Origin of the sequence: Streptomyces sp. NPDC050988 (genome assembly GCF_044456225.1) — a bacterium.
Classification (GTDB): Bacteria; Actinomycetota; Actinomycetes; order Streptomycetales; family Streptomycetaceae; genus Streptomyces.
The window spans coordinates 182,122-239,792 of record NZ_JBITFQ010000012.1; the positions used below are offsets into that span (position 1 = coordinate 182,122).

General features: G+C 70.7%; 49 protein-coding genes and 2 tRNA genes (2 of these 51 only partly in view). 25 read left to right on the top strand and 26 right to left on the bottom strand.

The genetic code is table 11. The annotated features are described in order from the left end of the window. Positions 1-1,157 carry the final stretch of a PAS domain-containing protein gene (locus ACIBEI_RS25965; protein WP_398892638.1) on the top strand. 3,532 nt of this gene lie to the left of the window's left edge, so 1,157 of the gene's 4,689 nt are visible here — the last part of the coding sequence; its start codon lies beyond the left edge, outside the window; it ends in the stop codon at positions 1,155-1,157. Between the two features lie 177 nt (positions 1,158-1,334). Here ACIBEI_RS25965 and ACIBEI_RS25970 read toward each other — a convergent pair whose 3' ends face one another. From ACIBEI_RS25970 to ACIBEI_RS26005, 8 genes are all read right to left on the bottom strand, one after another. After that, on the bottom strand, positions 1,335-2,978 hold the full coding sequence (locus tag ACIBEI_RS25970; RefSeq protein WP_398892703.1) for a long-chain fatty acid--CoA ligase: 1,644 nt from the start codon (positions 2,976-2,978) through the stop codon (positions 1,335-1,337). 166 nt (positions 2,979-3,144) lie between these two features. Then, positions 3,145-3,690: a SigE family RNA polymerase sigma factor gene (locus tag ACIBEI_RS25975; RefSeq protein ID WP_143643394.1), complete on the bottom strand. Its 546-nt coding sequence runs from the start codon at positions 3,688-3,690 to the stop codon at positions 3,145-3,147. A gap of 420 nt (positions 3,691-4,110) precedes the next feature. After that, positions 4,111-5,283, bottom strand: a complete 1,173-nt coding sequence (locus tag ACIBEI_RS25980; RefSeq protein ID WP_398892639.1) for a lipid-transfer protein — start codon at positions 5,281-5,283, stop codon at positions 4,111-4,113. After that, complete coding sequence (locus ACIBEI_RS25985) at positions 5,280-5,777, bottom strand: MaoC family dehydratase (protein WP_398892704.1); 498 nt, start codon at positions 5,775-5,777, stop codon at positions 5,280-5,282. Before ACIBEI_RS25985 ends, ACIBEI_RS25980 begins: the two co-directional genes overlap by 4 nt. Before the next feature lie 17 nt (positions 5,778-5,794). Continuing rightward, a complete protein-coding gene (locus ACIBEI_RS25990) occupies positions 5,795-6,898 on the bottom strand; it encodes an acyl-CoA dehydrogenase family protein (protein ID WP_398892640.1) in 1,104 nt (367 codons plus the stop codon). 1 nt (position 6,899) lies between these two features. Beyond that, entirely contained in the window at positions 6,900-7,931 is a 1,032-nt protein-coding gene (locus ACIBEI_RS25995; protein ID WP_398892705.1) for a bifunctional MaoC family dehydratase N-terminal/OB-fold nucleic acid binding domain-containing protein, read from the bottom strand. Between the two features lie 38 nt (positions 7,932-7,969). Further along, positions 7,970-9,343, bottom strand: coding sequence for an acyl-CoA dehydrogenase family protein (locus ACIBEI_RS26000; protein ID WP_398892641.1), 1,374 nt, complete (start codon positions 9,341-9,343; stop codon positions 7,970-7,972). A gap of 240 nt (positions 9,344-9,583) precedes the next feature. Beyond that, the gene (locus ACIBEI_RS26005; protein ID WP_055613949.1) at positions 9,584-9,895 is read right to left on the bottom strand and encodes a hypothetical protein; all 312 of its coding nucleotides are present in this window, start codon (positions 9,893-9,895) and stop codon (positions 9,584-9,586) included. A gap of 382 nt (positions 9,896-10,277) precedes the next feature. On the opposite strand from ACIBEI_RS26005, the gene ACIBEI_RS26010 reads away from it, so the two are divergent. Further along, entirely contained in the window at positions 10,278-11,147 is an 870-nt protein-coding gene (locus tag ACIBEI_RS26010) for a bifunctional DNA primase/polymerase (protein ID WP_398892642.1), read from the top strand. Between the two features lie 180 nt (positions 11,148-11,327). Here ACIBEI_RS26010 and ACIBEI_RS26015 read toward each other — a convergent pair. After that, positions 11,328-11,414, bottom strand: a tRNA-Ser gene (locus ACIBEI_RS26015). 41 nt (positions 11,415-11,455) lie between these two features. Then, entirely contained in the window at positions 11,456-12,973 is a 1,518-nt protein-coding gene (locus tag ACIBEI_RS26020) for a S1C family serine protease (protein WP_398892643.1), read from the bottom strand. A 279-nt stretch (positions 12,974-13,252) separates the two neighbouring features. Here ACIBEI_RS26020 and ACIBEI_RS26025 point away from each other — a divergent pair, with 279 nt between their 5' ends. The 3 genes from ACIBEI_RS26025 to ACIBEI_RS26035 all read left to right on the top strand — a co-directional run bounded on the left by ACIBEI_RS26025 (position 13,253) and on the right by ACIBEI_RS26035 (position 16,154). Continuing rightward, positions 13,253-14,065 carry a glycerophosphodiester phosphodiesterase gene (locus ACIBEI_RS26025; RefSeq protein WP_398892644.1) on the top strand — a complete coding sequence of 271 codons (813 nt, stop codon included), beginning with the start codon at positions 13,253-13,255 and terminating at the stop codon, positions 14,063-14,065. A 121-nt stretch (positions 14,066-14,186) separates the two neighbouring features. Continuing rightward, a complete protein-coding gene (locus ACIBEI_RS26030; protein WP_398892645.1) occupies positions 14,187-14,816 on the top strand; it encodes an ATP-binding protein in 630 nt (209 codons plus the stop codon). A 372-nt stretch (positions 14,817-15,188) separates the two neighbouring features. After that, positions 15,189-16,154: a DUF5926 family protein gene (locus tag ACIBEI_RS26035; protein ID WP_398892646.1), complete on the top strand. Its 966-nt coding sequence runs from the start codon at positions 15,189-15,191 to the stop codon at positions 16,152-16,154. 243 nt (positions 16,155-16,397) lie between these two features. Here the strand turns inward: ACIBEI_RS26035 and ACIBEI_RS26040 are convergent, their stop codons facing one another. After that, the gene (locus tag ACIBEI_RS26040) at positions 16,398-16,967 is read right to left on the bottom strand and encodes a hypothetical protein (RefSeq protein ID WP_398892647.1); all 570 of its coding nucleotides are present in this window, start codon (positions 16,965-16,967) and stop codon (positions 16,398-16,400) included. Between the two features lie 136 nt (positions 16,968-17,103). Beyond that, the gene (locus ACIBEI_RS26045) at positions 17,104-17,769 is read right to left on the bottom strand and encodes a bifunctional DNA primase/polymerase (protein ID WP_383935984.1); all 666 of its coding nucleotides are present in this window, start codon (positions 17,767-17,769) and stop codon (positions 17,104-17,106) included. A gap of 472 nt (positions 17,770-18,241) precedes the next feature. Here ACIBEI_RS26045 and ACIBEI_RS26050 point away from each other — a divergent pair, with 472 nt between their 5' ends. The 4 genes from ACIBEI_RS26050 (at position 18,242) to ACIBEI_RS26065 (ending at position 24,385) form a co-directional block, all read left to right on the top strand. Then, a complete protein-coding gene (locus ACIBEI_RS26050) occupies positions 18,242-19,753 on the top strand; it encodes a PP2C family protein-serine/threonine phosphatase (RefSeq protein ID WP_398892648.1) in 1,512 nt (503 codons plus the stop codon). Positions 19,754-19,864: 111 nt separating this feature from the next. After that, on the top strand, positions 19,865-21,352 hold the full coding sequence (locus ACIBEI_RS26055; protein ID WP_398892649.1) for an aminopeptidase P family protein: 1,488 nt from the start codon (positions 19,865-19,867) through the stop codon (positions 21,350-21,352). A 220-nt stretch (positions 21,353-21,572) separates the two neighbouring features. Then, the gene (locus ACIBEI_RS26060) at positions 21,573-22,940 is read left to right on the top strand and encodes a PLP-dependent aminotransferase family protein (RefSeq protein WP_398892650.1); all 1,368 of its coding nucleotides are present in this window, start codon (positions 21,573-21,575) and stop codon (positions 22,938-22,940) included. 155 nt (positions 22,941-23,095) lie between these two features. Then, positions 23,096-24,385 (top strand): MFS transporter, encoded by a 1,290-nt coding sequence (locus tag ACIBEI_RS26065; RefSeq protein ID WP_398892651.1) that lies wholly within the window; start codon positions 23,096-23,098, stop codon positions 24,383-24,385. Here the strand turns inward: ACIBEI_RS26065 and ACIBEI_RS26070 are convergent. The 3 genes from ACIBEI_RS26070 to ACIBEI_RS26080 form a co-directional block, all read right to left on the bottom strand. Next, the gene (locus ACIBEI_RS26070) at positions 24,360-25,199 is read right to left on the bottom strand and encodes a triphosphoribosyl-dephospho-CoA synthase (RefSeq protein ID WP_398892652.1); all 840 of its coding nucleotides are present in this window, start codon (positions 25,197-25,199) and stop codon (positions 24,360-24,362) included. The two genes, ACIBEI_RS26065 and ACIBEI_RS26070, sit on opposite strands and share 26 nt — an antisense overlap. 33 nt (positions 25,200-25,232) lie before the next feature. Beyond that, complete coding sequence (locus ACIBEI_RS26075; protein WP_398892653.1) at positions 25,233-25,406, bottom strand: hypothetical protein; 174 nt, start codon at positions 25,404-25,406, stop codon at positions 25,233-25,235. Between the two features lie 209 nt (positions 25,407-25,615). Next, positions 25,616-26,071 (bottom strand): ATP-binding protein, encoded by a 456-nt coding sequence (locus ACIBEI_RS26080; RefSeq protein ID WP_398892654.1) that lies wholly within the window; start codon positions 26,069-26,071, stop codon positions 25,616-25,618. A 224-nt stretch (positions 26,072-26,295) separates the two neighbouring features. On the opposite strand from ACIBEI_RS26080, the gene ACIBEI_RS26085 reads away from it, so the two are divergent. From ACIBEI_RS26085 to ACIBEI_RS26125, 9 genes are all read left to right on the top strand, one after another. Beyond that, positions 26,296-27,126 carry a hypothetical protein gene (locus ACIBEI_RS26085; protein ID WP_398892655.1) on the top strand — a complete coding sequence of 277 codons (831 nt, stop codon included), beginning with the start codon at positions 26,296-26,298 and terminating at the stop codon, positions 27,124-27,126. A 131-nt stretch (positions 27,127-27,257) separates the two neighbouring features. Continuing rightward, complete coding sequence (locus ACIBEI_RS26090) at positions 27,258-28,004, top strand: YcnI family protein (RefSeq protein WP_398892656.1); 747 nt, start codon at positions 27,258-27,260, stop codon at positions 28,002-28,004. 126 nt (positions 28,005-28,130) lie between these two features. Further along, positions 28,131-28,802: an SCO family protein gene (locus ACIBEI_RS26095; RefSeq protein WP_189841584.1), complete on the top strand. Its 672-nt coding sequence runs from the start codon at positions 28,131-28,133 to the stop codon at positions 28,800-28,802. A 68-nt stretch (positions 28,803-28,870) separates the two neighbouring features. Beyond that, positions 28,871-29,365, top strand: a complete 495-nt coding sequence (locus tag ACIBEI_RS26100) for a copper chaperone PCu(A)C (protein WP_398892706.1) — start codon at positions 28,871-28,873, stop codon at positions 29,363-29,365. A gap of 14 nt (positions 29,366-29,379) precedes the next feature. Further along, on the top strand, positions 29,380-31,386 hold the full coding sequence (locus tag ACIBEI_RS26105; RefSeq protein WP_398892657.1) for a copper resistance CopC/CopD family protein: 2,007 nt from the start codon (positions 29,380-29,382) through the stop codon (positions 31,384-31,386). Between the two features lie 8 nt (positions 31,387-31,394). Next, positions 31,395-32,798, top strand: a complete 1,404-nt coding sequence (efeB, locus tag ACIBEI_RS26110) for an iron uptake transporter deferrochelatase/peroxidase subunit (RefSeq protein WP_398892658.1) — start codon at positions 31,395-31,397, stop codon at positions 32,796-32,798. 124 nt (positions 32,799-32,922) lie between these two features. After that, positions 32,923-33,855 carry a prephenate dehydratase gene (gene pheA, locus ACIBEI_RS26115; RefSeq protein ID WP_398892659.1) on the top strand — a complete coding sequence of 311 codons (933 nt, stop codon included), beginning with the start codon at positions 32,923-32,925 and terminating at the stop codon, positions 33,853-33,855. A gap of 735 nt (positions 33,856-34,590) precedes the next feature. Beyond that, entirely contained in the window at positions 34,591-35,868 is a 1,278-nt protein-coding gene (gene serS / locus ACIBEI_RS26120) for a serine--tRNA ligase (RefSeq protein WP_398892660.1), read from the top strand. Continuing rightward, on the top strand, positions 35,865-36,722 hold the full coding sequence (locus ACIBEI_RS26125; RefSeq protein WP_398892661.1) for an HAD family hydrolase: 858 nt from the start codon (positions 35,865-35,867) through the stop codon (positions 36,720-36,722). The genes serS and ACIBEI_RS26125 overlap by 4 nt, the downstream gene beginning before the upstream one ends. A gap of 207 nt (positions 36,723-36,929) precedes the next feature. Here ACIBEI_RS26125 and ACIBEI_RS26130 read toward each other — a convergent pair. From ACIBEI_RS26130 to ACIBEI_RS26155, 6 genes are all read right to left on the bottom strand, one after another. After that, positions 36,930-37,016 (bottom strand) — tRNA-Ser (locus ACIBEI_RS26130). 330 nt (positions 37,017-37,346) lie between these two features. Next, positions 37,347-37,628, bottom strand: coding sequence for a hypothetical protein (locus ACIBEI_RS26135; protein WP_398892662.1), 282 nt, complete (start codon positions 37,626-37,628; stop codon positions 37,347-37,349). A gap of 147 nt (positions 37,629-37,775) precedes the next feature. Continuing rightward, positions 37,776-38,495: an ABC transporter permease gene (locus ACIBEI_RS26140; protein ID WP_398892663.1), complete on the bottom strand. Its 720-nt coding sequence runs from the start codon at positions 38,493-38,495 to the stop codon at positions 37,776-37,778. A gap of 9 nt (positions 38,496-38,504) precedes the next feature. Beyond that, positions 38,505-39,416 (bottom strand): ABC transporter ATP-binding protein, encoded by a 912-nt coding sequence (locus ACIBEI_RS26145; protein ID WP_189841576.1) that lies wholly within the window; start codon positions 39,414-39,416, stop codon positions 38,505-38,507. Further along, entirely contained in the window at positions 39,413-40,348 is a 936-nt protein-coding gene (locus tag ACIBEI_RS26150) for an ABC transporter permease subunit (protein WP_398892664.1), read from the bottom strand. The genes ACIBEI_RS26145 and ACIBEI_RS26150 overlap by 4 nt, the downstream gene beginning before the upstream one ends. Next, entirely contained in the window at positions 40,338-41,333 is a 996-nt protein-coding gene (locus ACIBEI_RS26155; RefSeq protein ID WP_398892707.1) for an ABC transporter ATP-binding protein, read from the bottom strand. The genes ACIBEI_RS26150 and ACIBEI_RS26155 overlap by 11 nt, the downstream gene beginning before the upstream one ends. A 421-nt stretch (positions 41,334-41,754) precedes the next feature. On the opposite strand from ACIBEI_RS26155, the gene ACIBEI_RS26160 reads away from it, so the two are divergent. From ACIBEI_RS26160 to ACIBEI_RS26190, 7 genes are all read left to right on the top strand, one after another. Beyond that, positions 41,755-42,636 (top strand): M24 family metallopeptidase, encoded by an 882-nt coding sequence (locus ACIBEI_RS26160; protein WP_398892665.1) that lies wholly within the window; start codon positions 41,755-41,757, stop codon positions 42,634-42,636. Continuing rightward, positions 42,633-44,387: an SDR family oxidoreductase gene (locus tag ACIBEI_RS26165; RefSeq protein ID WP_398892666.1), complete on the top strand. Its 1,755-nt coding sequence runs from the start codon at positions 42,633-42,635 to the stop codon at positions 44,385-44,387. The genes ACIBEI_RS26160 and ACIBEI_RS26165 overlap by 4 nt, the downstream gene beginning before the upstream one ends. Beyond that, positions 44,384-45,307, top strand: a complete 924-nt coding sequence (locus tag ACIBEI_RS26170; RefSeq protein ID WP_398892667.1) for a metal-dependent hydrolase — start codon at positions 44,384-44,386, stop codon at positions 45,305-45,307. Before ACIBEI_RS26165 ends, ACIBEI_RS26170 begins: the two co-directional genes overlap by 4 nt. An 82-nt stretch (positions 45,308-45,389) precedes the next feature. Next, the gene (locus tag ACIBEI_RS26175) at positions 45,390-46,334 is read left to right on the top strand and encodes a MerR family transcriptional regulator (RefSeq protein WP_398892668.1); all 945 of its coding nucleotides are present in this window, start codon (positions 45,390-45,392) and stop codon (positions 46,332-46,334) included. Between the two features lie 122 nt (positions 46,335-46,456). Further along, positions 46,457-47,005 carry an RNA 2'-phosphotransferase gene (locus ACIBEI_RS26180; RefSeq protein ID WP_398892669.1) on the top strand — a complete coding sequence of 183 codons (549 nt, stop codon included), beginning with the start codon at positions 46,457-46,459 and terminating at the stop codon, positions 47,003-47,005. Between the two features lie 135 nt (positions 47,006-47,140). After that, entirely contained in the window at positions 47,141-48,055 is a 915-nt protein-coding gene (locus tag ACIBEI_RS26185; RefSeq protein WP_398892670.1) for an LLM class flavin-dependent oxidoreductase, read from the top strand. Positions 48,056-48,433: 378 nt separating this feature from the next. Then, positions 48,434-49,321: a Cof-type HAD-IIB family hydrolase gene (locus ACIBEI_RS26190; RefSeq protein WP_398892671.1), complete on the top strand. Its 888-nt coding sequence runs from the start codon at positions 48,434-48,436 to the stop codon at positions 49,319-49,321. 154 nt (positions 49,322-49,475) lie between these two features. Here the strand turns inward: ACIBEI_RS26190 and ACIBEI_RS26195 are convergent, their stop codons facing one another. The 5 genes from ACIBEI_RS26195 to ACIBEI_RS26215 form a co-directional block, all read right to left on the bottom strand. Beyond that, positions 49,476-50,522: a M23 family metallopeptidase gene (locus ACIBEI_RS26195; RefSeq protein WP_398892672.1), complete on the bottom strand. Its 1,047-nt coding sequence runs from the start codon at positions 50,520-50,522 to the stop codon at positions 49,476-49,478. A 173-nt stretch (positions 50,523-50,695) separates the two neighbouring features. Continuing rightward, a complete protein-coding gene (locus ACIBEI_RS26200) occupies positions 50,696-52,357 on the bottom strand; it encodes a GAF domain-containing protein (protein WP_398892673.1) in 1,662 nt (553 codons plus the stop codon). A gap of 149 nt (positions 52,358-52,506) precedes the next feature. Further along, on the bottom strand, positions 52,507-56,007 hold the full coding sequence (gene cydD, locus ACIBEI_RS26205) for a thiol reductant ABC exporter subunit CydD (protein ID WP_398892674.1): 3,501 nt from the start codon (positions 56,005-56,007) through the stop codon (positions 52,507-52,509). Between the two features lie 101 nt (positions 56,008-56,108). Next, positions 56,109-57,113 (bottom strand): cytochrome d ubiquinol oxidase subunit II, encoded by a 1,005-nt coding sequence (gene cydB, locus ACIBEI_RS26210; protein ID WP_398892675.1) that lies wholly within the window; start codon positions 57,111-57,113, stop codon positions 56,109-56,111. A 20-nt stretch (positions 57,114-57,133) separates the two neighbouring features. Further along, a protein-coding gene (locus ACIBEI_RS26215) for a cytochrome ubiquinol oxidase subunit I (RefSeq protein WP_398892676.1) crosses the window boundary here: on the bottom strand, positions 57,134-57,671 show its final stretch. It continues 971 nt past the right edge of the window; the window shows 538 of its 1,509 coding nt (coding positions 972-1,509); its start codon lies beyond the right edge, outside the window — the gene reads right to left on this strand; it ends in the stop codon at positions 57,134-57,136.

Genomic DNA, 57,671 nt, shown 5'->3' on the forward strand with positions numbered 1-57,671 from the left:
GCCGTATGACGGACGCGCAGCAGCCCCGGCAGAGCCGGCCCGCGTCGCCGACTACGCCCCAGCCGCTCCCTCAGCAGGCCCAGGCGCAGGCTCAAGCCCCGGTCCAGGCCCAGGCGCAGGCTCAGGCCGCTCCTCAGCCCCAGGCGCCCACGCCTCCCCCGCACGCGACCAACGGCTCCGGGCGGCGCCGCAAGCTCGGCACCCGCCCCGAGGCCGTCGCCGACGTCGCCGAGCAGACGGACACGGCGGCCCGGCCGCACCCGCAGGGCGGCGGCCCCCAGTCCCGGATGGCCAACACCACCGAGGGCACCGGCCGTTCGTACGCCATAGGGGCCCCCGACGAGAACGCCGACGAGGGACCCGAGCCGCTCGACGGCCCCGGCGGTGCGGTCGAGGTCGCGAACCAGCCCCATCCGCAGCCGATGGACGACGAGCTGCCCCCGGAGCCGCTCGACAACCCGCGTCGGCTGCTGGTCTGGCCCGCGCCGGACATCACCACCCAGCAGGCGCTGAGCGACCGCGGCTACCGGCCCGTCATCGTGCACTCGCGCGAGGAGGTCGACGCGCAGATCGCCGCCTTCCCGGCCGCTCTCTTCGTGGACCCGCTCACCGGCCCGATCACCCGCACGGCACTCCAGTCGCTGCGTCAGGCCGCCGTCGCGGCCGAGGTCCCGGTCCTGGTGACGGCGGGCCTCGGACAGGCGACGCGCGAGGCGGCGTACGGCGCGGACCCGGCCGTACTCCTCAAGGCCCTCGCCCCGCGCGACAGCGAACAGCACCCGCCGCGCGTCCTGCTCATCGAGGAGCACGCGGAGATCGCACTGGCGCTGACCTCGACGCTGGAGCGGCGCGGGATGCAGGTCGCGCGAGCTTCCTCGGACGAGGACGCCGTCACGCTGGCCTCGCAGATGCGGCCGAACCTGGTCGTGATGGACCTGATGCAGGTACGCCGCCGACGTGCCGGAATCGTCGACTGGCTGCGGGCGAACGGCCAGCTCAACCGCACCCCGCTCGTCGTCTACACCGCCGCCGTCGACCCGACCGAACTGCCGCGCCTCGCGGCGGGGGAGACGGTGCTGTTCCTCGCGGAGCGATCGACGAGCACCGAGGTGCAGGGCCGGATTGTGGACCTGCTGGCACGCATCGGTACGAACTGAGCACCCTTCGCGCCAACAGCACACGGGTGGAACCGGCAGTTCTGCCAGGTCCGTAGAAGTACACGTGCGCATATGTGAGTTGGGGCGTTGTTTCACGTGAAACAACGCCCCAACTCATACATCGACCTAAATGCGATCAGAAGTCGATCGGAAGGCTGTCGTCGCCTTCCGCGACCGTCAGATCTGGGTGACGTCCAGTTCACCCGCCGCGTACTGCCTGCGCAGCACCTTCTTGTCGAACTTGCCCACGCTCGTCTTCGGTACCGACTCGATGATCGTCCAGCGCTCGGGAAGCTGCCACTTGGCGATCTTGCCCTCGTCGGCGAGGAAGGACCGCAGGGACTCGAAGTCGGCGCCGGCGCCTTCCTTCAACACGACGGTGGCGAGCGGACGTTCACCCCACTTGTCGTCCGGGACGGCGACGACCGCGGCCTCGGCGACGTCGGGGTGGGCCATGAGCGCGTTCTCCAGGTCCACCGAGGAGATCCACTCTCCGCCGGACTTGATGACGTCCTTGGCGCGGTCGGTGAGGGTCAGGAAGCCGTCGGGGCTGATCGTGCCGACATCGCCGGTCTTGAGCCAGCCGTCCTCGCTGAACTTGTCGGCGGGGCGCAGGACTTCGGCGCCCTGTCCGCCGTAGTACGCGCCCGCGATCCACGGGCCGCGCACCTCCAGCTCACCCGCCGACTCGCCGTCCCACGGCAGCCGCTCGCCGCCCGGGCCGGTCAGCCGGGCCTCGACACTCGCCGGGAAACGGCCCTGCGTGAGGCGGTACGCGAACTCCTCGTCCGTGCCCACCACCTGGGCCGGAGGCCGCGCGATCGTGCCGAGCGGGGAGGTCTCCGTCATGCCCCAGGCGTGACAGACGCGCATGCCCAGCTCGTCGAAGGCCTTCATGAGGGCAGGGGGACAGGCGGATCCGCCGATGGTGACCTGAGTCAGCGAACTCACGTCACGGGGCTTGCCCTTGAGCTCCGCGAGCAGGCCCTGCCAGATGGTCGGAACGGCGGCCGCATGCGTCGGGCGCTGGCTCTCGATCATCTCGGCGAGCGGGGCTGGCTGGAGGAAGCGGTCCGGCATCAGCACGTTCACGCCGGTCATGAACATCGCGTGCGGCAGGCCCCAGGCGTTCACATGGAACTGCGGGACGACGACGAGGGAGGTGTCCGCGTCGGTGAGGCCCATGGACTGCGCCATGTTGACCTGCATCGAGTGCAGGTAGATCGACCGGTGGGAGTAGATGACGCCCTTGGGGTCGCCGGTCGTGCCGGACGTGTAGCACATGGCCGCGGCCTGGCGCTCGTCCAGCTCCGGCCAGTCGTAGCTCTCCGGCTTGTCGGCGATCAGGTCCTCGTACTCGTGCACCTGGACCGACGCCCCGTCCAGCAGCGAACGGTCACCGGGGCCGGAGACCACCACGTGCTCGATGGTCTTGAGGTGGGGCAGCAGCGGCGCGAGGAGCGGGAGCAGCGAACCGTTGGCGACGACCACGCGGTCGGCGGCGTGGTTGACGATCCAGACGAGCTGCTCGGGAGGCAGCCGGAGGTTGAGCGTGTGGAGGATCGCGCCCATGGCGGGGATCGCGTAGTACGCCTCGACGTGCTCGGCGTTGTTCCACATCAGCGTCGCGACCCGGTCGTCGTCCCGGACTCCGAGGTCGTCACGCAGCGCGTGCGCCAGCCGTGCCGCCCGGCCCCCGATCTCGGCGAACGAGCGCCTCTGCGGCTCCCCCTCACCGGTCCAGGTGATCACCTGAGACGAACCGTGGATCGTCGACCCGTGGGTCAGGATCCTCGAGATCAGCAGCGGTACGTCCTGCATCGTGCTCAGCACGGCGTCCTCCCGGGGGCGACATTGCCTACGCGGTAGTAAGGGTTGGGCTGATTCTGCTCACATACCGCGCGGTATGTCACTACTCCGGGATGATCGATCACGTCACGACGGGATTCCTTGCCCCGGCGTGAGCAGTGTGCTTGCCCCGCTCTGATCAGCGCACGGGACCCAGCTCGGGGTCCTCACGAAGCTTGCCCAGCGCACGCGACACGGCCGACTTGACCGTACCGATCGACACTCCCAGCACGTCCGCCGTCTGCGCCTCGCTCAGGTCCTCGTAGTACCGCAGGACGACCATCGCCCGCTGCCGCGCGGGCAACTTCATGATCGCGCGCCACATCGCGTCGTGCAGCGCCTGCTGTTCCGCCGGGTCCCCGGCCGGCGGAGCCTCCGGCTCCGGCAGCTCGTCGCACGCGAACTCGTCGACCTTCCGCTTCCGCCACTGCGACGTCCGCGTGTTCAGCAACGCGCGCCGTACATAGCCGTCGAGGGCCCGGTGGTCCTCGATCCGCTCCCATGCGACATACGTCTTCGTGAGTGCGGTCTGCAGCAGGTCCTCCGCGTCGCTCGGGTTCGCGGTCAGCGAGCGAGCGGTACGCAGCAGCACTGGTTGGCGGGCCTTGACGTACGACGAGAACGACGGGTACGCAAGGGTCCGCGTCGCCGCATTCGAAGCGCTGGTGCAGACGGTTGTGGTCATGGCTCCACGCTAGGAGCGCCCCCTACTCCAGCGGATCGGCCGCAGGTCCCGAAGCCGTGTCCGCCTCAGGTTGTAGGAGGGGGGCTGGCCACACCTCCTGAAGGTGGACGCCGGGCCCCGGCCCCCTGAGGGTTCACCCCTGAGGACGGCTCCCCTGGCAGTAGCCCGGACCCGGGAATGATGCGGGAGTAGTACGGCCACACTCCATGAGCACTCCCGGAGGGTACGCCGGGGCGCTCGCAGAGCGCGAAAAGCCAGCGAAGAACGACGGTCCCGCTCCGGCGCCGGACCTGGACATGCACCCCACCCATGCTGGACAGGCCACTCCGCCCGGCCCTGCGCAGGCCACTCCGCCCGGCCCTGGGCAGGCACTCCGCCCGGCGCCGACCCGCACCGCGGTCATCAGCCCCGCCTCCGGCATCAGCCCCGATCGTCCGAGCCCAGGATCAACCCCGATGTGGGGACGCCCGTACCCGCCGTCACCAGCACCCGGCCGGCCCCGGGTATCTGGTTCACGGACGTGCCCCGGAGCTGTCGTACGCCTTCCGCCACGCCGTTCATCCCGTGCAGATAGGCCTCCCCGAGCTGCCCTCCGTGCGTGTTCAACGGCAACCGCTCCTCGGCGACGAAGTCCGCGGCCTCGCCCGGCTTGCAGAACCCGAACTCCTCCAGCTGCGTCAGCACGAACGGTGTGAAGTGGTCGTACAGGATCCCCACGTCTATTCCGGCGGGCGTCAGCCCGGACGTGCGCCACAGCTGCCGCGCCACCACACCCATCTCCGGCAGTCCCGTCAGGTCGTCCCGGTAGAAGCTGGTCATCTGCTCCTGCGCGCGCCCCGCGCCCTGGGCGGCCGCGGTGATCACGGCGGGCGGATGTGGCAGGTCGCGCGCCCGCTCCACCGAGGTGACGACCAGGGCCTGGCCGCCGTCGGTCTCCTGACAGCAGTCCAGCAGCCGCAACGGCTCGACGATCCACCGCGAGGCGGCATGGTCGGCGAGGGTGATCGGTTTGCCGTGGAAGTACGCCGCTGGGTTGGTCGCCGCGTACTTCCGGTCGACGACCGCGACCTGCCCGAACGCCTCGGGCGTCAGTCCGTACGTGTGCAGATAGCGCTGGGCCGCCATCGCCACCCAGGACGCGGGCGTGAGCAGGCCGAACGGCAGCGACCAGCCGAGCGCGGCGCCCTCGGCCGACGGCTCACGCCGCTGCACCCCGGAACCGAATCTCCGCCCCGACCGCTCGTTGAACGCCCGGTAGCAGACCACCACCTCGGCCACGCCCATGGCCACTGCGAGAGCAGCCTGCTGGACGGTCGCGCAGGCCGCGCCTCCCCCGTAGTGGATCCGCGAGAAGAAGGACAGCTCGCCCATGCCGACCGCCTGGGCGACGGTGATCTCCGGGCTGGTGTCCATCGTGAACGTCACCATCCCGTCCACGTCGGCCGGTGTGAGCCCCGCGTCGTCGAGCGCGGCCCGCACCGCCTCGACGGCCAGCCGCAGTTCGCTGCGCCCCGAGTACTTCGAGAACTCGGTGGCCCCGATCCCGACGATCGCCGCCCGCCCACCGAGCGCGTCCCTCGTCCGTACGCTCATGGCCGACTCCCCGCCGCCTCGTGGACCGCGGCGCCCTCGGATCCCGCAATGCCCTCAGCGCCTTCGGCTCCTTCCGCTCCATCGGCTCCATCGGCTCCATCGGCTCCATCGGCTCCGGGGACAGTGACCGTGACCGTCCCGGTGACATGTCTGCCGATCCCGTTGGCCCCCACCACCTTGACCGTCGCCGTATCGCCCTCGACCGCCTCCACCGTGCCGGTCAACACCATCGTGTCCCCCGGGTAGTTGGGCGCACCCAGCCTGATCGCGACCCTCCGCAGCACGGACCGTGGTCCGAACCTGTCCGTGATGTAGCGCCCGACCAGCCCGTTGGTCGTCAGGATGTTCATGAAGATGTCCGGCGAGCCCTTCTGCCGGGCCAGCTCCGCGTCATGGTGCACGTCCTGGTAGTCCCGCGACGCGATCGCCCCGGCGACGATGAGCGTGCGGGTGATCTCGATCTCCAGTGGCGGCAGGGTGTCCCCGACCCGCACAGGCCCGACCTCGGTGTTCACGCGTCCCCCTCTCCATCCACGATCAACGCCCCTAGCTCCTGGAGCACTTCGCTCCCGCACCCCAGATACGCGTCCAGCTGCCGCCCCCACAGAAAGTGCCGGTGCACGGGATGGTCGAGGTCGGCCCCCGTACCGCCGTGCAGATGCTGTCCCGCGTGCACCACGCGCTGCCCCGCCTCCGACGCCCACCAGGCGGCGGTCAGCGCGTGCGCGGCGTAGTCCAGCCCCTCGTCCCGCCGCCAGGCCGCTTCGTAGGCCGTGACCCGTATCGCCTCGGTGTCCATGTACGCGTCGGCCGCCCGGAGTTGGACCGCCTGCTTGGTCGAGAGCGGTCTCCCGAACTGCTCGCGGGTGTTGGTGTGGTCGACCGCCCGGGCCACCGAACCCGCGCACACCCCGGCCTGCAGCCCCGCGAAGGCGGTACGCGCGGTGGCCAGTACGTCGTCGTACGCCTCCTGGCCCGGCACACCCGCGTCGGAACCGCCCAGTCGCTCGGCCAGCCGCTCGGCCAGTCTCTCGGCCAGCCGCTCGCGCTCGCCCAGCGGCTCGCCCGGTGTCCCGTCCAGCGTCAGCCGTCCCGCCGACCAGGGCGCCGTCAGCTCGACGGGCTCGCAGCGCGCGTCGACGGTCCGTACGAGCCACAGGCTGTGCTCGTCGTCGGCGACGAGGACATGCGTGGCGTCGCGGAGCCAGGGCACCACGGGGACCACACCGCTCAACTCCCCGAATCCGCCCACCCGTACGGCAGCCTCGGGCAGGGCGCCGGTCACGACCACCGTGCCGTCCCCGATCGCGGGCAGCAGCCGCTCCCGCTGCTCCGCCGAACCGTGGGCCGACACCGCCAGCAGCCCGTACACACAGGTCGCCGCGAACGGCACCTGGGCCGTGGTCCGCCCCTGTTCCTCCAGGAGCAGCACCAGCCCGAGAAGCCCTGTGTCCTCGACGGCGGCCGGCAGCCCGGCCTCGCACAACGCCTTCCACAGCTCGGCGTCGCTTCCGGTGCCGACGGCTGTCAGCCGCTCGTGCGTGGACAGGTCGCCGAAGATCCGCGCGGCCAGATCGCGGGCCGCCGCCTGCTCCTCCGTGGGCGTGAAGTCCATGTCAGCCCCCGCTCCTCTCGACGGCCCGGAAGACCGGCAGCTCCAACTCCTCGTCCACCTGCTCGAACTCCAGCCGGACCGGCATCCCGATCCGCACCCGGTCGTGCGGCACCCCCACCACGTTGCTGATCATCCGCACGCCCTCCGCGAGTTCGATCAGTCCCACCGCGTACGGCGGATCGAAGGCCGGGAAGGGCGGGTGGTGCATCACCACGTACGAGTAGACGGTCCCGTCACCGCCCGCCTCGACCGTGTCCCAGTCCGGGCAACCGCACGCGTTGCACCCCGGCAGCCAGGGGAATCGCAGCGTCCCGCATCCGTCGCAGCGCTGTATGAGCAGCCGGTGCCGGGACACGCCCTCCCAGAAGCCGGCGTTGTCGCGATTGACTACGGGGCGGGGCCGCTCGGGCCGTTCAGACCCTTCGGACCCTTCGGACCCTTCAGGCCGCTCAGGCCGCTCAGGCCGTGATACCTCGGCGGCCACCGCGGTCTTCGAAACAGCGGCGGGCCCCGCCTCCTTCGGAGTGCTCCTTCTCCGAACCGCAGGCACGTACTTCAGGATCCGGAACCGGTGTGTTCCCACAGGCCGGCCGGCCACCCGGACATCCATCCGCGTCGTGACGAAGTACCCCGTGCCCAGCTTGGTCGTCTTGCGCTCGGACACCGACTCGATCACCGCGTCGAAGGTGATCGCGTCCCCGGGCCTCAGCGGCCGCAGATACTCCTGCTCGCAGTCGGTGGCGACCACCGAGGTGTACCCGGCGTCGTCGAGCAGCCCGAGCAGCTCGTCGTACGCCTCGGAGCGCCCCGCGTGCCCGGAGAGGCCTCCCATCGTCCACGCCTGGAGCATGGTGGGCGGCGCTGTGGCGTCCGCACCCGCGTACGCCGGATTCGTGTCTCCCATCGCCTCGCACCAGTGCCGGATCATCGGCTCGTTGACCAGGTCCTTGCCCACACCGCCGACCGCGGCGGCCCGGCCCTCGTACACCTTCGCCCGCACGAACACGTCCTCGTACCCGCCGCCCTCGCCCAAGGCCGCCGCCCCCTCTCCGCCCGGAACCTCCCGCTCGCTCACCGACGCCCCCTGGTCATCCCGAGCCGCATCGTCGCCACGATCTCCCGCTGCACCTCGCTCACCCCGCCCCCGAACGTGTTGATCTGTGCCGCCCTGTTCATCCGCTCCAGCTCGCCGTCCCCGAACACACCCGGCGATCCGGAACGGACCAGCGCATCCGATCCGACGATTTCCTGACACATTCGGTACACCGCGACCGCCGATTCGGTTCCCACGACTTTCACGCCGCTCGCATCGCCGGGTGCCAGCCGGCCGGCCCCCACATCACCCACCAAACGCCAGTTGAGCAGGCGTGTTGCCGCCAGCCGGGCATGCACTTCGGCCAGCCTCGACCGCACCCACGGCTCGTCAACCCTGCGCCGCCCAGTCACCGGATCGGGGGTACGGGCGGCGGCCAGCACGGCCGCGTAGAAGTCCTCGGCCTGCATGCCGATCGCCGCGAGCGCGACCCGTTCGTGGTTGAGCTGGTTGGTGATGAGCCCCCAGCCGCCGTTCTCCTCACCGACGAGGTTGGCCGCCGGGACCCGGATGCCGTCGTAGTACGTGGCTGTCGTGGTCAGCCCGCCCACCGTCGCGATCGGCGTCCACGAGAACCCGGGGGCGTCGGTGGGCACGAGCAGGATCGAGATCCCCTTGTGCTTCGGCGCGTCGGGGTCCGTACGGCAGGCGAGCCAGATCCAGTCGGCCTGCTGGGCGTTGGAGGTGAACACCTTCTGCCCGTCGACAAGCCACTCACCGCCGCCGTTGCCCACACTCGCCGCACTCCCGACACGCCTGGCACTCCCAGCGCTTCCAGAACTCCCGGCACTCCCGATACTCCCGGCACTTCCAGAACTCCCGGCGCCCCCAGGGCCCTGCTCGCTTTCCTCGCGTCCGTCGCCGCCCACCCGCACGGCCCGGGTCCGCAGCGACGCCAGGTCCGTCCCCGCGGACGGCTCGCTGTAGCCGATCGCGAACACGAGTTCCCCGCGCAGGATCCGCGGCAGGAAGTACTCCTTCTGTTCCTCGGTCCCGTACTTCATGAGCGTCGGCCCGACCGTGTTGAGCGTGACCATGGAGACCGGAGCGCCCGCCCGGTAGGCCTCGTCGAAGAAGACGAACTGCTCGTCGGCGCCGCGCCCCTGGCCCCCGTACGCGACGGGCCAGCCGAGCCCCAGCCACCCGTCGGCACCGATCCGGCGCAACAACGCCCGCTGCCGTTCCGAGGCCCCTGGCCCACCCGAGACCGAAGCCGAAGCCGAAGCCGAAGCCGAGGCCGCATCCGCATCCGCATCCGCGGGCGGCGGCGGTCCGTCCGGCATCAGGTCCCGGAAGTACGTACGGAGTTCGGCGCGCAGTCGTCGCTGGCGCTCGGTGGGGGCGAGATGCACGACGACGGCCCTCCCGGACCTCGTACGAACAAGGGTTTCTGACTGTCCGTCAGATGGGTGTGACTGTCAAGGTCACGGACCTCGACCGCCAGGTCACGATCGCCCTCCCGGCCACCCATGCGGAAACGTCTGCGCGGCGGCACCCAAGTGCCGCCGCGCAGACGTGTTACCACCCCACAAAGCACCCCACTGAGGAGGCGTACGACCGCCGGGGGTCTCCAGTCCCCGACAGCCGCCGGCTCACCAGAGCTCGGTGAAGTTGACGGCGGTGTTCTCGTTCGACTGGTCGATGGCCGTGAACGCGGAACCGTTCACCTGGGCCGTGTTGCTCTGGTTCGAGGCACCGGAGCCGACGGCCTGCTGCTGCGTCGTGGACGACGTCCCGTAGTTGTCGCCACCGACGCCACTGCCGACGACGTTCGCCACGGCCGCGTTCGATCCGTTGTCCGCGAAGGCGCCGTTGTCGGCCGCCGCAACGCCTGTGAAGAGGGCGGCGGCGAGCGGCAGGGCTGCCGCTGCGGCGAGAAGGCGGGCGGTACGGATGCTTGCCATGTCTATTCCTCCAGAAGCGGAAGTTCGCACCGGCCAGGACCGGCTGAGTACGGCTTGTTCCAAGGCAGTTGGCCGACCGCCTCGGCGTCTGTCACAACGTCGCGAGACCAGAATTGCCCACCGAATCCCCGGCGAACCACCCCGGAAGGCACTATTCGCTCGCAAGCGTGAGGACATGTCGATAAACCCTCTTCGCGCAACCAAAACCGCAGATCAGGGCGGTGCGGGCGACTCAATCCCATACGCCGCAAGGGAGGAAGCGTTCCGGCACGTTTTCAGCCAATCCCGCGGGGCCGGTTTCCACCCCTGCCCCACCCCGCCTTCCTCCACCCAACCCGGAGCACCTCTTCCTTTTTTCGAACACTCGTACGAACATGGAGTCATGGCCACCATCGACCGGCAGGCCACGACGCTGGCCCTCGCACACGCCCTGTCAGCCGCCGAACGCGGACTGGCCGTCATCCCGCTGTCCCGAACCAAACTTCCGGCACTGCGCTCCCCACACCGCGACGATCCGACGGCCCCGCTCTGCCACGGCGAGTGCGGCCGCTTCGGGCACGGTGTGTACGACGCCTCGATCGACCCGCTGCGCATCCGAGAGCTCTTCGCCGCCGCCCCCTGGGCCACCGGCTACGGCATTGCCTGCGGGCTGGACCCCCATCACCTGATCGGCATCGACCTCGACACCAAATCGGGTACGGACTCGTCCGCGGCGCTCCGGGAACTGGCCCTGCGCCACCTGTTCACGATCCCGGAGACGGTCGTCGTGCTGACGCCCAGCGGCGGCCGCCACGTGTGGCTGAGCGGCCCGCCCGACGTCGTCGTCCCCAACTCTGCGGGCCGCCTGGCCCCCGGAATCGACATCCGCGGCGCGGGCGGCTACCTCGTCGGCCCCGGCTCACGGACCGAACACGGCGCCTACAGCACGGCCCCGGGAACCGCCGACCTGGCACCCGCCGCCTGCCCGCCGTCCCTGCTGCAGCTCCTCCTGCCCCCGCCCCGCACCGGCCGCCACGCGACCCCCGCCTCGGCGGGCCAACATGGCCAGGGCCTCGTCCAGTTCATCCTCGCCGCCCATGAGGGCCAGCGCAACACCCGCCTCTTCTGGGCCGCCTGCCGCGCCTACGAGAACGGCCTCGGCCCCGACCTCACCGAAGCCCTGGTCGACGCCGCCATCCGTACCGGCCTCACCGAACGCGAGGCCCGCTCGACCATCACCTCGGCCTCCCGCATGACGAGGCACCGCCCTTAGCCCCGCCACAACCGAAAACGGCCCCCCTAGGAGCCCAGAAAACCTGGCCAAGCCGAAAACCAACCACTCACGCGCGCGTGCACCCCGAAAACACCTGCGCACCACAACGCCTGCGCACCACCAAGAACAACAGGGGCGCCCGGAACCTCTCGGTTCCGGACGCCCCTGCTTCCCGCACTGCGGTGGGTGTGGGATTTGAACCCACGGTCACATCGCTGCGACGACGGTTTTCAAGACCGTTCCCTTAGGCCGCTCGGGCAACCCACCCCGCGCCGCTGAGAGATCGGCGCGGGGACAAGACTAACGGGTCAGCTGTCGCCCTCGCGCTGGCCCAGTGTGACTTCGACCGTCTGCTGCTTGCCGTCGCGGGTGTAGGTGAGTTTGACGGTGTCGCCGGGCTTGTGGGTCCAGATCTCGCCGATGAGGGTGGGGCCGCTGTCGATCACCCGGTCGTCGAGCTTGGTGATGACGTCGCCGGGCTTGAGGCCGGCCTTGGCGGCGGGGCCGTTCGGCGTGACCGCGTCCGTGCCGCTGGCGCCCTGCTCGGTGATCTTCGCGCCCGTGCCCTCCTCCAGGGAGACCGAGGCGCCGATCACCGGGTAGACGGGCTTGCCGGTCTTGATCAGCTGCTGGGCGACGGTCTTCGCCTGGTTGATCGGGATCGCGAAACCCAGGCCGATGGAACCGGACTGGCTCGTGCCGCCCAGGCCGCCGCTGGAGGACTGGATGGCGGAGTTGATGCCGATGACCGAGCCGTTCGCGTCCAGCAGCGGGCCGCCGGAGTTGCCCGGGTTGATCGAGGCGTCGGTCTGCAGGGCGCTCATGTACGAGGCCTTGCTCTGGGCGCTGCCGTCGCTGGAGGCCACCGGGCGGTTCTTGGCGCTGATGATGCCCGTGGTCACCGTGTTCGACAGGCCGAAGGGCGCGCCGATCGCGATCGTCGAGTCGCCGACGGCGATCTCGTCGGAGTTGCCGAGGCGCAGCGGCTTGAGGTCGCTCGGTGCGTTCTTGAGCTTGATGACCGCGACGTCGTAGCCCTGGGCGTGGCCGACCACCTCGGCGTCGTACTTCTTGCCGTTCGAGAAGGTCGCCGAGAGCTTGCCGCTGTCGACCGCCTCGGCCACCACGTGGTTGTTGGTGAGGATGTGGCCCTGGGTGTCGAAGACGAAGCCGGTGCCCGTGCCGCCCTCGCCGTTGCTCCCCTCGGCCTCGATGGTGACCGTGCTCGGCAGCGCCGTGGCGGCCACGGTCGCGACCGTGCCCGGGTCACGCTTGAGGTCGCCGCCGCTCTGTGAGGCGGCGACCGTCGTGGAGCCCGTGGAGTCGTCGTTCCGGTCCGCCGCCCAGTAGCCGATGCCACCGCCCACACCGCCCGCGACCAGCGCGGCCACCAGGATCGCGGCGACCAGGCCGCCGCGCCCGCCGGACTTGGGCTTGGGCGCCGGCTGTTGGTACGAGGAGCCCCAGACGTCGCCCGAGCCGCCCTCGCCCCCGCTCGCGTACCCGCCCTCGCCCCCGTTCGCGTACGACGGCGTGGCCGGCGGCGGAGGCGGCCAGGCGCCCGCCTCCGGTGCCGGGCCCGCGCCCTCGGGCGCCCCGGAGGGAACCGGGGGCAACGTGGCCGTCGGCGCGCCTTCTTGAGGAACGCCCGACTCATGCGGGTAGGCCGGTCCCTGGGACGGAGCCGTGCCCCGATGGGGGTCCACGGGATCCGGTCCCGGCGACACCCCCTGCTCCGGCGGCACGGAAGCAGCAGGAGTGTCCACCGGCACGGGAGGTGCAGACGGGGCCGGGGGTACCGCAGTGCCCTCGTTCTCGGTGCTCACAGCTCTTCCTCTCGATCCACGGCTGTTCAGTCAGGTCGCGCTCGGTCACGATCACTCACGTGTGCTCATAACTCCACCCGTGTGTGTTCAGGAACGAGCGCGATTCGGCTGTGCATGTGCTTTTGTATGCCGTCAGCTTTTCCCATGGGCCGTCAGGGCACCATAAGCGGTGCCTGTGACTCCGGGATCTTCATTTATATCGGACAGGTCCGACAAAAACACCGCATGCACGGCGTCACCGCTCTCACGCCTACCCACTCGCGATGGCACCATGACGCGGTGACCCACGCACGACAGCACCTGAACCAGGTCGTCGCCCACCGGGGGGCCTCCGAAGAGGCCCCGGAGCACACCCTGGCCGCGTACGAGAAGGCGATCGAGGACGGGGCGGACGCCCTGGAGTGCGATGTACGGCTGACCGCGGACGGACATCTCGTCTGCGTCCACGACCGCCGCGTCAACCGCACCTCCAACGGCCGCGGCGCCGTCTCCGCCCTGGAACTCGCCGACCTGGCCACCCTGGACTTCGGCTCCTGGAAGAACCGCGACGAAGCGCCCGACTGGGAACAGCAGCGGCCCCCGTCCTGGGAGCAGCAGTCCGTCCTCACCCTGGAGCGGCTGCTCGAACTCGTCGCCGACGCCGGCCGCCCCGTACAGCTCGCCATCGAGACGAAGCACCCCACGCGCTGGGCGGGCCAGGTCGAGGAGCGCCTGCTCGTACTGCTGAAACGCTTCGGCCTGGACGCCCCGCCCTCGGCCGCGGAGTCGCCCGTACGCGTCATGAGTTTCTCGGCGCGTTCGCTGCACCGCGTCCGCGCCGCGTCCCCGACGCTGCCGACGGTCTATCTCATGCAGTTCGTCTCGCCCCGGCTGCGCGACGGACGGCTGCCCGCGGGGGTGCGGATCGCGGGCCCCTCGATGCGCATCGTCCGCAATCACCCGGCGTACATCGAGCGCCTGAAGCGTGCCGGACATCACGTTCACGTATGGACGGTGAACGAGCCGGAGGATGTCGATCTCTGCGTGGAGCTGGGCGTCGACGCCATCATCACCAACCGCCCGCGCGCGGTGCTGCGCCAGCTGGGCCGCTGACCTGGGGCCCTGCGGGGTCCCTCTCGCGGCCACCCCCCACGCCTCGGCCACACCGTCGAATTCCGGCCACGCGGTTACAGGGAGTGCTCCGGCGCGTTCGATCCGTATTCGAGCGTTACGAGTGCGTCACTGCACGTGCATTGGCCGGTTTCCGGTCCAGTCCAGAGGGGCATTCACACCGTGGCGTGGGGCAAAGGAGGTCTCGGGGGTGGCGTTGGTGGTGGCACAGGAGGTGCCCACGTCGTCGAGCATGGCCGTACCCCATGGCCCTGCGGGCGTGGGGGAAGCAAGACACCGGATGCGGGCTCAGCTGCGCACCGGCGGTGTGGCGGAAACGGTCATCGACGATGCCGTACTGATCCTTTCCGAACTATTGAGCAACGCCTGCCGACACGGCAGGCCGTTGGGTGACGCACTGGCGGGGGACGGCGATGTCCGGGCCGCGTGGCGCGTCGAACCGACCGGCAGGCTCACCGTCGAGGTGACGGACGGCGGCGGTCCGACCCGTCCGGTTCCGGCCACACCCTCGGTCACCGCGCGCGGCGGCCGCGGGCTCAACATCATCACGGCGCTGGCCGACGACTGGGGCGTCCGGGACGACGCCCACGGCGAGGTCACGGTGTGGGTGGTCGTGCACAAGGACGCGCACGCCGGACACCGCCGGGACGACTTCGCCGCGCGTGTCACGGCCCCGTCGGTGTCCGCGATACCCGACCTCGACTTCGGGAACGCCTTCGACAGCCTGGACTGAGCTGGACTGAGACTGAGCTGGACTGAGAACGACCTGTACGGATCGCGGTCCGAGCCGGGGGCGCCTGAACCGACAACAGCCCGAGCCGACAGCAGCCCGAGCCGACAGCGACCCGGGGCGGGGGTGGCCCGAGCCGAGAATCCGCTCACCCCCAGGACGACCCGAAGCCCGACGAACCGAAGCCCGTCGGCCCGAACCCTGGACGACCTGGGCCGAAGCAACCCGAAGCAGACGGAAGCACTTGTTCAAGGACGAACCGAATCACCGCTTCCGGGACGACTCGGCACGTTGTCCACAGGGTCCCGTGGCTCCCCGTACAAGCGGCTAGGCTCGCGCCCGTACGAGTCGAGCCGTAACCGGGAGACATCCACGATGGCCAAGAAGCGACCCCAGACGAAGGCCAAGCAGCCTCAGCTGACGGATGGAGAGATCCCGGTCGTCGGGGCACGCGAGCCGTGCCCGTGCAACAGCGGCCGCCGTTACAAGGCCTGCCACGGACGGGCCGCCGCGCATGCCGTGACCGAGCTGGTGCACCGCCCCTTCGAAGCCCTGGCAGGCGAGGCCGACTGGGTCGCGCTGCGCGAGCTGGTGCCCGCGGCCACCGTCGAGTTGCATCTGAAGGAGGCGCTCCCGGAGGGCGTCCCGTCGGTCACGCTCGCGACGGTGCTGCCGATGGCGTGGCCCGCGCTGCGCCGCGAGGACGGCTCGGTCCTGATCGGCCTGCAGAACGACACCGCGTCCGGTGACATCAGCCGCGACCTCGCCGACACCCTCCAGCGCGCGCTCACCGCCGAGCCCGGCACTCCGGTCCAGGGCCGCCGCGCCCCGGCCGACGGACCGCGGCTGCAGGACCTCCTCGACCCCGAAGGCGCGTTCGAGCCAGTTGTGCACCCGGGGTTCGAATTCTGGGTTCCGGACGCGCAGAACGCGACCACGGAGGTGACGGCCTCCCTGGAGCGGGCCAACGCCGCCGCCATCCCGACCGTGAAGCTCGCGGGTGTCGACGCCGCGTACTGGTGCGAGACGCCCGACAAGAACCACCTGCGCTGGGTCATGCCGCACCCGGAGGAGCTGCTTCTGGACGCGCTCGCCCGGCTGCACGCCGCGGGCCGGTCGAGCCTCGGCGACGGCACCCGTCTCGTGGGCTCCTTCCGTGCCCACGGCCTCACGGTGCCGGTCTGGGACCTGCCGACCGGCGTCACGGCTGAGGATGTCGAGAAGCCGGCCGCCGAGTTCGCCGAGCGGCTCGCCGGCGCGCTGGCCTCGGACGCACCGCTCACCGCGGACGAGCGCCGGGCGCGCGGCGGTCTCACCAACCGGCAGGTCACGCTCAGCTGAGACACAGCCGACGCTCAGGCGGGACTGGCCGACCGGTCAGTCGGCCGACAGGGTCGTGGACCGGGTGACTCCTGTCACAACTCCCCGTTGCGGCAGGGAAATCGGTGTCCGAATAGCCGAGATCGAATTTGCGAACCGCCGATCTCTTGTTACCGTTCCATTAGCCCGGTTGCTGGTGCATCCCCCGTCGCCAGCAACCGGGTCTTTTCATTCCCGGATTCGGGCCCCCTGTCGGAGGAAGCCTCAACGCGCGTTCTGCGCAGGCGAGTTGCTCCCCGAGCGCAGCAACAGCGGCCCCTCGGCCCCCTCCCCGAACTCCGCTACCGCCGTGTACGCACCGGCGTCCCCCGCCGTGCGCTCCCGCGGTGTCTCGCACACCCCCGGCTCGTCGTCCGCGCCCACGGCGCAGTGCATCCGTACGGTGCGGTCCGCGGGTCCCATGAGGGTCAGTACGGACGTGAGATCGTCGCCGGTCGCGTTGCGGTAGTACGTACGCGCCCAGGTGTCCTCCCCCTGGGTCAGCACACAGGTCTGTGCCTCGATGCCGTCGGGGGAGGCGAGTTCGGGACCGCAGCGGGCGGCGGTGGCGAGGCCCAGGCCGAGCGTCAGGGGGCTCTCGGAGGGCGCGGAACGGGGCTCGGGCGCCTGTGCGCCGGCGCGACCGGCGGCAGGCGCGTCGTCGTAGACACGCGCGCCCCAGGCGCGTACGGAGTCGTCGGAGGCGCGTGAGCCGTCGTCGGAGGTCCGTGTGGCCGCGGAGTCCACGTCACCCACAGGTCCCGCGGAGGCCACGGCCAGTGGCAGCGCGGCCATGAGCGCTACCACACCCGCCAGCGCGATCGGGCGGACTCTTCGAGGGCCTGGGGCTCGTCGTCCCCGGGAGTGACGCAGCATGAAAGGAACATAACGAGCGAGAGCGGGCGCGCGGCTCGCCGCGCGCCCGGTTTCCCTACAACTCGGGGGCGCTCACACCCGTACGGGTGAGGGCCTCCACCACGGCGTCCACGACCGCCTCGACATCGGGCACCCAGGGGGCGGCCGAGCCGGGCAGCGGAGCCCGCTCCCAGCGGAGCCGGCCCTGGCCGGTCTCGGACGGGGGCAGCGCCACATAGCCGCCCTCTCCGTGGAAGCGCAGCGAGCCCGGGACATGGTCCTGGGCGTAGAGCAGTTCGCCGAGCTGCTCCAGGGAGTACGGCTTCACGAGCAGCGCCCAGCGCGTCGGGGTCGCGATCACGGGGCCGAGGCGCATCCCCATGTGGTCGAGCGCGAGGAGCGCGCGGGACGCGGCGAGCGCCGGCAGGCTCACCGCGCAGGGGGCCTTGTCCCCGGTGGCCAGGATGATCGGCGCCGCGGGCCGGTTCGTCCACCACCAGCGCACCATCCGCTCGTCGGTGGTTGCCGCGAGGAGGCCGGGGTCGAAGGGATGGGCACCGGGCACTGTGCATTCCGGGTCGGGGCACGCGCATCGGGCCCGCCCCTGCGGGTCCGCCGCCACTCCCGGGAGTACGGGCCACTGCCATGCGGTCGCGAAGGTCAGGGCCGCGCCGAGCATCTCAGGCTGTCCGCCGTTTCGCTTGGACAGGAGCCTGCGTCGCTTTCCGAGGATCTCGCGCATGAGCGCTCGTTCCTTTCCGTTGCACGCCTGGCAACACCGAGGACCACATCACACCATGTGTCGATCACTTCACTGTGCGTACCTGCTGGCGCATCACACCCCCGTCCGAGACAAGGGGAACCCCTATGGGCCGAGCATTGGGCTGCGTCCGCGTCCATACTGCGTCTGGCAAAAGCACGGGCATGGCGTGGGGTGGCGGCGCCTGGCGTTTGCCGTCGCGCGTATTTCTCGCCGCCTCCGCCACGGGAGGATGGGGCACGGTCGTCGGTGGTTAAGACGCCCGGGTCCGTCGCCAGGTTCCGGGACGATCCCAACCACCCCTGGCCTTCACCGAGTACGTACCCATCACGACCGCTGTGACGCTCCGTCGAACAAGGCCAGTCGACCTCAATACGCCGAGACTCGAGTCAGTTTTAAGCCAACTTTGCAATTCCGCAACGGTCCCACGGACACCAGGAATCCCGGCAGGACAATGCTGGACATCCCCTCACGAGTGCGTGTACATGTGGAGACACTGCTAGCGGCGCAGAATGACATGGGGGTTTGCGATGCTATCGAGCAATACGCACCGGTCGGAAAGCCGGACGCCATGAACGCCCCTCACCTCCCGAAAGTGGCCGGAATCGATTCAACGGTTCCATCGCCCACACACACTGTCGCGCCCGCGCCTGCCGCCCCGGATACCTCTTCGGCCACTTCTCCACACGCTCCCGGGGCCGTTCTTCAGGACAGACTCGCAGGTTGGGTCTCCGATCTCACCACTCTGCACGAACTGACCGAGCGCCTGGCGCGCACCGCCGCACTGCCGGACGCGCTCCAGGAGTTGCTGCGCGCCGGAGCCGCCCTCGTGGGCGCCCGGCGCGGCCTCGTGGTCCTGGAACCGGGCGACGGACTCGGCCCCGACACCACCATCGGCCTGGGTCTCGCCCGCGCCGATCTCGGCCACATCGAGACCGTCCCGCGCAGCGCCATGTCGTACGGCAAGATCCTCGACGGGCTCCCGGGGGGCGAGAGCGAGATCGCCCAGCCCGACCTCCTCTCCGAGGACGGCCTCGACCCGCGCCACCGCGAGGTCGCCGCCCGCCTCGGCTACGCCGCGAGCTACGCGCTCCCGCTGTCCACGGAGGATTCGGGCCGACTGGGCGCCGCCGTGTGGCTGTACGACGAGCCGGCCGAACCCGTCGAGCGCCAGCGGCACCTGGTGGGCCTGTACGCGCGCTACGCGGCCGAACACCTGGCCCGGCTGGTGGAACTGGACCGCACGCGCGCGTGCATGGCGACCATCTCCGAGGAGCTGCTCCCCTCGCGGCTGCCCCGGGTCTCCGGCGTCCAGCTCGCCGCCCGGCACCGCACGGGGCCGCGCGGCGGCGGCGACTGGTACGACGCACTGCCGCTGCCCGACGCCGCGCTCGGCCTCGCGGTCGGGTCCGTCACCGGGTCGGGGCCCAGCGCGGTCGCCGCGATGGGCCGGCTGAGGGCCTCCCTGAGGGCGTACGCGGTGATGGAGGGCGAGGACCCGGTCGCCGTCCTGTCGGACCTCGAACTGCTGCTGCGGCTCACCGAGCCCGCCCGTTCCGCCACCGCCCTGTTCGCGTACTGCGAGCCCGCGCTGCGCAAGATCACGCTCGCCGGGGCGGGGCACAGCCCGCCGCTGGTGATCGGCGAGCGGCGTACGGAGTACGTGGAGACGTCCCTGTCGGCGCCCCTGGGCATGCTCGCCTGCTGGGAGGCGCCGAGCGTGGAGTTCCAGGCCGAGGCCGGAGAGACGGTTCTGCTCTACACGGACGGGCTGCTGCACCGCACCGGCGACCCCATGGACCGTGCCTTCTCCCGGCTGCACGCGGCGGCCGCGTCCGTGCCCAGGGCGTTGCGCACGGACCCGGGCGCGGTCGCCGATCACGTCCTACGGAGTGTGCTGCCGGACGGCCTCGACGTCGCCGACAGCGACGAGGACGTGGTGCTCCTGGCGGCCCGCTTCGAGTGAGCGTCCCGCCCCTTCGGGCGAGCCCCTCGTGAACAGGTCTTCCGGCCCTGGGCGTCCTTCCGTACGACCGTACGATGGAGGGCGTCCAGAGTCGTATCGAGGAGGCAGACCGTGTCGGAGGCGCTCAACCCGGAGACCCCGGAAGCTGTGCTTGACGATGACGCCGACCAGGCGGACGAAGAAGAGCCGATCAAGCCGCGCAAGAACGGCCTGTACCCGGGCGTGTCCGACGAGCTTGCCGAGAGCATGAAGTCCGGCTGGGCCGACACCGAACTGCACGGCCTGGAGCCGATCCCGCAGGCCGCGTACACCGCCGCCCGCCGCGCCGCGCTCTCCGCGCGCTTCCCGGGCGAGCGCCTGGTGATCCCGGCGGGCAACCTGAAGACCCGCTCGAACGACACGGAGTACCCCTTCCGTGCCTCGGTCGAGTACGCGTACCTGACCGGCAACCTGACCGAGGACGGCGTCCTGGTCATGGAGCCGACGTCGGGCGGCCACAAGGCCACGATCTACCTGCTGCCGCGCTCCGACCGCGAGAACGGCGAGTTCTGGCTCTCCGGCCAGGGCGAGCTGTGGGTCGGCCGCCGCCACTCCCTGACCGAGGCCGAGCAGCTGCACGGCATTCCGGCCTCCGATGTCCGTGAACTCGCCGACGCGCTGCGCGAGGCGACCGGCCCGGTGCGGGTCGTGCGTGGCTACGACGCCGGCGTCGAGGCGGCTCTCACCGACAAGGTGACCGCCGAGCGCGACGAGGAGCTGCGCGTCTTCCTCTCCGAGGCGCGGCTGGTCAAGGACGAGTTCGAGGCCGGCGAGCTGCAGAAGGCCGTCGACTCGACGGTCCGCGGTTTCGAGGACGTGGTGAAGGTCCTCGACAAGGCGGAGGCCACGTCCGAGCGCTACATCGAGGGCACGTTCTTCCTGCGCGCGCGGGTCGAGGGCAACGACGTCGGGTACGGCTCCATCTGCGCCGCCGGGCCGCACGCGTGCACGCTGCACTGGGTGCGCAACGACGGACCCGTGCGCTCCGGCGACCTGCTCCTGCTCGACGCGGGCGTGGAGACCCACACGCTCTACACCGCCGATGTCACGCGCACGCTGCCGGTCAACGGCACGTACAGCGAGATCCAGAAGAAGATCTACGACGCCGTGTACGAGGCCCAGGAGGCCGGTATCGCGGCCGTGCAGCCGGGCGGCAAGTACCGCGACTTCCACGACGCCTCGCAGCGCGTGCTGGCTCAGAAGCTGGTCGAGTGGGGGCTCGTCGAGGGCCCCGTGGAGCGCGTTCTGGAGCTGGGGCTGCAGCGTCGCTGGACGCTGCACGGCACCGGTCACATGCTCGGCATGGACGTCCACGACTGCGCTGCCGCGCGGACGGAGACGTACGTGGACGGCACGCTGGAGCCGGGCATGTGCCTGACCGTCGAGCCGGGCCTCTACTTCCAGGCCGACGACCTGACCGTGCCCGAGGAGTACCGGGGCATCGGCGTCCGCATCGAGGACGACATCCTCGTCACGGAGGACGGGAACCGGAACCTGTCCGCCGGGCTGCCTCGCCGGTCGGACGAGGTCGAGGCGTGGATGGCGTCTCTCAAGAACTGACATTGCTCAAGAGCTGACATTGCTCATGGGCTGATCTTGTCTCATGGGCTGACATGACATGGATGGCCGGGTACCAGTGTGGTGCCCGGCCATACGTCTGCGCGCGGTCGGTGGCTGCGCACGGTCGGTGGCTGGTCGCGCTCCGGCGGGGCAGCCGCACCATGTCACGACCCCGCGCCCCTGAAAGAAGGGACGCGTTTCACTGAGGGGGGACTTGCCCGTGGACGCGTTCTGGTCCGGCGTCGGTGTCGATCTGCACCTCGAACCCGACGCCGCCGACGGGCGCCGGGCCGGGCTCGAACGGGCGCTGCGCGACGCCGTACGGGACGGGAGGCTGGCGCCCGGGACACGGTTGCCCGCGACCCGGCGGCTCGCGGCCGAACTCGGGATCTCACGCGGGACGGCCAAGTCGGCGTACGACCAGCTGATCGCCGAGGGCTATCTGACCGCGCGCCAGGGGTCCGGCACGCAGGTCGCCCCGCTGCCCTCCCCGGCCGCGGACGCGCCGGAGGCGACCACGCGCGCGCGTGCACCCCGATTCGATCTGCGGCCCGGCAGCCCCGACGTCGGTACGTTCCCGGCGGCGGCCTGGCTGCGCGCGCTGCGCCGGGCCATCGCGAGCGCGCCCTCCCTCGCCTACGACTACGGGGACCCGCGGGGCAGGATCGAGCTGCGGACGGCGCTGTCGGGCTACCTGGGGCGGGCGCGCGGGGTGATCGCACCGCCCGAGCGGATCGTCGTCACCTCTGGGTACGTGCAGGGGCTCGCGCTCCTCACCCAGGTGCTGGACGCAGGCGTGATCGCCATGGAGGACCCCGGCCTCCCCTTCCACCGGGACGTGGTACGGCACAACGGCGGAACCGTGGCCCCTGTGGAGGTCGATGAACGGGGCGCTTCGGTACGGGGGTTGGACGACGCGGCGGCCGTCGTCCTCACGCCCGCGCACCAGTACCCGACCGGGGTGACCCTGCACCCGGAGCGGCGGCGTGCGCTCACCGACTGGGCACGCGCGCGTGGAGGGCTGATCGTCGAGGACGACTACGACGGGGAGTTCCGCTACGACCGGCAGCCCGTGGGCGCCCTCCAGGGGATGGCACCCGGCCATGTCGTCTACCTGGGGACGGCGTCCAAGACCCTCGGGCCCGCGCTGCGGCTCGGCTGGATGGTCCTGCCGCCGCACCTGGTGGACGCGATCGCCGACGCCAAGCTGCACACCGACCACCACACGGAGTCGATCGGCCAGTTGGCCCTCGCCGAAATGATCAACAGCCACGCCTACGACCGGCACGTACGCGCGTGCCGCCTGCGGTACCGGCGGCGACGGGACCAGCTGCTGGACCGGGTGGGGACGCGGCGCGGGGTACGGGGCATCGCGGCGGGGCTGCACGCGCTGATCGACGTGAGCGACGAGGCCGCGGTGCTCGCGCGGGCCGCCGAGGAGGGGCTCGCGGTGGGGCACCTCGGCGAGCACTGGCACACGGCGGGCGACGGACGGCCGCAGGGGCTCGTGGTCGGGTACGGGACGCCTCGGGAGCGGGTCTACCCGGAGGCGTTGGAGGTGCTGGGGCGGGTGCTGGAGGGGGCCTGAGGGGCCGGTCCGGGTCCTTAGCCGGGTCCTTAGCCGGGACCTTGAGCCGGGACCTTGAGCTGAGGCTTAGCCGGTGCTTGAGCGCAAATTGGGCCAAGAAAGTGCGTGAATATTGGACCTGTTGAGGGTTCCATTCCGCCCGTAGCGTCATAGTCATGACGAACCGAGTCGCACCCGCCGGAGCCCCCGCGAAGACGAGCCGCGTGATCCCGCCCGCGGGTCCGCAGCGCGTTCTGGCCCTGGCCCAGTTGAGCAACTCCGTCGGGGACGGCGCCTACTACGTCACGTCCGCCCTCTACTTCACCCACGTCGTCGGGCTCGCCCCCGCGCGCGTGGGGCTCGGACTCACTGTCGCGTGGGCGGTCGGTTCGCTGGTGGGCGTACCCCTGGGACGGCTCGCCGACCGGCGTGGGCCGCGCGGCACCGCGGTGCTGCTGGCGCTCGCGACGAGCGTCGCGGTGGCGTCCTTCCTCGTCGTACGCGGCTTCGTGCCGTTCGTGCTCGCGGCGTGCGTGTACGCCTCCGCTCAGTCGGGACTCGCCGCGGCCCGGCAGGCGCTGCTGGCCGGGCTGGTGTCCCGGGAGGAGCGGACAGGGCTGCTCGCGCACCTCCAGTCGACGCTCAACGCCGGTCTCGCGGTGGGCGCGGGGCTCGGCGGACTCGCGCTGCACCTGGGCACGCGGGAGGCCTACCTCGGGGTGTTCGCGCTGGACTCGGTGAGCTTCCTGCTGTGCGCGGCTGTGCTGCTGCGGCTGCCCGTCGTGAAGCCGGTGCACGCGCGCGTGGCCGACGAAAAGGGACGCGGCGACGCCCTCGGAGTGCTGCGCGACCGCCCGTACGCCCTGGTGACGCTCCTCAACACCGTGCTGTTGCTGCGGATGCCGCTGCTGAGCCTGGGCATCCCGCTGTGGATCTCCGAGCGGACCGAGGCGCCGACCTGGCTGGTGTCCGCGCTGTTCGTGCTCAACACCGGTGCGGTGATGCTCTTCCAGGTTCGGATGGCACGCGGGGTGCGGGGGCCGGTGTCGGCCACGCGCGCGGTGCGGCGTTCGGGGCTCGTGATGCTGGCGTCGTGCGCGGTGTTCGCGCTGTCGGCGGGGGTCTCCCCGTGGGTGGCGGTGGGCGTGCTGACGGTGGGCGCGGTGCTCCAGGTCGTCGCCGAGATGCAGCAGTCGGCGGGTTCCTGGCAGCTGTCGTTCGACCTCGCCCCCGCCGACCGGGTGGGCGAGTACCAGGGCTTCTTCGGTACGGGCGTGACGGTGGCGCGGACCGCGGGGCCGCTGGTGCTGACGTCACTGCTCGTGGGATGGGGGACGCCCGGATGGCTGCTCCTGGGGGGCCTGATGCTGGCGGCCTCGTACGCGATGGGTCCTGCCGTGCGGTGGGCGACGGACAGCCGGCCCGCCGCCGCACCGATGGTCAGGCGGCCAGTACCGGTGAACTGACCGTCACCGGCAGCGAGTCCACGAACAGGGCCCCCGCGAGCAGCCCGCTGCTTCCGCGGGGGCTCCACGCGCGCGTGTGGAGGTCGTCGTCGAAGGCGGCCAGCGCGGCGCGGCCCGCCTCGGTGGACGTACTGCCCGCGGCCAGGACCCCGCGGGCGCCCGCCTGGACGTGCCGCAGGCCGTGCGGGCCCACCGTGTAGAGCAACTCCGTGTCCTGGAGCGTCGACATCACGGTCACCAGGGCGTCGAGCCGGGCGTACGGCTCGGGGACGCCGGCCGAGCGGGCCGTGGCCAGTGCGTCCAACGCCCGCCGTACGTGCGGGAATCCGGCCCTGGCCTCGCCCCTCGCTCCGGCCGCGCCGTACTGGGCGGAGACCGACGAGCCGCGGGAGGCGCGGCGCGGCGCCCGCCGGTCGGGGTGCGCCGCGATCCGCTTGGCGGTCGCGGCCAGGTCGCGCCCGGTGGCGCGGGGTTCCAGGGCTGCCGCGGCGACCAGCAGGCCGAGCACCCACAGGGCTCCGCGGTGGCCGCCGCCCGCCAGGGCCACCGAGTGCTCGGTGGAGCGCCCTATCGCGCCGAGCTCCGCCCTCAGTTCCGGTGTCGCCGCTCCTGTGCGGCGGGCGGCCGCCGCCATGGCCGCGAGGCCCGGGGCCAGTGCCTTGGCCGACCAGCGCAGGGAGCAGTGGTCCTCGCCGGTCGTGCGGGCGGCGAGGTCACGCGGGTCGGGCAGTCCGGGTTTGGGGGCCAGCGCCAGGTGCCCGGTCAGGGCGGTCACGGCGGCGTGGGCCAGCGTCTCGTCCGCACGGCTGCTCATCGGGACTTCACGGCCTCTCATCGACGTAAACGCTTACGAGGAAGTGTCGGTGGAGGACGCCGAGGCGCTCGGGGCGCCGCTGGGGGCATCGCCGGGCGCGCCGCTCGGGGGCGTACCACCGCCACCGCCGCTGCCCGCGACCGTGCCCCCGGTGACCGCGATCGCGCGGCGCCGGGTGATGGTCGTGTCTTTGTGTGTTCCCGTCATGCCGGAAAAGCTAGGGACGCCGTCCGTCAGGGACATGGGGGTCGGCTGTGAGGACCCTGAGAAATGCCGGGGAGGCCGAAGTCGGCGGGAAAGCGCCCCTCCTAGGAGGCACTCTCCGTGAAAACGCCCCCTCCGAGAGGGCGATCAGGAAACCGTCCTCCCCAGGAGACCCACCAGGAGACGAGTCAGGAGAGCCGTCAGAAGGCCCTTTACGTCACCACCAGCGGTGCGTCCTCGCGCCACTTGAGCATCTTGTCGAAGCTGACCACCGCGCCGCCCCGGCCGGGCTTGTTGCCGATGTGGACGTGGTCGGCGAGTTCCTGGATCAGACAGAGACCCCGGCCGTTCTCCGCGTCGCTGTGGGCGGGGCGGACCGGGGCGCGTCCCCGTCCCGACGGGAACCCTGGTCCGGAGTCGGCCACTTCGATGCGGCACGTCTCGCCGTCCAGATAGGCCGTGACCCGGTAGGCCTCGCCGGACTCCCCGTGGACGGACTCACCCCCGTGCTCGACGGCGTTGGCGCAGGCCTCGCTCAGCGCGACGGAGAGGTCGTAGGAGATGTCGGGATCCACCCCTGCCGACTCCATCGTGCCGAGCAGCAGGCGCCGGGCGAGCGGCACGCTCGCCGCTTCACGCCGGAGATGGAGGGACCACCAGATGCTCATGCTCCAGCCTCCTGGCCGCGGCTCGACATACCGATACGTATTGCCGCACAGGGCCGGGTGTAAGCGTGCCGTCGACGTGATGCCGCCCATTCGGGGGATGTGCCGACGCCATCCGCCGGTGTATGTGCGTACTACCGGTGTCAGAACGTGACCTTCCGGAACGTACGTCACCTTGTGGACCTGCCGTGTGGCGCGGGTGAGCCCAGTGCGATGATGAGCCCGCCATGACTGCCCCCCACCAGCGCGCGCGCACCGGAGGTGATCTCCGGGTCCTGAGGGCCGCGGTGTTCACCGCGGTCTGTGTCGTGCTGGCCGCGGCCGGTCATGCGATCGTCTCCTGCGCCACGGTTCCCCTGTGGTCGCTGGGAGCCGGATTCCTCGCCGTCTTCGCCGTGGCGGCGCCGCTCGCCGGGCGCGAGCGCTCCCTGCCGGGCATCGCCGTCCTGCTCGCGGTCGGCCAGACCGCACTTCACACGCTCTTCGGGCTCGGCCAGCACGGCACGGCGGCGACGGCGGCCACGGGTGTGGACGCCTCGCTCGTGGCCCGGGCCGCCCGGCTCGTGTGCGGCGCGTCCGTCGCGACGCTCAGCCCCGCCCAGGCGCAGCGGATCCTCGCCGACGCCAGGCTGGACACGGTCGGTACGGGCGGAGCGGGCGGCACGGGCACGGCTCACGTGGCCCACGAACAGGCGGGCGCCATGGCGTCGGCCGCCGCCGGGACCCCGATGTCGGCGCTGCCGTCGCTGTCCATGTTCCTCGGCCACGTTCTCGCGGCCGCCGCCACCGGATGGCTGCTGCGCCGCGGGGACATCGCGCTGCGGCGCCTCCTGCGCCTCTCGGCGCACGGAGTGGCCGAAGGGGCGCTCGTCTCCCTGCGCGGGGCCCTGGCGCTCGTACGCGCCCTACTGGCGGGTCTCCCAGGCACGTCCCCCGAGGCGCCTCGCGTACCGCGGGCCACGGAGTACGTGCCACCGGCCGTGCCGGCGACCGCTCTTCAGCACTCGGTCGTCCGGCGCGGTCCGCCGGCCCACGGGGTTCTCACCCTCGCCGCCTGACGCGACGCACCATTTCTGGACGTATCACTACTCCCGGGGTGCCGTCGTGCGGCACGCGCGCGTGCCCGCTCTTTCGCACGCGCAACCCCGTTCTGCCACCGAACCAGTGCTGAAAGTGGAGTGTCCCTGCCATGAAGGCTTCCCGTATCGCCGCGACCGGCGCCGTCGCCGCCTCCGCCGTCCTCGTCCTGTCCGGCCCCGCGTTCGCGCACGTCAGCGTGCAGCCCGAGGGCACCGCCGCCAAGGGTGGCTACGCGACCGTCAACTTCAAGGTGCCGAACGAGCGCGACAAGGCCTCGACCACCAAGCTCGAAGTGAACTTCCCGGCCGACCACCCGCTCGCCTCGGTGATGCCGCAGGCCGTCGACGGCTGGACCGTCAAGGTCACCAAGTCCAAGCTCGCCAAGCCGCTCGAACTGCACGGCGAGAAGATCAACGAGGCCGTCACCAAGGTCACCTGGACCGCCGACGGCAAGGGCATCCAGCCCGGCTACTTCCAGAAGTTCCCGCTCTCCATCGGCGCGCTGCCCGAGGACACCGACGAGCTGGTGTTCAAGGCGATCCAGACGTACTCCAACAAGGAGGTCGTGCGCTGGATCGAGACCCCGACGAAGGGTGCGGAGGAGCCCGAGACGCCTGCTCCGGTGCTCGCCCTGTCCGCCGCCGAGGGCGACCACCACGGTTCCGCGTCCGCCGCCTCCGACGACTCCGCGGAGGCCGACGACGCGAAGGCCGCCGCCAACACCTCGACCACCGAGGCCGCCTCCTCCGACAGCAGCGACACCACGGCCCGTGTACTGGGCGTCGTGGGCATCGTCGTCGGCGCGGCGGGCGTGGCGTTCGGCGTGCTCGCCGGTCGTCGGCGTACCACCGCGTAAGCCAGGTCCCACCCACCGAAACCCAGGGACGCCCCATCGGGATCCCCGGCCGAATCCGTTTCCGGCCGGGGGTCCGGCCCGCCGCACAGCGGCGATCGGGTGAGGCGTCCCCCCGGAGAATGCACTATGCGCAAGAAGACGTACGCCGCTGCCGCGCTGTTCGCCGCGGCCGCCCTGACCCTTTCCGCCTGCGGCAGCGGTGACGACGCCGACAACGCGGTCGCCGAGGTCTCCGAGGAGGCGGGCTCGGACAAGGCCGCGACGGTCCTCGACAAGCCGTTCGAGAAGCCCGACCTCGTCCTCACCGACACTCACGGCAAGCAGTACGACCTCCGCAAGGAGACCAAGGGCAAGCCGACGCTGATCTACTTCGGCTACACCAACTGCCCCGACGTCTGCCCGCTGACGATGAACAACATCGCCGTCGCCGAGAAGCAGCTGGCCCAGAACAAGCAGGTGACGCAGGCCGAGAAGGACTCGCTCCGCATCGTGTTCGTCACCACCGACCCGGAGCGGGACACCTCCGCCGCACTCGGCAAGTGGCTCAAGGGCATCGACCCGGACGTCGTCGGCCTGACCGGCTCCTTCGCCACGATCCAGGGGGGTGCCCGGACGCTCGGCATCTCCATCGAGGCGCCGAAGAAGGACAAGACCGGCAAGGTCGTCTCGATGCACGGCACCCAGGTCATCGCCTTCTCCCCGAAGACCGACGGCGGTTACGTGCTGTACGGCGAGGACGCCACCGTCGACGACTACACCAAGGACCTCCCCAAGCTGATCAAGGGCGAGAAGCCGTGACGCGTCGTACGGCGGCCAGGAGGGGGTCCTGGAGGGGGTCCACGTCCACGGGAGCCTCGGCGGCTGCCCTGCTCGTGGCCGCCGCCCTGGCCCTGGCGGGCTGCGGCGACTCGGACTCCGACTCCTCGGAACCCGAACTGTCCGTGGGCTCGATCTACATGCCGCAGCCGGTCTCGGACTCCATGGCGGCCGGTTTCCTGGTCGTCGCCAACGCAGGCGGAGCCGACGACAAGCTGTCCTCGGTCACCAGCGACATCGCCGGCGAGGTCACCCTCCACGCGACGTCCGGGCAGTCGATGACCGAGGTCAAGAACCTCGACGTCCCCGGTCACGGCAAGCTCGTCCTGGAGAGCGGCGGCAACCACCTCATGTTCGAGAAGCTGAAGCGCAAGCCGAAGGAGGGCGACAAGGTGTCCCTGGAGCTGCACTTCACCAAGTCCGGGCCGATGAAGGTCGAGATGCCGGTGAAGTCCCCCACCTACCGGCCGACGACGACCACCAAGTCGTCCATGCGGTCGTCCTCCAACTCGTCCACGCAGTCGTCCTCGACGTCTCACCACTGAGGGAGGGACCAACCGTGAGCCAGACCATCGCTCCCCGCGTCCGGACGCTGCTGTTGCTGCTGCTCGCCGTCACCGGCGCGCTCCTCGCCGGGTCCGCGCCCGTCTCCGCGCACGCCGCCCTGACGGCGAGCGACCCCCAGCAGGGATCGGTGGTCAAGGAGGCGCCGGCCCAGGTGTCGCTCACCTTCTCCGAGGGTGTCGCGATGTCCGACGGCTCGGTGCGCGTGCTCGACCCCAAGGGCAAGCGCGTCGACACCGGGAAGACCAGCAAGCAGGGCGCCAACACGTACTCCGTGAAGCTGCACTCGGGCCTGCCGGACGGCACGTTCACCGTCACCTACCAGGTGGTGTCGGCGGACAGCCACCCCGTCTCCGGCGCCTTCACCTTCTCCATCGGGGCACCCTCGACGACCTCCGTCTCCGTGTCCGACCAGGAGGCAGGCGGCGGAGTGGTGGGCGGGCTCTACGGCTTCGCGCGCTATCTCTCGTACGCGGGCTTCATCCTGCTCGTCGGCGGCGCGGCCTTCGTGCTGGCCTGCTGGCAGCGGGGCACCGGGGAGCGGTCGGTGCAGCGGCTCGTGGTCTCCGGGTGGCTCGCGCTGACCGGGGCCACGCTCGCCATGCTGCTGCTGCGCGGCTCGTACACCGGCTCCGGGAAGGCCGGGGACATCTTCGACCTGGGCCTGCTCAGCGATGTGCTGCAGACCAAGACGGGCGCGGCACTGGTCTCGCGCCTGCTGCTGCTCGCCGCGGCCGCCCTGTTCATCGCCGTGCTCTTCGGAGCGTACGAAAAGCGCGAGGACGACGAGGAGAAGGGCGATCTGACCTTCGGGCTCGCCATCGGCGGGTTCGTCGTGGCAGCGGGTCTGGCCGCGACCTGGGCCATGGCCGAGCACGCCTCGACCGGTATCCAGACCGGGATCTCGATGCCCGTCGACGTGCTGCACCTGCTCGCCGTCGCCGTCTGGCTCGGCGGCCTGTCGACGCTGCTGGTGGCGCTCTACCGCGCGCCGTCCATCGAGCCGGCCGCCGTACGCCGCTTCTCCCGCATCGCGTTCGGCAGCGTGGCCGTGCTGGCCGCGACGGGCATCTACCAGTCGTGGCGACAGCTCGGCTCCTGGTCCGCGTTCACGGGGACGTCGTACGGGCAGCTGCTGCTCGTCAAGATCGGCCTGGTGGTCGTCCTGGTCGGCATCGCGTGGATATCGCGGCGCTGGACGGCGCAGCTGTCGCAGGCGTCGGCCGCGAAGGCCGTGAAGACCTCGGCGGCCACGCAGGTGAAGGCCACCGCGAAGACCTCTGCCAAAGCCTCTGCCAAAGCCTCGGCAAAGGCATCGGCGAAGGCATCGGTGAAGACCTCCGCGGCGACCTCGGAGAAGTCGGAGGACGAGGACAGCGAGACCGGGGACGAGAAGGAGCCGGCCGTCACGCCCGCGGGTGGCGGCGACGGCAAGCGGGCCACCCAACTGGCCCGGCAGCGGGCCGCGGTGGCCACCGCGCGCGAGAAGCGCGTGCGGGACGCCGATCCGCTCCGCTCGGGCCTGCGCCGCTCGGTGCTCGCCGAGGCGGGCGTCGCGGTGGTCCTGCTGGCCGTCACCACGGTGCTGACATCCACCGAACCCGGGCGCACGGTGGAGGAGGCCGAGGCCGCCACCGCCGCGAGCTCGCAGGAGGCCACCGGGGCGCTGGCCGTGGACATCCCGTTCGACACCGGCGGCAAGGACGGCAAGGGCCTCGCACGCGTCGAGATCGACCCGGCCCGCGTCGGCGGCAACGACATGCACGTCTACGTACAGCGGCCGAACGGCAAGGCCTTCGACATCCCCGAGGTCAAGGTCTCCTTCACCCTCAAGGCGAAGGACATCGGACCGCTGCCCGTGGTCCCCGACCGGATCGCCACCGGACACTGGACGGCGACCGGGGTGCAGATCCCGATGGCGGGCAACTGGGCGATCGCGGTGACGGTGCGGACCTCCGACATCGACCAGGTGACCGTGGACAAGAACGCGCAGATCGGCTGAACGACACCATGGCTGAACAGTCCACTCCGGAGACGTCCTCCCCGGGTGCCCCCGCTGAAGGGGCCCCCGGTCAGGAAGGCGTCTCCCAGAAGGCCACTGCCCCGAAGGCCGCGCTCAAGGGGGCCGCTGCCAAGGGGGCCTCTTCCGAAAATGCCCCTCCTGGGGAGGCCGTTTTCCAAAAGCCCCCCTCCAAGGGCGTCATTTCGCGGCGCCGCCTGCTCGGTACCGCCGGTGCCACCGGCCTCGCGCTCGGCGCCGCGGGCGGGGCCGCCGGATACGCCGCCGCGCCCTCCGCCGACCGGACCGCGCTCCTCAGTTCGCTCGGCGCGGACGAGGTGATGTTTCACGGGAAACATCAGCCCGGCATCACGACCCCTCTGCAAGCCCGTGGCCACCTCGTCGCCTTCGATCTCTCGGCGGGCGCGGGCCGCAAGGAGGCGGTCGCCCTGCTGCGGCGCTGGTCGACGACGGCCCAGCGGCTGATGGCGGGCGAGGCGTCCGCGAGCGCCGACACGGACGTGGCGCGCGACGCCGGACCCTCGTCCCTCACGGTCACCTTCGGCTTCGGCCACAGCTTCTTCGCCCGTACGGGGCTGGAGAAGCAGCGGCCGATCGCCCTCGACCCGCTGCCCGACTTCTCCTCGGACCACCTGGACAAGGCGCGCAGCAACGGCGACCTGTGGGTGCAGATCGGCTCGAACGACTCCCTCGTCGCCTTCCATGCCCTGCGCGCGATCCAGAAGGACGCGGGGCAGGCGGCGAAGGTGCGCTGGCAGATGAACGGCTTCAACCGCACGCCGGGAGCCACCTCCCAGCCCATGACGGCCCGCAACCTGATGGGTCAGATCGACGGCACGCGCAATCCCAAGCCGTCGGAGTCCGACTTCGACCGGCGGATCTTCGTGCCCGACGCGGGCGACCCGTCGTGGATGGCAGGCGGCTCGTACGCCGTCGTACGCCGTATCCGCATGCTCCTCGACGACTGGGAGCAGCTCTCGGTCAAGGCGCAGGAGGACGTGATCGGGCGGCGGAAGGCCACCGGGGCACCGCTCTCCGGTGGGACCGAGACGACCGAGATGGACCTGGAGAAGACCGACGCCGACGGCGGGCTCGTCGTCCCGATCAACGCCCATTCCCGTATCACCCGGCCCGACGAGAACGGCGGCGCCGCGATGCTCCGCAGGCCGTTCTCCTTCCACGACGGCATCGACGCCGAGGGCGTCCCGGACGCGGGGCTGCTCTTCGTCTGCTGGCAGGCCGACCCGCTGCGCGGCTTCGTACCGGTGCAGCGCAAGCTCGACCGCGGTGACGCGCTGTCCACGTACATCCGGCACGAGTCGAGCGGCCTGTTCGCGGTGCCGGGCGGGGCGGCGGAGGGGGAGTACGTGGGGCAGAAGTTGCTGGAGGGGTGAGGTCCGCTCGCTTCGGCGAGTGAGACGGCTGAGGCGGTTGAGGCGACTGAGGCAGCCCGGACGGCTGAAACGGCTGGGGCCGGAAGCGGGAGCCCGGCCGCGCAAGGCCCATTAGGGTGAGGCCATGCCAGCCAGCTACGCGTATCTCGGCCCCGAGGGCACCTTCACCGAAGTCGCCCTGCGGACTCTTCCGGAGTCGGCCACCCGGCAGCTCATCCCGATGGTGTCCGTGCCCGCCGCGCTCGACGCGGTCCGGGCCGGCGAGGCCGAGGCCGCGTTCGTACCGATCGAGAACTCCGTCGAGGGCGGCATCACCACCACGGTCGACGAACTGGCCGTCGGCGAGCCACTGATGATCTACCGCGAGGTCCTTCTCTCGATCACCTTCGCGCTGCTGGTCCGCCCGGGCACGAAGCTCTCGGAGATCAAGACGGTCAGCGCGCACCCGGCCGCGCAGCCGCAGGTCCGCAACTGGATGAAGAACAACCTCCCGGACGTCATCTGGGAGTCGGCGGCCTCCAACGCGGACGGCGCCCGCCTGGTGCAGGAGGGGCGCTACGACGCGGCCTTCGCGGGCGAGTTCGCGGCGGAGCGGTACGGCCTGGAGGCCCTGGAGACCGGGATCCACGACGCGGAGAACGCGCAGACGCGGTTCGTCCTGGTGGGCAAGCCGGCGCGGCCCGTGGCGCCGACCGGCGCGGACAAGACCTCCGTGGTCATCTGGCAGCGCGACGACCACCCGGGTGCCCTGCTCGAACTCCTCCAGGAGTTCGCCGTCCGCGGGGTCAACCTGATGCTGCTGCAGTCCCGGCCCACCGGTGAGGGCATCGGCAACTACTGCTTCGCCATCGACGCCGAGGGGCACATCGCGGACCGCCGCGTCGGCGAGGCGCTGATGGGCCTCAAGCGAATCTGTCCCCAGGTGCGGTTCCTCGGTTCCTATCCGCAGGCCGACGTCGACCCCAAGGACGTACGCGCGCCGCGGGCCGGTACGTCGGAGAGCGAGTTCGCGGCGGCCTCGGACTGGCTGGCGCGCTGCCAGGACGGCCGGTTCTAGGCGGGCTGTGCCCAGCGGGTTACTGGGCGGGGCTTGCTCTGCTCGGCTTGCTGAACGGGCTTTGCCGAGCAGGCCTTGCTGGGCGGAGTTCGCTGAGCGAGCTTCTCTCACGGCCGCGAGCGGACACCCGTTGGCAACCCTGCAGCCACTGGCCGTCCTCCGGACGGTTTCCCGGGCGGAGCCGACGGCTCCGCCGGGCCGTTTCGGCCAGTCCTACCTGCAGATTGTCTCTGTCCACAGAAGTTATCCACAGGCGCGCTTCTCGACCTGGGGACAAGTCGACAACGAAGCGCGACTCAGTCGACAAATCGGCCTACAGCCCACAAGTCCGTCCACAGCCCCATCGGTCACCCTTCGTCCACCCGTTTCTGTTGACCAATCCCATAGAGCGAACCATTTCCACTCGAAAGTGCGTGTAGGGAGGGTTTGACCCGGGAATTCTTGGCCCTGCGCACAGCTTTAGGAACGATCACTTCCGATGTCCACAGATCTTTCGCACAGCCTGTGGATAACTTTTCCGGGGTGTGGATTTCTGTGGACAACCCGGCTCTCAAGTCCCGTTCCCCACAAGGGAATCGAGTCAACCGACCGAATCCCACCTGCCTCGTTCCAGGGATCGACCCGCTTTCATTGACGCCTATTGAAGCGCCTCGCAAATTCCCTAAAAACATCACAGAAGGGGCAGAACGGAATACCGGGTCGTGAGTCGGAACCCCGCACCGGTAGCCTTGTGGGGTGATTGACCTTCGCCTGCTTCGTGAGGACCCCGACCGTGTTCGCGCCTCCCAGCGCGCCCGTGGAGAGGACGTCGCCCTTGTCGACGCCCTCCTCTCCGCCGACGAGCGGCGCAGGTCGTCCGGCGTCCGCTTCGACGAGCTGCGTTCCGAGCAGAAGAGCATCGGCAAGCTCATCTCCAAGGCCTCCGCCGACGAGAAGGCCGACCTGCTCAAGAAGACGGGCCGGCTCGCCGCCGACGTCAAGGCGGCCGACGCCGAGCAGCACGAGGCCGACGAGGAGACCAAGCGCCTCCTCCTCCAGCTCGGCAACCTCGTGCACCCCGACGTCCCGGTCGGCGGCGAGGAGGACTTCGTCGTCCTGGAGACACACGGAACCATCCGCGACTTCGGCGCCGAGGGCTTCGAGCCCAAGGATCACCTGGAGCTCGGCGAGGCGCTGGGGGCCATCGACGTCGAGCGCGGCGCCAAGGTGTCCGGCTCGCGCTTCTACTACCTGACGGGTGTCGGCGCGCTGCTCGAGCTCGCCCTCGTCAACGCGGCGATCGCACAGGCCACCGAGGCCGGCTTCATCCCGATGCTGACCCCCGCGCTGGTCCGCCCGCGCGCCATGGAGGGCACCGGCTTCCTCGGCCAGGCCGCGGAGAACGTGTACCACCTGGAGAAGGACGACTACTACCTGGTCGGCACCTCCGAGGTCCCCCTCGCCGCGTACCACATGGACGAGATCCTGGACGCCGACAAGCTGCCTCTGCGCTACGCGGGCTTCTCGCCGTGCTTCCGCCGCGAGGCCGGCACGTACGGCAAGGACACGCGGGGCATCTTCCGCGTGCACCAGTTCGACAAGGTCGAGATGTTCTCGTACGTCAACCCCGAGGACGCCGAGAACGAGCACCAGCGGCTCCTGGAGTGGGAGAAGCAGTGGCTGACCGGGCTTGAGCTGCCCTTCCAGGTCATCGACGTGGCGTCGGCCGACCTGGGCTCGTCCGCCTCGCGCAAGTTCGACTGCGAGGCGTGGATCCCGACCCAGGGCAAGTACCGCGAGCTGACGTCGGCCTCGAACTGCGACGGCTTCCAGGCACGCCGGCTGTCGGTGCGCATGCGCGACGGCAAGAAGGTGCAGCCGCTCGCGACGCTGAACGGCACGTTGTGCGCCGTCCCGCGCACGATCGTGGCGATCCTGGAGAACCACCAGCTGGCCGACGGTTCCGTACGGGTGCCCGAAGTGCTGCGTCCGTATCTGGGCGGCCGTGAGGTGCTGGAGCCGATCTCCAAGTGACCGGCACCACTGGGTCGACGGCCTCGACCGGCTCGACAGCGTCGACCGGGGAGACCGGGGCGTTCCCCTACAAGCTCGTCGCGACCGATCTCGACGGAACGTTGCTGCGCTCCGACGACACGGTCTCGGAGCGCACGCGTGAGGCACTCGCCGCGGCCACCGTGGCGGGCGCCGCCCACCTCGTCGTCACCGGCCGCGCGGTGCCCTGGACGCGCCACATCCTCGACGAACTCGGATACGAGGGACTCGCGGTGTGCGGTCAGGGCGCGCAGCTGTACGACGCCGGAGCGCACCGCCTGCTCACGTCGGTGACCCTGGACCGGCAGGTGGCCGGCCTCGCGCTGGCCAAGATCGAGGCGGAGGTCGGCCCGCTGGCAGTCGCCGCGAGCCGCGACGGCATCGACGGGGATGTGCTGATCGGCCCCGGCTACCGGGTGCTGGGCAAGCTGGAGGCCATCCCGTTCACCGATGCCGCGGAGCTCTGGGCCGCGCCCCTGACCAAGATGTACATCCAGCATCCTGAGCTCACCGACGACGAGCTGACGGCCGCGGCACGAGCGGCGGCCGGCGGTCTGGTGAGCGTCGTGATGGCGGGCGAGGGCATCGTCGAGATCCTCCCCCTGGGCCTGTCCAAGGCCACGGGCCTCTCCCTGGCGGCCCGCCGCCTGGGCGTGAAGGCCGCCGACACGATCGCCTTCGGCGACATGCCGAACGACATCCCGATGTTCGCGTGGTCGGCCCACGGCGTGGCAATGGCCAACGCCCATGAGGAACTCAAGGCCGTGGCGGACGAGCTGACGTCCTCGAACGAGGAGGACGGCATCGCGGTGGTGCTGGAGAGATTGCTCGGCTGACACCACCGCCACCGCCACCGCCGCCACGGCGCTGTCGGACCGCTCCCGGCACTGCCGGAGATACCGGCTGCGGCACGCGACAGCACGCGATGGGCCCGCCCTGAAGGGGCGAAAGAGGCGGGCGGCGGGCGGCGGGCGGCGGGCGGCGGGAAATCTAGCCGCGAAGCGGCATCTCGAACGCCGCCGAGTCACAGCGACAGCGTCTCGCGGAGGATGCGTGGATCGAACACGCGCGGGGGGTCAACCCCGACCACGGCTTAGCAAGCCGGTGCCTTACCGCTCGGCCAATCCTCCGGGTGGGCGGCCCGCGCCAATGTGCGCGCTCGAAGCGGCCGCCCCGGGCAGCTCCCCGTGTGGGACGGACTCGACGGAGGCGTAACTACTCCGGAGCCCGTCGGCTGCCCTGCTGGGAGCTCGACGAACTGCTACTGACAGGCATCGTCGTGCTCCTCTCCCAGATCGTGGTGCCGGAGGAACCCGGCGACTTGGACATAACCACTGTGCCCGTACGCCGAGTTGGACGCCACCGAATAAATCACCGGCCGGGCACTGCGCCCGGCCGAAGGCAGCCGACCGAAGGGGGCCGGGGGCCGGGGGCGAGGCCACTCGGAGGCGGGAGGCGCGCTACCGGCGACGCCACCTGCGGCGCCGTGCCTTGCTGAAGAACCAGCCCGCGGGCGGCTCGTCGGAGCGCCAGGGCTGCGGGTCGGGTCCGCCGTCCCGCCAGCGGGCCGCGAGCATCCGGGCGCGCGCGGACGGCTCCGCCGTGTCGGCGGACCGTATGAAGTCGTCGTCCAGGACCAGCTCGTCCCAGACGTCCTCGGACGCCCCCTGGCCCTGGCCGTCGCCCGGGCCCTGGCCGTCGCCCGGGCCCTGTCCTTCGCTCCGCGGTGCCTGCGCTGCCATCCCCGTTCCTCCTCGCTGTGCATCCCCTTGAGCAAGTGTGCCGTTCTGCGTGTAAAGCCGATCTCAAGATCAAAAGAGGCTCCACGCGCGCGTGCCCCCGGAAAGCCGGTCACGCGCGCGTGGAGCCGCCCCGACTCCCCGGAGCGGTTACTCCTCGCCGGCCAGCGTCAGCGTCCTCAGCTTCTGCCCGGCGAACCAGGTGGCGGCGACGGTCACCACGACCAGCAGCACCGTCCCCGTGGTCAGCCCTACGTCCGACGTGACGAGGTCGCCGCCGGACACCTTCTGGGCCACGGCGAGGGACCACTGCTGGACGCTGAGCGTGCGTGCCCCGGAGACCAGCGACCCGAAGAGGGTCTCCCACACGAGGGCGTAGACGAGTCCAAAGACGACCGCGTGCCGCGTGATGGTGCCCAGGAGCAGGAACATCGCGGCGTACGCGATGGAGGCGACCAGCGCGGCCACCGTGTAGGCGACGGCGATCTGCTGGCCGTTGCCGTTGAGGATCATTCCCGCGAGGAACGTCGGGATCGCCGAGAACGCCATGGTGACGGCGATGGCGACGATCAGCTTGGTGAAGATGATCGTGGGGCGTTTGACCGGCTTGGCGAGCAGGTAGACGACCGAGCCGTCGTCGATCTCGGGGCCGATCGCCCCGGTGCCCGCGATGACGCCGATGATCGGCACCATCGTGGCGAGCGCGAACCCGCCGAGGACGTCCGAGGCCACCTGGTCGTCGGTGCCCGTGAAGCCGCGTACGGCCACGGAGATGACGATCAGCAGGGCGGGCAGGGCGCCCAGGATGAGGGCCCGGCGGCGGCCGAGCAGGCCGCGGTAGGTGAGCCGGGCGACTGTGGGGTCGTACATCTTGGCCTCCTACGCCGCGACGAGATACGAGAAGACGGACTCGAGGGACTCGTCGGACGGCGAGACCGTGAGCAGCCGGATGCCGTGGTCACGGGCCACCCGCGGCAGCAGTGCCGTGAAGCGTGGGAAGTCGACCGCCTGGATGCGCAACGCGCCCTCCTGGAGGTCCACTTCGATGCCGGACGTCGACGGGTCGGCGATGAGCGCGGCCGCCAGGGCACGGTCGTCGCTGGAACGCACCAGGTAGCGGTGCGGGCGGTCGGTCATCAGGCGGCGGATCCGGCGGAAGTCGCCGCTCGCCGCGTGCCGTCCGGCGACGATCACCTCGATGTGCGAGGCGAGTTGCTCGACCTCTTCGAGGATGTGGGACGAGAAGAGGACCGTACGGCCCTCGTCGCCCATGCGCCGCAGCAGGTCCATGAGCTGCATGCGCTGGCGCGGGTCCATACCGTTGAACGGCTCGTCGAGGAGCAGCAGGGACGGGTTGTGGACGAGCGCCGAGGCCATCTTCACGCGCTGGCGCATGCCCTTGGAGTACGTGGAGATCTTGCGGTCCTGCGCGTACTCCATCTGGACCGTGGCGAGGGCCCGCTGGGCGGCCTTGTCGCCGAGGCCGTGCAACTCTGCGTTGGCGACGACGAATTCGCGGCCCGTGAGGAAGTCGTACATCGCCTCGCGCTCGGGGACGATGCCGATCTGCTTGTAGATCTGTTCGTTGCGCCAGGTCGCCTGGCCGTCGAGCGTGACGCTGCCCGTGGAGGGGGCCAGGAAGCCACCCATCATGTTGATGAGGGTGGACTTCCCCGCGCCGTTCGGACCGAGCAGGCCGGTGACGCCGGGGCCGATCGTCATGGTGACGTCGTTGACGGCCACCACGTTGCCGAACCAGCGCGACACGTGGTCGATGGTGAGCGTGGTCACAGTCCGACCTTTCGGTAGCGGCGCATCAGCAGGCCGTAGCAACCGGCGATGAGTCCCAGGGTGACGAGGAGGAAGACGACGCCCTGTCCGGACGAGGGCCCCACCTCGCCGGGGTACGAGGACGACGCGCCGAGGAAGGCGGTCTGTACGCCGTCGATGAGCGTGATGGGTGAGAACAGGCCGAGCCACGGGATCGCCGAGGTGCTGTCCTGCGAGTGGGCGATGGCCTGGACGGTGGAGACGGCTCCATAGGAGATGGTCAGTACGGCGATGACGGCGGCAATGCCGAAGCCGCGCCGGGGCGTGACCGCCGAGATGACCAGGCCGATGCCGGCGAAGAGGAGGGAGAGCAGTGCCACGGAGACGAGCCCTTGTGCGAAACCCTTGGTCTGGTCCGCGAAGTCGAGTTTGGCCAGCAGCGCGCCCACGTACAGCACGAGCAGCGGGGCGGCGGTGATCAGGAACAGTGCCGAGGCCAGCGCCGCGTACTTGGCGCGGACGTAGTCGACGGTCTCGATGGGGCGCGAGAAGTAGAGCGGAACGGTCTTGAAGCGCAGGTCGCGGGAGACGGCCTGCGGTCCCTGGGAGGCGACGTACAGGCCGATGACGGCCTGCATGATGACCGCGTAGCGCGTGTAGTCGACGGGCAGGTCCTTCGCCTTGGTGGCGACGGCGACCGCGACCATGATCAGCGCGGGCACGCACATCACCACGAAGAGCAGCATCGGCAGCACCTTGGACTTCACCGAGCGGCCGAGGCCGTAGGCACCGCGCAGGGACTGCGAGTAGAGCGAACGGCGGGCGTACGCACGGCCCAGGCGCGGGCCGTCGTAGTTGCGGTAGCCGATGTTGTGGATCCGGGTCTGCTCGCCCGGGCGGGCCGGGGCCGTGGCCTGGGCCGAGGTCTGTGCCGGGGGCTGCTCAACCGCCATGGCCGACCGCCTCCTTCCGCTGTTCGTCGCCGCCTTGGAGAGCCTGCTCGGCCTGCTCGTCGCTGTCCGTGAAGACCTCCGAGATGTGGTGCCTGCGCTGCTCCATGCGCACCAGACCGAGGCCCAGGTCGGCGACGACGTCCCGTACGACGTCGTACGTCTCCTCGCCCTCCGCCGTGAGCAGGAGGATGTGGCCCGCGCCGGGCAGTCCGGTGCCGTCGTGGGTGTCGATCCCGCGCGCGTGGAGCACATCGCGCACCGCGCGGGTGCCGTCCGGGTGCTCGTCGGTGTCGGTGACCTCGATCGCGAGGATCGCCGTGCTCTGCGTGAAGTCCGTGGTGGAGCTGGACCGCAGGAGCTTGCCGCCGTCCACGACGACGACGTGGTCGCAGGTGCGCTCCAGCTCGCCGAGGAGGTGCGAGGTGACAAGGACGGAGATGCCGAAGTCGGTGTGGATACGGCGGATCAGGCCGAGCATCTCGTCACGGCCGACCGGGTCCAGGCCATTGGTCGGCTCGTCCAAGAAGACCAGCTGTGGGTCGTGGACCAGCGCCTGGGCGAGCTTCACGCGCTGCTTCATGCCCGTCGAATAACCGCCGATGGGGCGGTAGCGCTCCTCGTAGAGGCCGACGTGGCGCAGCGTGTCCGCGGTGCGCTCGCGGGCCGCCGCCGGGGGCAGGCCGGACATGCGCGCCATGTGGACGACGAACTCGGTGGCCGAGACGTCGGGCGGCAGACAGTCATGCTCCGGCATGTACCCGACGCGCTCACGGATGTCGCCGCCCTTGGTGGCGACATCGAGTCCGAGCACTTCGGCACGGCCCTCGGTGGCGGGGGACAGACCCAGCAGGATCTTGATCAGTGTGGACTTGCCGGCTCCGTTGGCTCCGACGAGTCCGGTCACACCGGGTCCGACGTCCACGGAGAGCCGGTCAAGAGCGGTCACCCTCGGGAACCGCTTGCTCAGGCTTTCGGTCGCGATCACAGTCACATTTCGAAGGTAGTGGCGCAGACCACACCGGTCGTCAACCCTGGGAGCTGTATCGGCGTCCCTCTCGGGTATTACGGGCCCGTAGGGGTCCCCCTCAGGTCGAACAACCGGCGGCGGACGGACGGCATCACGCGGGGCCCGTCTCGGCCCGATTGTCCGCATAGGCCGGTCATGAGGTCGGTCATGAGGTCGGTCATGAGGTCGGTCATGAGGTCGGTCGTCAGGCCCGTCGTCGGGCGTCGTCACCCTGGCCATCGGCCTGGTCCTCTGGTTGGTCTTCTGGCCCGGTTGTCCACATCGGCCCGGTTGTCCACAGGTCGCGTGCACACCTATTGACGCAGCCTCCAATAATTGTCACATTCATCAGTGTCAAGTTGCGGGCGTGTACGGCAGTCGGCTTGGGACGGACGGTGGCATGACCTCGGCAGTGGCAGCGGAAGCGGCTTCACCAGGGACTTCTTCGGGCAAGGGCGGCGGACTCGGCGCGGAACTGCGGGGGTTCAGAGAGGTGCAGCGGCTCGCGTACGAGTGCGCGGAGGCGGTCGCGGCGCAGCTGAAGCCGGGCGTGACCGAGCGCGAGGCGGCACGGATGCAGCGCGAGTGGCTGCGCGAGCGCGGCGTACGCGACTGGTTCCATCTGCCCTTCGCCTGGTTCGGGGACCGTACGGCGTTCGTGGACTTCCGGATCCCGCTGCAGTTCTTCCCCACCAGCCGACGTCTGGAGGCGGGGATGCCCTTCATCCTCGACTTGGCACCCGTCTACAAGGGCTTCACCGCGGACATCGGATACTCCGGCTCGCTGGGGCCCAACCTGCTGCAGGACAAGCTCCTCGCCGACCTGGAGGCCCACCGCGAGCTGATCCTGCGAGAGGTGCGCGAGCGGCGCCCGCTGCGCGAGATCTACCAGGACGTGGACCGCCTCATGGTCCGCCAGGGCTACGCGAACCGGCACCGGGCGTATCCCTTCGGGGTGATCGCGCACAAGGTAGACCGGGTCAGGGAGCGGCGCTGGTCGCCGAATCTGTTCGGGTTCGGCACGCAGTCGCTCAAGGGTCTGGCGAGCGACGCGCTCCACGGCCACCGTGACGGCTGGTCCCCGCTGTGGTCGCCGTACAGGTTCTCCGACCATCCTCCCCGGCCCGGCCTGTGGGCGGTCGAGCCGCACCTCGGATTCCGGGGCACGGGCGCGAAGTTCGAGGAGATCCTGGTGGTCACCGACTCCGAGGACCCCGAGCAGAGCGCCTTCTGGCTGGATGACGATCTGCCGCACGTGCGGCGCTGGGCGGAGGACAAGTGACGCTTGAGGGTGCGCGCGAGCGCTGGGTGCGTACGGGCGGGGTCGAGCTGTGTGTCGCCGAGCTGGGCGACCCGGCACAGCCCACGGTGGTGCTCGTACACGGTTATCCGGACTCCAAGGAGGTGTGGTCCGAGGTCGCCGCGCGCCTGGCACTGCGCTTCCATGTCGTGCTGTACGACGTGCGCGGCCACGGCCGCTCGACGGCACCTCAGCCGCTGCGCGGCGGGTTCACGCTGGAGAAACTGACGGACGACTTCCTGGCCGTCGCGGACGCTGTCAGCCCGGACCGTCCGGTCCACCTGGTGGGCCACGACTGGGGCTCGGTCCAGGCCTGGGAGTTCACCACCGTCAAGCGCACCGAAGGGCGGATCGCCTCCTTCACGTCGATGTCGGGGCCGTCCCTCGATCACTTCGGGCACTGGATCAAGAAGCGCGTGTCCCGCCCGACGCCCCGCAGGGTCGGCCAACTGCTCGGCCAGGGCGCCAAGTCCTGGTACGTGTACCTGCTGCACACTCCGGTGCTGCCCGAACTCGCCTGGCGCGGCCCCCTCGGCAAGCAGTGGCCGAAGATCCTGCGGCGGCTGGAGAAGGTCCCCGGGGGCGACTATCCGACCCCGTCGCTGCCCACGGACGCCGCGCACGGCGCCTGGCTGTACCGGGACAACGTACGGGCCCGGCTGCGCAGGCCGCGCGCCGACGCGTACGCACACGCGCCCGTGCAGCTCATCACGCCGCTCGGGGACGTGTTCCTCTCGGAGAAGCTCTACGACGAGTTGGAGCTGTGGGCCCCGCAGTTGACGCGCCGTACTCTCCCGGCCAAGCACTGGATCCCGCGCACCAGGCCGGATCAACTGGCCGCCTGGATCACCGAGTTCGTGACGACCACCGAGGGCGGCAGGACCACATCGGCGGCGACCGGCCCGTACGCCGACCGCTTCGGCGGGCAGTTGGTGCTGGTCACCGGCGCGGGCAGCGGTATCGGGCGGGCCACCGCCTTCGCGTTCGCCGAGGCCGGCGCGCGCGTGGTGGCCGTCGACCGGGACGCGGAGAGCGCGGCCCGCACCGCGGAACTGTCCCGGCTCATCGGCGCCCCTCAGGCCTGGGCCGAGACGGTCGACGTCTCCGACGAACAGGCCATGGAGAAGCTCGCCGAGAAGGTCGCCGCGGAGTACGGGGTGGTCGACGTCCTGGTGAACAACGCCGGAATCGGGCTGTCCGGCTCGTTCCTCGACACCACCGCTGAGGACTGGCGCAACGTCCTCGACGTCAACCTGTGGGGCGTGATCCACGGCTGCCGGCTCTTCGGGAAGCAGATGGCCGAGCGCGGACAGGGCGGCCACATCGTCAACACCGCGTCCGCGGCCGCGTATCTGCCCTCCAGGACGCTGCCCGCCTACAGCACCTCGAAGGCGGCGGTACTGATGCTCAGCGAGTGCCTGCGCGCCGAGCTGGCCGGACAGGGCATCGGGGTCTCGGCGATCTGCCCGGGCTTCATCAACACGAACATCACGTCGACCGCGCGTTTCACGGGCGTCGACGCCGTCGAGGAGAAGCGGCGCCAGAAGAAGTCCGCGCGGCTGTACGGGCTGCGCAACTACCCGCCGGAGAAGGTCGCCGAGGCCGTGCTGCGCGCGGTCGTCCGCAACCAGGCCGTGGTGCCCGTGACCGCGGAGGCACGCGGTGGCCGCCTCATGTCCCGCTTCACGCCGAGAGCGCTGCGCGCGATCGCACGAATGGAGCCACCCCTGTGACCGATGAAGGCACCACCGTGAGCGGCCGTTACCCGATCACTCCCCGGCGGGTGTCCTTCGACTGGGAGGAGACCCCGCTCCACTGGATACCGGACGAGCCGACCGCGACCCACGTCATCAACGTGCTGCACCTGCTGCTGCCGACGGGGGAGCGGTGGTTCGTGAAGGTCTTCAAGGAGGGCCTTCCGCTGGTCCGCGACCCCGAACTCCTCAAGGACGTCAAGGGGTTCATGGGCCAGGAGGCGACGCACAGCGTGCAGCACTCGTACGTGCTGGACCACCTCGCCGCACAGGACCTCGACACGGCCGCGTACACGAAGCACGTCGACTACCTCTTCCAGAAGATCCTCGGTGAGACCCCACCGCTCGGCGCACCGATACCTGAGCCGGAGTGGCTGCGCTTCCGGCTCTCGGTGATCGCGGCGATCGAGCAGTTCACGGCCGTCCTGGGCGACTGGGTGCTGGCCGCCGAGGGGCTCGACCGCGCCGGGGCCGACGAGGTCATGCTCGACCTGCTGCGCTGGCACGGCGCGGAGGAGGTGGAGCACCGCGCGGTCGCCTTCGACATGTACCAGCACTGCGGCGGCGAGGGCCTTCCCCGGTATGCGCGCAGGGTCGCCGGCATGGCGGTCACGGCCCCCGTGATGCTGTACATGTGGGCGTGGGGCGCGGCCTACCTCATACGTCACGACCCGCGGCTGGCCGGGCGGCTGCGCTACTCGCTCGGGGAGCACAACCGGGCGGTGCGCAAGGGGCTGCTGCCCACGTGGAAGGAGCTCGGCTCCGCCGTGCCGCGCTATCTGCGGCGCTCGTACCATCCCTCGCAGGAGGGCTCGATGCGCAGGGCCGTCGAGTATCTGGCGCGGTCACCCGCGGCCCGGACCGCGGCGGGGGCGATCGGCAGAGCCGCGATCGGGTAGTGGCAGCGGGTGGCGGCATCGGGTGGTGGCGGCATCGGGTAGCGGTATCGGGTGGCGACGAGGACTCGGGAAGGCAGGGACCGTGGACGACGAGCCGGTCGGCGTCACGTACCGGATCGAGGACCTGGCGCACCACAGCGGTGCCACGGTCCGGACGATCCGTGCCTACCAGGACCGCGGGCTGCTCCCCCGGCCCGAGAGGCGCGGCCGCGCAAACGTCTACTCGGACGCCCATCTGGCCCGGCTGCGGCAGATCGCCGACCTCCTGGACCGCGGCTACACGCTGGCCTCGATCAAGGAACTCCTGGAGGCCTGGGACGCGGGCCGGGGTCTCGGCGGCGTGCTCGGCCTGGTCGCGGAGGTGGACGGGCCGTGGACGGACGAAGAGGCGGTCCGTATCTCGCGGGCCGAGCTCGACGAGCGGTTCGGCGGCCACCCGGACGACATGGCGGTGGCCGACGCCGTCGAGCTCGGGGTTCTCGAACGCGTTCCGGGGCACGAGGACACGTTCCTCGTGCCGAGCCCCCAAGAGCTGGCTGTAGCCGCCGAGTTGTACGAGGCGGGCGTCCCGCTGTCCGCGATCTCGGGCCATCTGCGGGAGTTGAGGGGGCAGGTCGAGCACATCGCCTCGCGCTTCCTGGAGTTCACCAGCGAGCACGTCTTCGCGCGCTATCTCGGCGAGCATCCGCCGACCGACGCGGACGCCGCCGAAGCGGCCGCGCTCGTACGACGGCTGCGGCCGCTCGCACGCCAGACGGTGGACGCCGAACTCGCCCGAGCCATGCGACTGTTCGCCAACCGGCATCTGCGTCGGCACCTCGGTGCCGAGCAGCCCCCGGTGACTGCGGACGAGACACGATCCGTGGCAGTGCCCGCGGAGACAATGGCCGCTGTGGAGCGGCTCGTCGGCGCGGAGAAGGCGGCCGAGTTCATCGCTGTGGCGGCCGAACGGGAGGTCAGGGCCCGTGCCTTGGACGCGCTCGCCGCAAATCATGCTGAGCCCGGGAAAGTTGACGAACCGTCGTAAAGTGTCGGCGAGTTGTCCACAGATTCTCCAACTGGCCCTGTGGATAACGCACTTGGCTGTGGATCAAACCTCCGGGTCAAAATCAAATGCGTGACGAGCGTCTCGCCAGGCACTCTGGCGGGATGGACGAAAGACGCACCGTGAAGGTGTCGAAGTACCTCTCGAAGCATCTGCGGCATCAGCCCGAGCGGATCGGGCTGACGCTCGACGAGGGCGGCTGGGTCGAGATCGAGACGCTCATGGCCGCGGCCGAAGCGCACGGCTTCCGGTTCACCCGGGACGAGCTCGACCACGTGGTCGCGAACAACGACAAGCGGCGCTTCGCGATCGAGGGCTCGCGGATCCGCGCCAGCCAGGGCCACTCCGTCGAGGTCGACCTGGGCCTGGCGGCGGCGATCCCGCCCGCGTACCTCTACCACGGGACCGTCGCCCGCAGCCTGGACGCGATCCGTGCCGAGGGGCTCCGGCCGATGAACCGGCACGACGTGCACCTCTCGCCCGACCGCGAGACCGCGACCCGTGTCGGCGCCCGCCGCGGCCGTCCCGTCGTGCTCTCCGTGGACGCGGCCGCCATGCACCGCGACGGCCACGAGTTCCGGGTGAGTGCCAACGGGGTCTGGCTCACGGCCGCCGTACCCCCGCGCTACCTGCGGTTTCCCGCCCCGCACTGACCGACCGGGCCCGTCCTGCGGGCTTGCCCAGACCCATCGCGGCGGGCTTGTCCGGGGCCCGTCCCCGTGGGCTTGCATGGGCCCGCCCACCGGCCGTTTGGGGTGCGCCCCGCGGCTCCGCCTAGGCTCTGCGGCATGAGTCTGCGCCTGAGCACCGTGATCCTGCCGTACCTCCGCTGGCACGAGGGAGGGCGTTCGGCATGGCAGCGCGCCGAGCAGCTCGGGTTCCACACCGCCTTCACGTACGACCATCTGTCGTGGCGGACGTTCCGCGAGGGGCCCTGGTACGGGGCCGTACCGACGCTCACCGCCGCCGCGGGAGCGACCGACCGGCTGCGCCTCGGCACGCTGGTGACCTCCCCGAACTTCCGGCATCCGGTGACGCTCGCCAAGGAACTGATCGCGCTGGACGACATCTCCGGTGGCCGGATCACGCTGGGCATCGGTGCGGGCGGCTCCGGCTTCGACGCCACGACGCTGCTGAAGAGCGGCGAGGAGCCGTGGACGCCGCGCGAGCGGGCCGACCGCTTCGGCGAGTTCGTGCCGCTGCTCGACCGGCTGCTCACCGAGGACTCCGTTTCCTACGACGGCACCTTCTACTCGGCGCGCGAGGCGTACAACATTCCCGGCTGCGTCCAGCGCCCCCGGCTGCCCTTCGCGGTGGCCGCCACCGGGCCGCGCGGGCTGAAGCTCGCCGCCAGGTACGGGCAGGCGTGGGTGACGACGGGCGACCCGAAGCTGTTCGAGACGGGCACGCCCGAGCAGTCGGTTCAGGCCATACGCGGACAGGTCGAGAAGCTGGCCACCGCGTGCGAGACGGTCGGCCGCGACGTCAACGAGCTCGACAAGGTCCTGCTCACCGGCTTCACCCCGGACCGCGCGCGTCCGCTGGAGTCCCTCGACGCGTTCGTCGACTTCGCGGGCCGACACATGGAGCTGGGCTTCACCGACATCGTGATCCACTGGCCCGTCCCGGACTATCCGGACTTCGCCGCGGACGAGAAGACCTTCGAGCACATCGCGATGGAGGCCGTCGGGCAGCTCGGCTGAGGCCCTGTCCGGCGCCTCGGTTCGGCGCCTCGGTTCGGCGCCTCGGTTCGGCGGTGGGCTCCGGCGGGGGGCCTCCGTGGCGGACCTCGGTGGCGGACCTCGGCAACTGGCTCCGGCGGACCGACGTCGGCGAGCCGGCTACGACGGACCGACGCCGGCGGACGGACGCCGCTGGACGGACGCCGGTCAACGGACGCCGGTGGGTCGGCTCCGGCGGACGAGTTCTGGGCCCGCTCCGGTGACTGATGCGGCGGCCGTTTCGGCAGTCCTCCGCAGGCGCCCCTCAAGGAGGCCCCACCTCAGCCCCGGGTTGGCAAAGCCGCAGGTGAGGGCACGGCTCACTCACATGTGCGGTCCGCCGCACGCCCGTGCACGCATATGCGGGAGAATGAGGAAGTGACCTCAGCGACCCGACGGCCCGGGAACCCGGCCTCCACTCTCCCGCCCCGCCTGATCGCCACGGATCTCGACGGCACTCTGCTGCGCGACGACAAGTCCGTCTCACCACGCACGGTCGCAGCCCTGGCCGCCGCCGAGGAGGTCGGCATCGAGGTCTTCTTCGTGACCGGACGCCCCGCCCGCTGGATGGACGTCGTCAGCGACCATGTCCACGGTCATGGCCTCGCCATCTGCGGGAACGGCGCCGCCGTGGTCGACCTGCACGGCGGCCCCGGCGCCCACCGCTTCGTCAAGGTCCGCGAGCTGGCACGGGAGAACGCGCTCGACGCGGTACGGCTGCTCCGTGATGCCGCGCCCGGGACCGTGTTCGCCATCGAGCAGACGTACGGCTTCTACCAGGAGCCGGCGTATCCGAAGCTGCACATGGAGATCCCCGACACCCTCGCACCCGCCGAGAAGCTCCTGGCGCCGGACGCGCCCGGTGCCGATGAGCCCGTGCTCAAGATCCTCGCCTTCCACCACGAGATCGCCCCGGACGACTTCCTCATGACGGCCCGCCTGGCCATCGGCGACCGGGCCAACGTCACCCGCTCAAGCCCCAGCGCGCTCCTGGAGATCAGCGGCCCCGGCGTCTCCAAGGCCAGCACGCTCGCGCTGTGCTGCGCCGAGCGCGGTATCTCGCACGAGGAGGTCGTCGCCTTCGGGGACATGCCCAACGACGTGGAGATGCTCACCTGGGCGGGCACGTCGTACGCGATGGGGAACGCCCACCCCGACGTGATCGCGGCGGCCTCCGGTCGTACGGTCGCCAACAACGAGGACGGGGTGGCCGTCGTGATCGAGCGGATAGTCGCGGAACGCCGGTAGCCGAGCAGTTGCTCGCGGAGCGCGAGGAGCGGAGCACGAGTAAGGGACGACGTCCTGGCACCCGCCCCTTACCAGCTTCCCCCTACTAGCTCTCGTCACCAGCGCTAGCTCTCGTCACCAGCTCTCACCACCGGCCGGCTCCCCGGACCCCGATCTACAGCCGAACCCCGCGCGAGGCCAGCCACTCCCGCGGGTCGACTCCCGAGCCCAGTTGCGGCGTCAGGCGCACCTCGAAGTGCAGATGCGGCCCGGTCGAGTTGCCAGTCGTGCCGGACTGGCCGACCCACTGCCCCGTGGCCACCCGCTCGCCCTGTTCCACGGTGACGGCGGCCAGGTGGGCGTACTGGGTGTAGTAGCCCCCCGCGTGTTTCACCACGACCTCGATGCCGAAGGCGCCGCCGCACGACACCTTCACCACCCGACCCGCGCCCACCGACCGCACCGGCGTACCGATGTCCACCGCGAAGTCCTGCCCGGTGTGCCGGCTCGCCCAGCGATCACCGCCGCTGCCGAAGCCCGAGGAGAGTTCGTACGTCTCCACCGGCGCGACCCACGGCTGGGCGAAGCCCGTTCGCGGCTGGTCGAGGCGGACGGCGCCCCGGCACGCGCCGGCGGCGACCGAGGCGTCCGCCTGCCCCTGGAGCGTCCACTGGGCCTCTTCCAGCTTCTTCTCGATACCCCGTTTGATCTCGGCGAGTTCGCCGTTGCGCCGCTCCAGCGTCTGCCAGGCCGACGCCGCCTTCTCCTCGTCGGCGGCGAGCCGTGCCTCGGCCCTGCGGCTCTTGGTGACGGCGTTGTTGACCGCCAGATCCGCCTGCCAGACGGCACGCTGACCGCGCATCAGTTCATCGGGGCTGTCCGCGAGCAGCATCTGTGCGGTGTGCGGGAGTCCGCCGCCGTTGCGGTACTGGGCGCGCGCGATCCGGCCGAGGTCCCCGTGCAGTGCGGCGATGTCCGCTCGCTCACGCGCGAGGAGCCGCTCCAGCCGCTGTGCCCGGCCCCGCTGCACCTCGGCCGCCCGGCGGCCCGCCTCGTACTGCTGCGTCGCCTGGGACGCCTCGTCGTACAGCCGCACCACCTCGGCGCTCAGCCCGCCCGGGGTGTCGGCGTCCCCTGCGGCGGACGTGGGCCGGGCCACCAGGACGGCGAGTGCGCACAGCAGCACGGGGACGAGCAGGGGATGGCGACGACGTGAGCGCATGTCAAGGATCGTGTCGCGCTCAACCGGCTCCGGTCCTGTTCAAGTCGTACACCTGGGGGACCGGTTGTCACGGATGGACCACTCCACTGAGCCGAACAGGGGCCTGGTTCGGGGAACTTCGGCGGGTCGCCTTGCCGCGGCTGCCCGGACCGGGCGAACCCGCCCGGGTTCCTTCAGTGCGGCGCCTCCCACACCACCGACGCGCCACCGCTCTCCTCCCCGCTGCCCGGCCCGTACCAACTGTCACCACCCAGCGACTCCGCCCGTCGCGCCAGGTTCTTGAGCCCACTGCGCCGCCCGCCCTCGGGGATGCCGACACCGTCGTCCGTGACGGTCAGCCGTACACCGGGCCGTCCGTCCGGCAGTCGCACGGTCGCGTCCACGGTGACGTCGATACGGGATGCCCCCGCGTGCCGGAAGGCGTTGGACAGGGCCTCGCGCAGGGCCGCGATGAGGTTCTTGGCCGTGAGTTCGCCGACCACCATGTCGATGGGACCGACGAAGTGGTGCGACGGCTTGAAGCCGAGCGGCACGGCCGCCATGTTGATCTCGCGCAGCACGCGTGTCCGCAGCCCTGTCGTCACCTCGGCCGGCTCCTGCTGGAGCGCGAAGATGGCGGTGCGGATCTCCTGGATGGTGACGTCGAGTTCGTCGACCGCCTTGCCCACGCCCTGTCGCACCTCGGGCACGGCGGATCTCCGCTGGGCGCTCTCCAGCATCACTCCGGTGGCGAACAGCCGCTGGATGACGAGATCGTGCAGGTCACGGGCGATCCGGTCGCGGTCCTCGTAGACCGCGAGCCGCTCCCGGTCGCGCTGCACCTCCGCCATCATCAGCGCCAGAGCGGCCTGCGAGGCGAACTGCGTCGCCAGGTTGCTCTCGGTCTCCGAGAACGGCCGCGCGCCCTCCGCGCGCGCCATGACGAGGGTTCCCAGGACGCGGCCGCCGCTCTGGAGGGGCACGAGCATCGTCGGACCGTAGCCGCGGGAGAGGTCGCTGAGCATGCGCGGGTCGGTTGCCGCGTCCTCGACGAACACGGCTTGTCCCGCGAGGAGTTCGCCCACGACCGCGTTCTCGGCCGGCACCACGAGACCCAGCGCCTGCGACGGCCGCTCGGACGCCACGGCGACGATCTCCAGACCGCCCTCGGCCGCGGGCAGCAGTACGAGTCCGGCGGCCGAGTCGGACAGCCGGCGGGCCTGTTCGGCGACCACCTGGAGGGCCTCGTCGGCGTCCCCGCCGGACAGGAGCGCGGTCGTGACGGCCACGGATCCGTCGATCCAGCGCTCGCGTTGCTTCGCGGCCTCGTACAGACGCGCGTTCCCGATGGCGATGCCCGCCTCCCCGGCCAGCACGCGCACCATGTCGAGGTCGTGGTCGTCGAACGGCTCTCCGCCGCGCTTCTCGGCCAGGTAGAGGTTGCCGAAGATCTCCCCCTGCACACGGATGGGCACGCCCAGGAAGCCGCGCATCCGCGGATGGTTCTCCGGGAACCCGCACGAGCGGGGGTCTTCCGTCAGCTCCCCGAGCCGCACGGGTTCGGGCTCGCGCAGGAGCGCCCCCAGGAGCCCCTCGTGCCCGTCCGGCGGCCGCCCGATCAGCCGGGCCGTCTCCGCGTCCACCCCCTGGTACACGAACTCGGCGAGCCCGTCCCCGTCCTCCGCCGCCACGCCGATCGCCGCGTACCGCGCGTCCGCCAGCTCCGCCGCGGTCCCACAGATCCGCTCCAGAGTGGACCGCAGCTCAAGCCCACTCCCCACCGACCGCATCGCCTCCAGCAACCGCGGCACATCATCAGAATCCGGGGCACCACCGGGGCTCGACACGACTGGCATACGCAGAGCCTAATTAGTCCCTTTTGTGAAGGAAAGTCGAACCTTCCCCACTGAGCGCACGGCCGCCCGGCTTTTTTTGGGGGCGCGGGGAACTGCGCGATCAACCCCCACCCACCCGCACATGACACACAAGCGGCGCCGACCAACCCTCACCGTACGGCGGCCAACAACTCCGTCCGACTCTCCCGCTCGAACATCCGCCGCAACGCCCCCTCCCCACGCACCAACTCCCCGTACGCCCCCCGCTGCACCACACACCCACCGTCCAGCACGATCACCTCGTCGACCGCCTCAAGACCTGCCAGCCGATGCGTGATCAACAACGTCGTACGCCCCTCGGTCGCGGCCAGCAGATCAGCGGTGAGCGCATCGGCGGTCGCCAGATCGAGATGCTCCGCGGGCTCGTCGAGGACGAGCACGGGAAAGTCCGCGAGCAACGCCCGCGCCAGAGCGAGCCGCTGCCGCTGTCCCCCGGACATCCGCGCCCCGTGTTCCCCGATCAACGTGTCCAGCCCGTCGGGCAGCCCGTCGACCCATTCGAGCAACCGCACCCGCCCCAGCACGTCCCGCAGCGCGGATTCCGTGGCGTCCTTTCGAGCGAGCAGCAGGTTCTCCCGTACAGAACTGTCGAAGAGATGGGCGTCCTGCGCGCACAGCCCGACCAGCCGCCGTACGTCGTCACCGTCCATGCCGAACGCGTCGACGCCGCCCAGCGTGTACGTCCCCGCATCCGCGTCCAGGAACCGAAGCAACACCTGGGCGAGGGTCGTCTTGCCCGCCCCGGACGTCCCCACGACGGCGGTCCGGCGTCCGCGTTCGAGCGTCAGGTCCACCCCGGCGAGGGCCTCCCGCTGCTGTCCGGCGTGCCGGGCTGCCAGGCCCTTCACCACGACGGGGAACGGCGACCCGGGCGCCTCGAGCGGCTGCTCCGGTTCGCGTACGGGCTCGGGTGCGTCCAGCACCTCGTACACGCGCTCCGCGCTCTTGTGCACCCGCTGGCGGTACTGGACCGCGAGCGGCAGCCCCAGGACGGCCTCGAAGGCGGCGAGCGGGGTGAGGACGACGACGGCCATCGCCACGCCGCTGAGCCGCCCGTCGAGGACCGCCTGGGCGCCGACGAGGGAGGTGGCCGCGACGGTGAGTCCGGAGACCAGCGCGATGAGTCCGTCGCCGAGCGCGGTGGCGGTGGCGGCGCGCGAGGCGATCCGGGTCAGCTCGCCGTCGGCCCGCCGTACCTCGGCGGTACGCGCGGGCAGCGCACCCGCGACGGTCAACTCGGCCGTGCCGGTGAGGAGATCGGCCACCCGGGTCGCCAGTACTCCGCGTGCCGGGGCCAGCCGGCGCTCCGCACGGCGTGCGACGGTACCGGTCACCAGCGGGACGCCCACGCCTGCGGCCAGCAGCCCGAGCGCGAGGGCGGCCCCGGCCTCCGGCAGCAGCCAGGCCGTGAACCCGACGGAGCCGGCGGACACGACGGCCGCGGCCGCGGCGGGCAGCAGCCAGCGGAGCCAGTAGTCCTGCAACGCGTCGACGTCGGCGACGAGTCGCGAGAGCAGGTCACCGCGGCGGGCGGTGCGCAGCCCGGCGGGCGCGAGCCGTTCGAGGCGCCGGTACACGGCGACCCGGGTGTCGGCGAGCATCCGCAGCACCGCGTCGTGCGACACGAGCCGCTCGGCGTACCGGAAGACGGCCCGCCCGATTCCGAACGCCCGCGTGGCCGTCACCGCGACCATCAGATAGAGCACGGGCGGCTGCTGGGAGGCCCTGGAGATCAGCCAGCCGGAGGTGGCCATGAGGCCGACTGCACTGCCGAGCGCGAGACTGCCGAGCAGCAGGGCAAGCACCAGCCGCCCGCGCCGAGGCCCGGCCATGGCACGCACGCGCGCCAGTACGCCTTCCCGCCCCTCCGGGGGCAGAGTCGCCTCTTCGTCACCGCCCGCGGGCACCGTGCCCACCACGTCGGTCCGAAGCTCCTTGCCGCTGCCGGAGCCGCTGGAGCCGTCCACCGCGACGGGCGTCTCCGGCTCCAGTCGCACGACCCGGTCCGCCACGTCCAGCAGCGCGGGCCGGTGGACGACGAGCAGGACGGTCCGCCCAACCGCCAAGCGCCTGACCGCCTCTACGACCTCGGCCTCGGTCGCCCCGTCCAGCGAGGCCGTCGGCTCGTCGAGCAGCAGCACCGGCCGGTCCGCGAGGAACGCCCTTGCCAGAGCGAGCCGTTGACGCTGCCCGGCGGAGAGCCCGGCACCTTCCTCACCCAGTACCGTCCGTACGCCCTCGGGCAGCGCGTCCACGAATTCGAGAGCCCCGGCATCGGACAGCGCCCGCCGCACCGCGGAGTCGTCGGCGTCCGGCCGCGCCAGCCGTACGTTCTCGGCGACGGACCCGGCATACAGATGGGGCCGCTGAGGCACCCACGCCACCTGTGAACGCCACTCCTCCAGGGAGGTCCCGGTGAGATCGGCTCCCCCGACACGCACCCGGCCCGACGTGGGTTCCACGAATCCCAACAGCACGTTCAGAAGCGTCGACTTGCCCACTCCGCTGGGCCCGACGAGTGCCACCGTCTCCCCGGACTCGACCGCGAACGACACGTCCGACACCGCGTCGGAGGACCGCCCGGGGTACCGGACCGTCACCCCTTCGAAGCGCACCCCTCCGGAGGACGGCACCGCACCGGTTCCGGACGTCGGCTCCGGTGTCTCCAGGACCTCGAAGATCTCCTCGGCGGCGGACAGTCCCTCCGCCGCCGCGTGATACTGCGCCCCCACCTGCCGCAGCGGCAGATAGGCCTCTGGCGCGAGGATGAGGACGACCAGACCGTCGTACAACGCCATCTCGCCGTGGACGAGCCGCATTCCGATGGTCACCGCGACCAGGGCGACCGAGATCGTGGCGAGCAGTTCCAGCGCGAAGGACGAGATGAAGGCGATCCGCAGGGTGCGCATGGTCGCCTGCCGGTAGTCCCCGGTGATCCGGCGGATCGAGTCGGCCTGCGCCTTGGCCCGCCCGAACACCTTGAGTGTGGGCAGTCCCGCGACCACGTCCAGGAAGTGGCCCGAGAGCCGTGACAGCAACCGCCACTGACGGTCCATCTGGGACTGGGTGACCCAGCCGATGAGCATCATGAAGACCGGGATGAGCGGAAGAGTGCCGACGATGATCGCCGCCGACACCCAGTCCTCGGTGACGATCCGCGCGAGCACCGCCACCGGCACGACCACGGCGAGCCCCAACTGCGGGAGATAGCGCGAGAAGTAGTCGTCCAGCGCGTCGACCCCACGGGTGGCGAGCGCGACCAGCGAACCGGTCCGCTGCCCGCTCAACCAGCCAGGGCCGAGCGCACCCGCACGCTCAAGCAACCGCCTCCGCAGCTCCGACTTGACCGCCGCGCTCGCCCGGTGTGCGGCGAGTTCGGTGAGCCAGGAGACGCATGCCCTGCCGACCGCGACCGCCGCCAACAGCAGGAGTGGTGTGCGCAGTTCGGCTACCGACAGCTCCTGCTGGAAAGCGCCGACCACCACTTCGGCGATCAGCATCGCCTGGGCGATGACCAGCCCCGCCCCCACAACTCCCAGACCGACAACCGCGATCAGGAACAGGCGGGTGGCGCGGGCGTATCGCAGCAGTCGCGGGTCGATCGGTTTCACGTGAAACACACCCTTGGGTCAAGCAGGCATGTTTCACGTGAAACACACCCTCTTCTCATTGGGCCTGTTTCACGTGAAACAGGCCCATGGATTCATCGGTGCTAGTGCGCGGCCTCGGCGATGTGCTGCGTCCCGATCCGCTTGCGGAACACCCAGTACGTCCAGCCCTGGTAGAGCATCACCACCGGCGTCGCGATGACCGCACACCAGGTCATGATCTTCAACGTGTACGGACTCGACGAGGCGTTGGTGACCGTCAGGCTCCACTCGTCATTGAGCGAGGACGGCATCACGTTCGGGAAGAGTGACAGGAAGAGCATCGCGACGGCGGCGACGATGGTGAGGCCCGACAGCGCGAACGCCCATCCCTCGCGCCCCAGCTGGTTCGCCCCGATCGCGGCGACCAGGGCGACGACCGCCACGACCAGCGCGACCAGGCTCTTGCCATCGCCGTTGTCGGCCTGGGTCCAGAGCAGGAAGGCCAGCGCGAGCACAGCCGTCACCAGACCGAGCCCGAGCGCCATCTTCCTGGCCCGCTCGCGAATGTCACCCAGGGTCTTGAGCGCCGCGAACACTGCCCCGTGGAAGGTGAACAGCGACAGCGTCACCAGGCCGCCCAGGATGGCGTACGGATTGAGCAGGTCCCAGAGGTTGCCCACGTACTCGAAGTCCCGGTCGATCTTCACGCCCCGGACGATGTTGCCGAAGGCCACGCCCCACAGGAACGCCGGGAGCAGCGAGGTCCAGAAGATCGCGTTCTCCCAGTTGCGCTGCCACTGCTCCTCCGGCCGCTTCGCCCGGTACTCGAAGGCGACACCGCGCACGATCAGGCAGACCAGGATGAGCAGCAGCGGCAGGTAGAAGCCGGAGAAGAGCGTGGCGTACCACTCGGGGAAGGCGGCGAAGGTCGCGCCGCCCGCCGAGAGCAGCCACACCTCGTTGCCGTCCCAGACCGGCCCGATGGTGTTGATCAGCACCCGCTTCTCGGTCCGGTTCCGGGCGAGCAGCTTGGTGAGTACGCCGATCCCGAAGTCGAAGCCCTCCAGGAAGAAGTAGCCGGTCCACAGGACGGCGATGAGGACGAACCAGACGTCGTGAAGTTCCATGACTCAGCAGCTCCCTGGGCCTAGTACGAGAAGGCCATCGGCTTGTCGGCGTCCCGGGGGTCGCCGCCGATCTTCGTGGGTGGATTGAGGTCGGCCTCCGTGAGCTCGGGCGGACCGGCCTTGACGTACTTCACGAGCAACTTGACCTCGATGACGGCGAGGATCGCGTAGAGCGTGGTGAAGACGATCATCGAGGTGAGGATCTCGCCCTGCGAGACGCCGGGGGAGACCGCGTCGCGGGTCTGGAGCACGCCGTAGACGACCCACGGCTGACGGCCCATCTCGGTGAAGATCCAGCCCCACGAGTTGGCGATCAGCGGGAATCCCAGGGTCAGGATCGCGATGCGCCAGTACCACTTGGTGAGCGTCGGGCCGAGAGCCTTGTTCTTGAAGAGCACCACATGCGGCACTTCGTCGTCGCCGACCCGCAGATGCCGCCCCAGCATGAACTTCTTCCTGGTCAGCCAGAGTCCGGCCAGACCGATGGCGAAGGACGTCATACCGAAGCCGATCATCCAGCGGAATCCCCAGTAGGCGACGGGGATGTTGGGCCGGTAG

Excerpts from the sequence above, each read along its gene's own strand:
- ACIBEI_RS25970 (WP_398892703.1), bottom strand. The coding sequence starts at position 2,978 with ATGCAGGACGTACCGCTGCTGATCTCGAGGATCCTGACCCACGGGTCG.
- ACIBEI_RS25975 (WP_143643394.1), bottom strand. The coding sequence starts at position 3,690 with ATGACCACAACCGTCTGCACCAGCGCTTCGAATGCGGCGACGCGGACC.
- ACIBEI_RS25980 (WP_398892639.1), bottom strand. The coding sequence starts at position 5,283 with ATGAGCGTACGGACGAGGGACGCGCTCGGTGGGCGGGCGGCGATCGTC.
- ACIBEI_RS25990 (WP_398892640.1), bottom strand. The coding sequence starts at position 6,898 with ATGGACTTCACGCCCACGGAGGAGCAGGCGGCGGCCCGCGATCTGGCC.
- ACIBEI_RS26005 (WP_055613949.1), bottom strand. The coding sequence starts at position 9,895 with ATGGCAAGCATCCGTACCGCCCGCCTTCTCGCCGCAGCGGCAGCCCTG.
- ACIBEI_RS26010 (WP_398892642.1), top strand. The coding sequence starts at position 10,278 with ATGGCCACCATCGACCGGCAGGCCACGACGCTGGCCCTCGCACACGCC.
- ACIBEI_RS26035 (WP_398892646.1), top strand. The coding sequence starts at position 15,189 with ATGGCCAAGAAGCGACCCCAGACGAAGGCCAAGCAGCCTCAGCTGACG.
- ACIBEI_RS26040 (WP_398892647.1), bottom strand. The coding sequence starts at position 16,967 with ATGGCCGCGCTGCCACTGGCCGTGGCCTCCGCGGGACCTGTGGGTGAC.
- ACIBEI_RS26045 (WP_383935984.1), bottom strand. The coding sequence starts at position 17,769 with ATGCGCGAGATCCTCGGAAAGCGACGCAGGCTCCTGTCCAAGCGAAAC.
- ACIBEI_RS26050 (WP_398892648.1), top strand. The coding sequence starts at position 18,242 with ATGCTGGACATCCCCTCACGAGTGCGTGTACATGTGGAGACACTGCTA.
- ACIBEI_RS26065 (WP_398892651.1), top strand. The coding sequence starts at position 23,096 with ATGACGAACCGAGTCGCACCCGCCGGAGCCCCCGCGAAGACGAGCCGC.
- ACIBEI_RS26070 (WP_398892652.1), bottom strand. The coding sequence starts at position 25,199 with ATGAGCAGCCGTGCGGACGAGACGCTGGCCCACGCCGCCGTGACCGCC.
- ACIBEI_RS26075 (WP_398892653.1), bottom strand. The coding sequence starts at position 25,406 with ATGACGGGAACACACAAAGACACGACCATCACCCGGCGCCGCGCGATC.
- ACIBEI_RS26080 (WP_398892654.1), bottom strand. The coding sequence starts at position 26,071 with ATGAGCATCTGGTGGTCCCTCCATCTCCGGCGTGAAGCGGCGAGCGTG.
- ACIBEI_RS26085 (WP_398892655.1), top strand. The coding sequence starts at position 26,296 with ATGACTGCCCCCCACCAGCGCGCGCGCACCGGAGGTGATCTCCGGGTC.
- ACIBEI_RS26090 (WP_398892656.1), top strand. The coding sequence starts at position 27,258 with ATGAAGGCTTCCCGTATCGCCGCGACCGGCGCCGTCGCCGCCTCCGCC.
- ACIBEI_RS26095 (WP_189841584.1), top strand. The coding sequence starts at position 28,131 with ATGCGCAAGAAGACGTACGCCGCTGCCGCGCTGTTCGCCGCGGCCGCC.
- efeB (WP_398892658.1), top strand. The coding sequence starts at position 31,395 with ATGGCTGAACAGTCCACTCCGGAGACGTCCTCCCCGGGTGCCCCCGCT.
- pheA (WP_398892659.1), top strand. The coding sequence starts at position 32,923 with ATGCCAGCCAGCTACGCGTATCTCGGCCCCGAGGGCACCTTCACCGAA.
- ACIBEI_RS26135 (WP_398892662.1), bottom strand. The coding sequence starts at position 37,628 with ATGGCAGCGCAGGCACCGCGGAGCGAAGGACAGGGCCCGGGCGACGGC.
- ACIBEI_RS26140 (WP_398892663.1), bottom strand. The coding sequence starts at position 38,495 with ATGTACGACCCCACAGTCGCCCGGCTCACCTACCGCGGCCTGCTCGGC.
- ACIBEI_RS26150 (WP_398892664.1), bottom strand. The coding sequence starts at position 40,348 with ATGGCGGTTGAGCAGCCCCCGGCACAGACCTCGGCCCAGGCCACGGCC.
- ACIBEI_RS26160 (WP_398892665.1), top strand. The coding sequence starts at position 41,755 with ATGACCTCGGCAGTGGCAGCGGAAGCGGCTTCACCAGGGACTTCTTCG.
- ACIBEI_RS26180 (WP_398892669.1), top strand. The coding sequence starts at position 46,457 with ATGGACGAAAGACGCACCGTGAAGGTGTCGAAGTACCTCTCGAAGCAT.
- ACIBEI_RS26185 (WP_398892670.1), top strand. The coding sequence starts at position 47,141 with ATGAGTCTGCGCCTGAGCACCGTGATCCTGCCGTACCTCCGCTGGCAC.
- ACIBEI_RS26190 (WP_398892671.1), top strand. The coding sequence starts at position 48,434 with ATGCGGGAGAATGAGGAAGTGACCTCAGCGACCCGACGGCCCGGGAAC.
- ACIBEI_RS26195 (WP_398892672.1), bottom strand. The coding sequence starts at position 50,522 with ATGCGCTCACGTCGTCGCCATCCCCTGCTCGTCCCCGTGCTGCTGTGC.
- ACIBEI_RS26200 (WP_398892673.1), bottom strand. The coding sequence starts at position 52,357 with ATGCCAGTCGTGTCGAGCCCCGGTGGTGCCCCGGATTCTGATGATGTG.
- cydB (WP_398892675.1), bottom strand. The coding sequence starts at position 57,113 with ATGGAACTTCACGACGTCTGGTTCGTCCTCATCGCCGTCCTGTGGACC.